This window comes from Paenibacillus sp. MSJ-34 (assembly GCF_018918005.1).
GTDB lineage: Bacteria > Bacillota > Bacilli > Paenibacillales > Paenibacillaceae > MSJ-34.
In genome coordinates this window covers 57672-114832 of the sequence record NZ_JAHLPR010000005.1, presented here as the reverse complement: position 1 = coordinate 114832, position 57161 = coordinate 57672, and the positions used below count along the sequence as shown (strand labels likewise).

Below are 57161 nucleotides of genomic sequence, written 5' to 3'. Positions count from 1 at the left end.
CCAACACGTTTCTATGGGTACTGGCAGCGATCATCATCGCCGCCGCATTTCTTCTCCCGCTCGTTTGGATGCTGTCCACTTCCTTCAAAAACGATTTCGAAGCGCTGGCGGGGAAAATGAACTTCATTCCGAACAAACCGACGCTGCAAAATTACATCCTCGGATTGAACGGCGAGCTAATGAACGTGCCGATATTGCGCTGGATCGGCAACTCGTTGTTCGTCGGAATGGCGGGAACCGGAATCGTGCTGTTGTTCGATTCGATGGCGGCTTTCGCCTTGGCGCGGCTTACCGACCTCCCGTTCCGCAAGACGCTGTTCTCCATATTCGTCGCCTCGCTCATGATTCCGGGCGTATTGACTTTCTTGCCGATGTATATGGAGTTTAACGCATTGGGATTGATCAATACGTACTCCGCTTTAATTTTGCCATATTCGGCCGGCGCATTCGGGGTGTTTCTGTTGTATCAATTTTTCATCTCGTTTCCGAAGGAGATCGAGGAAGCCGCCAGAATCGACGGGGCGAATAAATGGCAGATTTACGCGCGGATTTTGCTGCCGTCGTCCGTCTCGATTATGGTCACGCTATGCATCTTTACCTTTATGGGCGTGTATAACGATTTCGTCTGGCCGTTATATGCCACAACATCTCCGGAAATGCGCACGATTACGGCGGGCATCGCCATGATGGCCCAGGGCAGCTACACGCAATCTTACGGCAAGTTGATGGCCATGACGACGATCGCCACGCTTCCCGTCCTGATCGTCTTCATCTTCGGACAGCGCTCGTTCGTCAAAGCGATTACGCAATCGGGCATCAAGTAAGGGGGAACTATGAAAGCGAAAAGAACCGGCATCTTGCTTGTCGCGGCGGTATGCGCCGCCGCTCTGCTTCTATGGGGGGGATGGTCATTGGCAACAAACGGCATCGGAGACAAAACGGCAAACGCGCCGTACAACGGGCACGGCGGCACATTCAAAAATACGCTGGCGGAAATCGATACGCCGGATCCCAGCATTGTCTACGCGAACGGATACTATTATATGACGTTTACGCATAACGGAGCGGATATTATGGTCATGAAATCGCGGACCCTCGATTTTCGCCAAGCGGAGCGGAAAGTCGTCTGGTATCCGCCGCCGGATACGATGTACTCGTCCGGCATTTGGGCGCCTGAAATTCAACATTTGCAAGGCAGATGGTATATTTATTTCGCCGCGGACGACGGGGCGAACGAGAATCATCGCATGTACGCGCTGGAAGCCGATACAGAGGATCCCATGGGCGACTATACGTTCAAAGGCCAAGTAACCGACGAAACGAACCGCTGGGCGATCGACGGGCTGGCGGTGGAGCATGAGAATAAGCTGTACTTCGTCTGGTCCGGCTGGGAAGGCGATGTCAACATCCGGCAGAATACGTATATCGCCCCGATGAGCGATCCGCTCACCATTAGCGGGCCGAGAGTATTGTTGTCCGAGCCCGATCTGGAATGGGAACAAGCCGGGGGACCGCCGTTCATCAACGAAGGGCAAGCGATCCTGAAAAAAGACGGCAGGCTGTTTATCGTCTATTCCGGGGCCGGAAGCTGGACCCCGTTCTACAGCCTCGGCATGCTCGCGCTTGCGCCGGGCGGAGATCCGCTCGATCCGTCCGCCTGGACGAAATCGGCGCAGCCGTTGCTGCAAATGGACGAAGAGGCGGAAGTATACGGCCCGGGACATAATACGTTCGTCGCGTCCCCGGACGGCACGGAGCATTGGATCGTATACCATGCCACGAGCGGTTATACGGACGGTTGGAACAACCGCAAAGCGCGCGCGCAGAAGATCGAATGGAACGAAGACGGTACGCCGCATTTCGGCAAGCCGTTATCGCTCGATACGGCGATTCCGAATCCTGCGGGCTCGGGCGTGTTCCGGGCGGAACATGCGAACGCCGCTTCCGGCAAGCTTGAATTCGATCTCATTCCGTCAAGCGTCGAGACCGAAGCGCCTCTGCTCATCCATTACCGGAATCCAGCCGGGGCTTCGCGCTCGCTCGACATATGGGTAAACGGCGATCAAGCAGGCACGGCCGCGCTGCCGGCGACCGAAGCGGATGCGCCCGGTTATGCGTATGCTTTCGTGCCTTTGCAGTCCGGCCACAATAACATCGGATTCCCGCTTGCGGATGACGGCTTGCAGGTGGAAGCCGTTGAAATTCCCCGGTACGAGGCGGAGTCCGCGCAAGCCGAATCTATGGCGGCGACGGCAGACCATCCGCACGCCTCCGGCTCCGGCATCGCGCAAATCGAGGGCGGTAAAGGGACGGCGCTTCGTTTCGCCCAAGTCAACGTGCCTGTACCCGGAACATACCGGCTGGGGCTTGCCGTATCGAATCCGTCCGGAAGCGATGCCGCGCTCGATATCAAGGTGGACGGCGGGAAGAAGCGATCGCTCGCCATCCCAGCAACGGAACGCAATCAATACATCGTTGCGGCCGTCGAAATGAAGTTGAAGTCCGGGACGAATGTCATTACACTTGAAAATGCAACGGGTCGTCTGAACCTTGATTATATCGATATTACGCGATGATTCGTTCGGGCGATCGACGAAAGCGATAGGGAGGCATCGGCATGAAGATTGTTGCGATTTTCTCGGGAAAGGCGGGCTTGCGGCTCGCCATCGTTCTCATTGCCGTCATCTTGTCCGGATGCGCCGATGAAGCGCCGCGCCCGAACGACGCAAGCCCCGGCAAAGAACCGCCGATCCGGCTTGAATATTGGACGCCGTTCAGCGGCGGGGACAACCAGTTTATGACCGAAATGGTCGAACGGTTTAACAAGGAACACGGCAGCATTCAAGTCGTTCAAGTGAACTCGCGGCTCGACGAATACTATTCCCGGTTACGCACCGCGATCCTATCCGGCAACGCCCCGGATGTCGCCATCATTCATACGACAATCTTGCCCCAATTCGTACAGAACAACTATATCGAAAATTTAACGGTACCCGCGCAGGAAGTCGGCCTGCGCTGGGACGAATTCAATGCGAACATTCTCGAATCCACCGTATACGACGGCATTCCGTACGCCGTGCCGCTGGATACGCACGCTCTCGTTATGTATTACAACAAGACGTGGCTGCAGGCGGCCGGCGTATTGGGCACCGATGAGAAACCGGTCATCCAGGCGGGGCCGGAAGGGTTCGTCGCTTTCCTGCAAGCGATCAAAGCTGCCGTACCGCCGGACGTCGCCCCGATGGCGCAGCCAAGCACCCGCATCGACTCGGTATGGCTGTGGTGGAGCTTGTACAACCAGATGGAAGGCGGAGGCGCGTTCTACGACGAGAATAGCACCAAGGCGGTGTTCGATAACCCCCAATCGCTGCAAGCGCTCGAATTGATTCACGACCTGTACCGTTCCGAGCTCATTCCGCCGGACATTAACGATGCCTTCAAAATGTTCTACGACGGCAAAGCGGCGGTCCTCATTACCGGAATGTGGGGCACCGGCGCATTCGAACATAATAAAGCGCTTCATTTCGGCGTCGTTCCCATGCCGGTATTGTACGATCGTCCTGCGGTATGGGGGGATTCGCATACGCTGGCCATCCCTACCAAGCATGGAATGTCCGATGCCAAACGGAAGGCGGTTGCGACATTCGCCCAATGGATCGTCGAGCATGGCGAGATGTGGGCGGAGGCGGGGCATGTCCCAAGCGCGACGAAGGTGCTCGGGAGCGATGCGTTTCAAGGCTTGAAATACCGAAGCGATTATGCGGCAACCGCCAACTATGTCGCTTATTGGCCGCGCCATGTGAAGCAATGGACCGTTGTCGAATGGCTCATTAAGGAGTTCGAGAAGATGAACTACGGACGGCAAACGCCCGAGGAAACGCTGCGCGCGGCGGCCAAGCGGGTCAATAGCGAATTAGCCAAATAAGGAGACAAGCATGAGAATCGTTCGAACCGCCTTGCAACGGTTTAAAAATCAGGAACTGGCACGAAAGCTGATCTGGATCAACTTCATTCTCATCGTCATTCCGTTCGGCATTATCGCGATGTTCGCTTTCTCCAGCTTTACGAAAACGATGGAAAAGAACGTCGGGGATTACCAGCTTCAAACGTTAAAGCAGGCGACGTTAAATATCGATACCTATATGAATGAATTGAACCGCCTCTCCATCATGCCTTATCAATATCAAGAAATTCTCGACTATTTGGAAGCCCCCCGGGAACAAGGGCAGCCGCTCACCTTGGAAGAGATCGACCAATTGAACGGATTCGTCTCCAAAGTGTTCCTCAACGGAAGAGTCGATATTATGGGCGTTTCATTGTATGGCGAGAACGGCGCCTCCTATGTGGTGCTGCCGGAAAGCCAGTACGTGACGACCTATAAGCTCGACGACAACGCGGATTGGTTGAAGAAAGCCCAGGGCCAATTCGGGCAACCGGCGTTCATTACGACCCATGAGGTGAAATCGACCGGCGGCACGGCCTATCAGGTGTTCTCGATCGCCCGCGAGCTGCGCAGCTTCGATACCGGCAAGACGCTTGGCTACATCGTCATCGATATCGATCCGAAGCTGATTATGCAAATTTTATCCCAAGTCAGCCTGGGGAAGAGAGAGTCTCTCTACATTACGGACAAACTCGGTAATTTGGTCATCCGCAAAACCAATTCCGAGGTATGGTCGGGCCTGGGCGCGCTCAGCGGCGAAGGGGTATCTCATCTGAGCGATCAAGGCGAGCGTCTGCTCGCCGCCTATGTGACGTCGCCGGTCACGAACTGGACGACGGTAGGCGTCGTGCCGGTGGACGAGCTGATGAAGGACAGCGTCGTCGTCCGCAATTCGATTCTATTGATCGGAACGATTTGCATCGGGCTTGCGCTGCTGCTCTCGGTCTTTCTCGCTTACCGCATCACGATGCCGCTGCGCAAGCTGCGAAGATTAATGCGCAAGGTGGAGCGCGGCGATCTTCTCGTTTCGTTCCCGGTAACGCAATGGGATGAGGTCGGGCATCTGGGCAATGCCTTCAATATGATGGTTTCGAAGCTGAGCGAGCTCGGATATTTGTTGTATGAGACGGAAATCCGCGAGAAGGACGCGCAAATTGCGGCATTGCAAAGCAAGATTAACCCGCATTTTCTCTACAATACGCTCGGCTCCATCAGCATGTATGCGGAAGTGGAAGGCAACCGCGAGATCGTGACGATGGCGAATAATTTAAGCCGCTTGCTGCGGTACAGCCTGAGCGACCGGAAAGAGAAAGTAACGCTGCGGGAAGAATTCGAGCATGTAAAAGGATATATGACGATTCAAAAAATGCGGTATGAAGATCGAATCCATTTTGACATGCAGGCGGACGAAGCCGTTCTTCGCTGCAAAGTTATTCCGCTCATGATTCAACCGATCGTGGAAAATGCGATTAATCACGGCTTGGACAAAGGCGTCGGGAACGGCTGCATTCGGCTGTCGAGCCGGCAAGACGGCGGCACGCTGTACATCGTCGTCGAAGACGACGGCATCGGCATGACGAACGAACAGCTGGAAGAAGTGCGGCGGCGCTTGCGCGAAACGAAAGATGTGGGAGGCACGACGGGAAACGGATTGTTAAACGTGCATCGCCGAATCGTGCTTCATTTCGGCTGCGGTTACGGAGTCGCCTTGGAGAGCATGCCTTTTCAGGGTGTGAAGGTCACGTTATCGCTGCCGGTCAACCTGTGACCCCGGTTCGGCCGCAGACGTGGAGGAGGTTTCTGCATGCCTAAAATTTTGATTGTAGACGACGAGACGATTTTCCGCAAAGGGTTGCGTTCGATGATTTCCGCCATGGATCAAGATTGGGAAGTGGTCGGGGAAGCGCGGGACGGGTACGAAGCGCTCGACATGCTGCAGACGCTGCAGCCCGAAGTGCTCTTGACCGATATCCGCATGCCCCGAATGGACGGAATTCAGCTGCAGCAAGTTGCCCGGGAACGTTTTCCGGATCTGCTATGCGTCGTCATCAGCGGTTACGACGACTTCACCTATGTGCGGCAATCGCTCCGGCAAGGCGCCAAAGATTACGTCATGAAGCCGATCGAACGCGACGAGTTGGCACGCGTGCTCGGCGAGATGAAGCGGAAACTTGCGAACAAGGCGCAGCGGGATTCGAAAGCCATCGCGCCGAAAGAAGATTACTTGATCCGGCAGCATGTGAGCGAGCATCTGATCGCCGGCTTTTTGCGGGGGAGCATGCATGAGAGCGAATTGCAACTGTTGCAAAAAATCGGCGTCGATTTTACGCATCCCTACTATATGTGCATCGTGATTAAAATGGATAAAAGTTCTGTCGATCGAGACCGGTTCAAGCGGGCCGATCCTTCGTTATTTCATCTGTATATTCAGCAATTTGCCCAGGAAATTTTGAACAGGCGCGCGAAAGCGTTCTGCTTCGTCATGTCGGATACCGATGTGGTGGGGCTGCTGAATTTGCCCCATCCTTCCGCAATGGATCATATCGCTGAAGCGGCGGAAACGATTCGAAAACAGATCAAATCGTTGTCCAATCTGACCGTGACGATCGGGATGGGACAACCCGCGGAGGGGATTCGGCAAATCCCGCGAACGTACAATGAAGCGGAGATCGCCTTGTTATACCGATTGATCGTCGGAGGAGATAAAGTGCTCGACTATGCGCAAACGGCGGCCGGCCGGGCGGTTCAAACCGGCATGAAAAAATGGTCATGGGAGGCGCTGGAACAATCGATCAACGAAGGACGGCCGGAGGAAACGAGCAGGCGCGTCGAAACGGTCATCACCGACCTGTGCCGGCAGGCGAAAAATCCGGAAGCGGTGCATCAGCAAGTATGCAAATTATTGATTCATTATTATGAGCTCGCGCTGGAGCTTGGCATTTCCAAACGTTGGCTGGGCGAGAAAGACATCCGCTCCGTTCTGGTTGACGTATGTTCCTTATCGGCTCGGGACGAATTGATTGAAGCGTGCCGGACCCTGTTAACTCGATTGACGGAATGCATCGGGGGCGGAACCGCCCCGTTCGAGTCCGGTCCGATCGATAAGTCGCTGCGCTTTATCGAGCGGCATTTCGACCAGCCCGTCACGCTCAAGGAAGTCGCCGACGCCGTTTATTTGAACCCCGCCTACTTCAGCACGTTGTTCAAGCAACGTACCGGCAAATCGTTTATCGAAAAACTGACGGAAATTCGCGTGGAAGCGGCGAAAAAGCGGCTCGCCTTCACCGGCGACAAAATCGCCGTGATCGCCGAAAAAACCGGATTTGCGAATATCCGCCACTTCAACCGCGTATTCAAGAAGGAAACGGGCGTAACGCCCAAGGATTTCCGCGATCGGATCCGCAGCAGCCATGAACCGGAACGTTAAGGGCAATAAGAACCCCGCTTCACGCGCGCGAAGCGGGGTTCCTTTCGATTAGATCGTTACTGGTTGCCCTGGTTGGCCTGATTGCGCTGGTTACCCTGTTTGCGCTGGCTGCGCCGTTTGCGCCGGAACACAAAAACTCCGCCGCTTTGGAAAACAATCACAAAACCGTTTTCCAGCAGGCATCTGCGAGCCGGGGCGAAACGCCGCCCAACTACCAGGAATCCTTGGCATGGCGCGGAGCTGCCGATCACGCATACCCCGCTGATTCTCCGTACTCCTGCCTGATCCCGTCTCGTTCGAATCGTTACGATATCCGCCAATTCTTTCAACTCCTTTTTACTAAGATAGTATTAGAAAATGCTAGAGTTGAAAGAATGGCTTCATTCAAACGCACAAAACGACAAAAATATACGGAGGCGTGATCTACACCACATCGGCATGCTCGATCTTTCTGATCGACAGAAACGCGAGGAATACGCCGACCCCCGCCAACAGAACAGCTACCGAAATGAATGAGGTAAAGACGGAAAAGCCGTTCGTATCTTGGCAGACGACGATTGCAAGCAAGAAGGAAGATACGATCGTCGTCGCGGACGAATATTTTCTCATTCCGAAATAGAGAGGGATCAAAGCGATCATGCTGCTCAATGCGGCGTCGATCGGGATCCATACCGCCTTCTGCGCGATCAACGATGCCGTTAGCTTTGCCGGAACGACATCGGCAAAAGAATCGAAGATATAGAAGGCGGCGTACAGCAATACATTTGAGACGATCATGCATATAAAGGTAAACAGGACAACAATAATCAGCTTGGAGAGCATCAATTTGATCCGGTTGATCGGATACATGAACAATACCGTTATCAATTTGTTATTGAACTCGCCTATGACTATGCGAGCCATAAGTACCGATGCGAAAACGAGAAACGTCGCTCTGACGATCGTATCGATGAGCAAGAAAGCCGTCGCGTAATCCGTAAATATGGCCTCGCCCTCGAATTTCTCCACAAAGGAGATAAGACATAAAAAGCCGAAAATGATTAGATTGGCAATCAAGGCCGAGCGGATGTAAACGCCAAGCTTATACTTGCGCATTTCCAATCTCATTAGCTTAAGCACTCATTTCACCCCCATTCAACAATTGCAAGAAGTAATCCTCCAACGAGCTGTTTTGCTTCCGGATCGATTCAATAGCGATATCGTGCATAACGAGCGACTTCGTTAGCTCGCTTTGGTTCAATCCCCCGTCGTACACCCGGATGAAGCGGTTGTCGATCACGCGCAAGTTGGATATGTTCAGATGATGTTCCAGCACAAACGCCGCTTTGGCGCAATCGTCCGTCGTCAATTCGATATAATCGACGTTCCTTTCCTTAATCTGCTCCATGGACACTTCTTGTATCATTTTCCCGCCGTTAATGACACCGACAGTATCGGCAATCTGCTCGATTTCGCCTAGAATATGGCTGGAGATCAAAAGCGTAATTCCATATTCCCGCGACAATACCTTGAACAAATCGCGCAGTTCCTTAATGCCTACGGGATCGAGGCCGTTAATCGGTTCATCCAAAATCAACAATTCCGGTTTCGTTAAGACGGCTCTCGCTATGCCCAATCTTTGCTTCATGCCAAGCGAAAAGTCCTTGACCGCTTTTCCTTCGATTCCGTACAAATTGACCAGTTTCAGCGCTTCGCCAATCGCTTTCTTGTTGTGATAGCCCATATACTCGCAATGAATATCCAAATTTTCATAGGCTGTCAGTCTATCATAGAAAATCGGGTACTCGATGATTGAACCTATCCTCCCCAATACTCCGTACGAGGCGTCGGCCAATCGTTCGCCGAATATTTCTATCTCGCCGCCGGTCGGCTTCACCAAATTCGTGATCATGCGCATCATGGTCGTTTTTCCCGCCCCGTTCGGCCCTAAAAACCCGTAGATTTCTCCTTTTCTTACATTCATGCTGACATCCGACACGGCTTCCTTGCCTTGATATGTTTTCGTGACATGATGAGTCCGCAATATATAGGACATGTTTCTATCTCCTCTCTCTCTTCGCTGCTTCTTATGTTAAAAGATGAGATTATCTTTTTTCTTACCCGATTCTTACAAATTTCTTAAGCTCCCTAGCGTTAAAAAGCTTATAGAGACGAATCCCCTCGGTATTCACTCCATAAGCTTCTTCTATAACCCCCGGACCATAGGTCCGTCTTATTGATTCAGGAAGCGCAAGATACGCCCGTTGACGATTTCCGCTTGTTCCGCATTCAAGCAATGGCTGGCGCGAGGAACGATTTCCGTCTCCGCGGTTGGAATCAGTTTACGGACAAGTTTGGCCGCCTTGCGGGCATTGTAGATGACCTCTTCCTCTCCGACGAGGAACAGGGTCGGAACCGCCAATTGCTGCAACTGCTCTTGCGCAAACCGTTTCGGTATTACTTTAAGCAGCATGCGGCAATGAGTATACGCTTCCACGGCTTGGCCCATCGCAAGCTCGTCCAGCCGGTTGCCCTTCGCCAGAAACCAGTTCCATGCCCGTTCAATTCTCCGCGGGCTCGGCAGCAGCAAGGCCGGGTACACTTTGAACATAAACTGCAGCGGAATCGAATAGAACGCCCCGACCGGAGCGAGCAGAATGAGGCGATTCACTTTCCTGGGCGCATGCAGAGCAAAATTCAGCGCCAACCATCCCCCCATGGAATGTCCCAATACATTCGTCCTTCCCAATCTGAGCCCGTCGAGAACGTCGCTTAGCCAAAGGTTGCAATCCTCCGGGGATTGCAACGGTTTGGTCACAACGCTTTTCCCGAAGTCCCCCATCACATCGACGGCATAGGTGCGATATCGGCCGCTCAGATCGGCGATATTCTCTTTCCACATCGTAGAATTTGCGGTCATGCCATGCAACAGGAGCAAGGGGGGAGCTTCAGGCTTTCCGCATGCGATGACATGAGTCGTCCCGAAACGGGTCGAAATATCCAGCGTATCGTAGGGAACCGGCCAAACGGACAAAATTTTGCTGTAAGCGTCATGAAAACGCTGTTCTCCTTCAGGAGTTTTAAAAATTGTATACATGTAGTTGATCAACGGCTCCTTTTGGCTATAGGTTAATATGTCAATCTAGTGAAACGGATGGAGAACACCGTTTCCACATCGGGCTTGCTCTTCACATGAATCGTGCCTCCCAGTTTCTCCACCAACCGTTTCGTAATCGTCAGGCCGAGTCCGCTGCTCTCGTTGGACCGGTTTCTCGAATCCTCAAGCGTATACATACGCTCGAACACCCTGTCCTTATGCATCTCGCCGATGCCTCTTCCCTTGTCCCAAACGTCGATCGCGGCATAGGAATCGTCGAACCGCAACGTTAACCCGATCACGTTTCCGTCGCCGCCATACTTTACCGCATTGGAAATCAAATTGTCCAGTATGCGGTCCAGCGCTTCCTCGTTGCCTAATATATATACCGGTACATCCGGTATCCGAATCCGCACGTCCAAGCCTTTCCCCGATAAAATATCGTAAAACTGCAATATTTTCCTCCGGCATACCTCGCTCAGATCGATTCTGCCCAAGGGAAGATCCTTATCGCCGGATTCCAGCCTGGCCAAATCGAAAAACTTATGGATCAATCCCAATACTTCGATCGTTTTTTGATGCACTTTGGAAAGGAGTGCGTTTCTTTCCGCCGCATTCATAGTATGGTCAAGTTTTAACGTTTCCAAATAACCTTGTATGACGGTGAGCGGCGTCTTGAGATCATGTGAAATGTTCGATATCATCCGCTTCACCGACATTTCCGTTTTCAATCCATGAGCCGCATTGGCTCGGTTCGTTTCGAGCAAATCGTTGATGGCGACCAATAACGGGATCAGCTCTTTGTCGCCGGTAACGGCGAGCACCTTCTCGCTTGTACCGTCGGCAACAATCCGGCGAAGCTGTTCATGGACGCGCCGCAGGCTTGCGCTTCTGGTTCGGCCGGCGCGATACTGCGCCACAACGACGCACAGCAGAATAACGATTGCGATCGAAAGAAAGACGACCATATTAACCGCCTTCCCATTTATAGCCGATACCCCATAGCGTCTTAATGTATTTCGGGCTGGACGGCTCATCTTCGATTTTCTCGCGCAACCTTCTCATATGTACATTAATGACATTTTCATCGCCGTAATATTCATCGTTCCATACAAAACCGTAAATTTGCGCTTTCGTGAACACCCGGTTCGGGTTGGTGACGAATAATTTCAAGATATCGAATTCTTTCGAGGTTAATTTGAGTTCCTTATCGTTTTTGGCGACCGAGAAATTATCCAAATCGATCGTTAAACCGCCGACGGTCACGATCCGATCCGGTTTCGTCGGCAGCGCGTCGGCCGCGTATTTCGTCGCTCGCCTGATCGCGGCCTTAATCCTTGCGGAAATCTCGATCATGGAAAACGGCTTGGCGATGTAATCGTCGGCCCCGAAGCCCAGTCCGAGCGCCTTATCGATATCGCTGTCCTTGGCCGACATGATTAGAATCGGCACCGCGCTTGTCTCCCGGACGATCTTGACCAATTCGATCCCATCCAGTCTAGGCATCATAATATCGACCAGCAGCAAATCGAAACGTTCCTTCCGGAACGCTTCCATCCCTTCTTCGCCGTCGTATACCGCCGTGACGTCAAAGCCCTCTTTCGTTAAATATTGCCGCACCATGTCCACGATATCCCGGTCGTCTTCCACCAGTAAAATTTTATTATGCACCCTGTCTCAACCTTTCCACACTCCATCGCAGCAGCTTTGGCGTAACATAAATAAACCGCTCAATACTGACTTTATAAAAAACTTGTGCGGATAGCAACAAAATGTGCCTTAATTAGTAAAAAATGAACCCGTTCGCCTCCGCATCAGCAAACGGCCCCACGAGCAAAAGCCCGGTATCAGCCGTTGGAAAGGCTGTACCGGGCTTGGGGCACCGTTCTATGTCCATGTGATCAAGAATGAACCGCTTCTTGCAGCGGATTGGATTCAAGAAATCTCTCGCAATCGAGCGCGGCCATGCACCCGCTGCCGGCTGCCGTAATCGCCTGTCGGTATTGATGGTCTTGCACGTCTCCGCAAGCGAATACGCCGGGAATGTTCGTCTCGGTCGTGCCGGGACGTACGAGCAAGTAGCCGAGATCGTCGGTATCGAGCTGGCCGTTCAGGAAGCCGGTGTTCGGCGTATGCCCGATCGCGACGAAGATGCCGTCCGCTTCGATCACTTCCTCGGCGCCGGTCTCGTTGTTGCGCACTTTCAATCCTTGCACGCCGTTATCTCCGGAAACGACCTCGAGCGGCGTTCTGTTCAAGCTCCAAGCGATTTTCTCGTTCGCGCGCGCGCGATCCTGCATAATTTTCGAGGCGCGCAGTTCCTCGCGGCGATGCACCAGACGAACTTCCGTCGCGAAACGCGTCAAGAAATTCGCTTCCTCCATCGCGGAATCGCCGCCGCCGACAACGATAATTTTCTTCCCGCGGAAGAAGAAGCCGTCGCATGTCGCGCATGTGCTGACGCCGCGGCCCATGCTTTCCTTCTCGCCGGGAATCCCGAGCAGCTTGGCGGAAGCTCCGGTAGATATAATCAGCGTCTCCGCCGATAATTCACCGATGCCCTCCACTTGCAGTTTAAAAGGCCTTTGCGACGTATCGACTTCGTTGACCCAGCCCCTGCGGAATTCCGCGCCGAAGCGTTCCGCTTGCTTGCGCATATTGTCCATCAGTTCCGGTCCCATGACGCCTTCGGGGAAGCCGGGGAAGTTCTCCACCTCCGTCGTCGTCGTCAGTTGCCCTCCCGGCTCCGGCCCTTCGATCACGAGCGGGTTCAAGCCCGCCCGCGCCAAATAAATGGCCGCCGTCAATCCGCTCGGCCCGGTTCCGATTACGATCGATGTATACATTTCGTTTCCCTCCATCCGTTCATCTTTGCATTCCGAAGTTCCAGCCCCGTTGTTTCCGCTCCGTTAGTTGCTAGCGTGTTCTAATATTTTCGCTTGAATGGCGCGCGCCGGCGTTAATCCAACCATTTTGTCCACGGCTTGCCCGTCTTTAAACAGAATCATCGTAGGAATGCCCGTAATCCCGAAGCGGGACGCGATTTCAAACTCTTCGTCGACATTCACTTTCGCGAACGAGGCCGTTCCTTTCATTTCTTCCGACAGTTGCTCGACGATCGGCATTTGAACTTTGCAAGGACCGCACCAAGCCGCCCAGAAATCGACAAGCGTCACTCCGTTTTGAATTTGCTCTTGAAACGAATCTTTCGTTAATGCTGTAACAGACATGTTTCTTTCCTCCCTATTTTTGTTTATTGTACAATTACATAGTTGTTTGGTTAACTTGTTATTTATAATATTCCTTTTTGCCGGAATTGTCAACTCCATCTATCACGGTATTGCGGCATCTATGCAATATTTATGCTCCGTTTTGTCATCCTTCCTTCGTGCTCCTTGATTTTTCGCGGTTCATTGTTTAAGCTTAACATATCTGGATTACTAGTTAACTGAGAAGGTTGGGTGCCCTGCAATGGAACATTCAGACTTGCTATTTACAATCGATTCCCGCTCCCCCTTGCCGATCAATGTGCAAATGAAGGAGCAAATCAAATGGTTAATAGGGAAAGACTTGCTGAAACCGGGGGATACGCTGCCTTCCACCAATCAGCTCGCAGATCGGCTTTCCATTAATCGCAATACGATCCAATGGGTGTACTCTCAATTAAAAGAGGAAGGCCTCCTGACGATTCAGAAGGGACGGGGGACTCAGGTTGCCGATCAAGCCAAGATCGAGCAATTTAAACGAAACAATCCATATTTCGGGTTCGTGGAGAAAATGATTAAAGAGGCTTACGAGGCAGGGTATCCTACCGAGAATGTGCTGTTGTCCGGTTTCGCCTACATGCAGCTCTTCGGCCAACCGCTGAAGAAGAAGAAACGCTATCTATTCTTCGAATGCAAATCGAGTTCCTGCTTCTTCTACCTGGACGAAATTAAACGGACGACCGACGCGGACATTCAAACGATTGACATCTCGTCGCCCGAGGAAATGCTGCACGATGCGGTGCGCAACACGGACGTCATCGTCACAACTCTGGACCAAGCGGACTCGGTGAAACGCTTCGCCGAACCGGCGCACAAAACGGTCATTACCGTAGGCTCAGCCAATGATGTATCCCTGCTGTTCAATATGCTGCGCCCGCAATAACGCGTCAGATATAGTATAATAAGCGAAATATTCCATAGTTAATGGGGGCGTATAAGATGAACTCATATCAAAGCATGAATTTGGATCAGCTCAAGGACGAATTGATCCGAACGGCCAAAAAAGCGTATCCGCTTTTCATCATAGGCGCGTTATATTGGTTTGTGATGGGCTTGCTTGGACTCTTTCTGGAGCAGAAGCTGACGGCGCTTATCTCCGTGATCGGCATGGGAAGCATTTTCCCGCTGGGCACTTTGCTTGGAAAACTGTTGAAGGCCAATATCATGTCGTCGAATCCTCTCGGTGTCATCGGCGGTTTGATCGGCGGCATTCAACTCTTTTTCATTCCGATTTGGGTTGTCATTTATATCGAACATCCGGAATGGATTCCGATGTCGATCGGCATGATGAGCGGAGCCCATTTTCTGCCGTATGTATGGCTTTACAAAAGTAAAACCTATCTATTTCAAACAATCGCTACCGTCCTCGTCGCCTTCATCGGCGGGTACATCTTCATGGACCAAGCGTTTCTGGTTGTTCCGTTCGGCTTAACGCTCGTTTATCTCATCACCGTAATCGGTCTTGTTGCCGAAACCGGCTCTTATATCCGTTCCAATCCGGTGAATAAATCTGTTTAATCAATCTTTTTCCAAAGAGCTTCCGCGAAAATCGATATCCGCGGGATGCTCTTTTTTGTTTTTCGGCGAAAACATCGGTCGATTCCGATTTTATACTTTGTTTAGATTTCGTTTATAGGGGGTTTAGAGCCGCCGGGTATCATCAAATATGAAGCCGGAATCATCCGGCGAACAACCGATTGGAGGGAATCAATATGCAAAAAAAATGGTTAGTGATGGCGGCGGGCGTCGGAATAGGAGCGTTGCTGCTGGTTCAAAGCGGCTTGTCCGTGAAGGCGAGCGGTTCAGGTTACGAGGCTTATAAATCGGCGGTTAAGAACATGCACTCGATCGCCAGCGTTACCGCCGACGTTAGCGTATCGGTAGCGGACAACGGTACGAACGTATTGAATATCGAGTCGTCCGTCAAAGCAAGCCGCCAGCAAGAGGCCGCGAGCGCGGACGTGCGCGTGAATGCGGGAACAGAGGATATTGCAATCAGTACTTATCGCGAAAAGGACAAAACGATCGTAAAAACCGGCGATAGCGATCTATACCGCGTCATCGAAGACGACGGCAAAGAGCGGAAACATCGCGACCGCGGCGATAAGCCGTTTGCAGAAAGCGATATGGAACATGTGCTCGACGCCTTGATGGGGCAATTGCGGAATCAAGTCACGATGGAAGCCAGCAGGGACGGCGGCAAGCTGGTCTCGCTGCATCTGGACGGAAGCCAGATTCCCGCCGCGGTCAATGCGATCGGTGCGTTGATGTTGAAGCATGCAGGAGGCTCTCATCCCGGAGATTTCGGCCCTTGGCATAACCAACCGGAATCCGCGGAGGCATCGCCCGATTTCCGCGTCGATCTTCCCAAGCTGACAGACGCGATTCAAGTACAGTCCATACATTTGGATGCCGTAATCGATAAGGATAATTATATTGAGCGTCAAACCGCAACCGTCGTCGTTACAGGCAAGGACGCGGGAGGAGCGGAGCATGAGATCGCCGTCACGCTGAACGCCGGTTTATCGGCACTGAACCGGACCGTTCCGGACACGGTCGATTTGAACGGCAAGAACGTGGAAACGATCAAGCCCGAATTGGCGAAGCATTCCTGGCGCCGTTCGTAACATGGCATAAAGCCGGAAAGGGAGTGGCATAATGGAGCCGATTATAGAAGTGGAACAAGCAGCCAAACTGCATCGAAACGGGCGCGGCATACGGGATATTAGCATAACCGTGTACAGAGGGGATATATTCGGGCTGTTCGGTCCGAACGGAGCGGGGAAAACGACGCTTTTGAAATTGATCACCGGATTATGCGCGCCCGATCGCGGGAACGTCCGGTTATTCGGTCACCCGGTTGCGGAACGGTTCGAACAAGCGATGAAACGTGTCGGTTGTCTCATTGAAACGGCGGACGCCTATGAATATATGAGCGCTTACGATCAGATGAGAATGGCCGCCCGATTTTATCCCGATTTGCCGGCGGGGCGCATCGCGGAAACGCTGGAATGCGTCGGCTTGACCCCTTATGCGCATGAGAAAGTTCGCAATTACTCGCTCGGGATGAAACAAAAGCTCGCGATCGCGCTTGCGCTTCTCTCCGAACCGGAGCTCGTGATCCTGGACGAACCTACGAACGGACTGGATATCGAAGGACGGGTCGAGTTTCGCAACTTGGTATGGCGTCTTGCCCGGGAGAAAGGCATCGCCTTTCTCATCTCGAGCCACTTAATCCAAGAGATGGAGCGGCAATGCAACCGGATCGGCATTCTATACGGCGGCTCCCTGATCCGGCAAGGCACGATGGAGGAACTGACGGGGGAAGGCCAAACTTCCCTCGAGCAGCTCTATCTCTCGGAAATCCAACAAGCTAAGGGGAGTGCTGCCCATGCATAGTTTATACGCAAACATGCTCAATGAAGCGGAGAAACTGCTGCGCCAAAGAAAAACGAAATGGATTCTCGCCCTGACCGTCCTTGTTCCCGCAGCGGCGGCGATATTCCTTGGCAATATGCGGAGCAATACCGGCGTCTTGCTTGGCGGCGGCACGGATTTCACGCTCCTTATGCTCGGCGTATTCACTTCCGCGCTGCTGCCGCTGTTTCTGTTTATGACTGCGGCCGACATCTTTGCCGGGGAAATCGACGCCCGCACGATGAAGCAATTGTTGACGCGCCCAATCGCCCGGTCGAAGGCTTTCGCATCCAAAGCGCTTGCCATCGGGATGTATTTGGCCGTTCTGCTCGCTGTCATATGGATCGCATCCACCTTGTCCGGCTTTCTGATGAACGGGGGCTTCCAAGCGGACCGGCTTGGAAACAGCATCATCGCATACGCCGCCGCTTTCGTCGCGATGGCCGCCATTGCGATGTTCGCCATTTTCATCGCTCAATGGTTCCGAAGCAGTTCCAGCGCGCTCGTCCTATGCATCATTCTCTATATTGCCGCCAAGCTGCTTCCTTTCTTTTATCCGCAAATCGCAGACTGGTCAATCTTCTCTTTCACGGATTGGCACCGGTTATGGTTGGGAAGCGGAACGCCTTTCGGCACATTGTTCCATATATTCGCATTTTTACTGTCGGCTAGTATAATAACCTATATGGCAGGTTGGTATCTGTTCGAGAAAAGACAATATTGACCTTAACTGCCTCGAAGGAGAATCGAGATGTCCATTCGCACGAAGCTGCTGTTGTCTTATATTGCCATGATCATCATTCCCATTGTCGTGTTTATGTCGACTTCCATTTTGCTGTTCGCTTTGTTCTTCAGAGATCTTATGGGCAATGATCGCCTATCTTCCATCCGCGAAGGAAGAAGGCTGCAAGAGTTTGCGAACGGCATGATGCAATTGAACCAATGGTCGGAGGGGCTCGGCTTGGTAAGCCGGTACAACCCGGATTTGTTAACGGACGACGACTTTTTGCGCAAGGCGGATGAAGAAATGCGCCAAGTGAAGTCGGGGTTTGCCGTGGAAAAGGACCATCGGCTGATCTACGCATCCTCTATGATCGACACCCCCGACCTGTATGAGCGAATCAGTGATTTCATGCTGGAATCCGGGGGGTACGGCAAGCGATACGGACATCATAAATTTGAAATGAACGGCAACTCCTATTCGGTGAGTGCATATCAAGCAACCTATTCGGACCAAAGCAAAGGAGCCGTCTATTTTTTCGAAAATACGGGCAAGTATGCCGCATTCTCCCAATCGTTCTTTCCGCTGTTGTTTCTTTTCTTGCTGGTCGTCCTCGGGCTGACGAACGGACTGTTAACGTATCTGGTGTCGCGCAGCATCATTCGGCCGTTGAACGAACTGAAAAAAGCGGCGGAACATATTAAGGAAGGCGATCTCGATCATGAACTGAAGATGGGGAGGAAGGACGAACTCGGCGAATTAAGCCAGACCTTCGAGGAAATGAGGCTGCGCCTGCGGGAATCGATCCGCATCCAGCTTCAATACGAAGAGAACCGGAAAGAACTCGTTTCGAACATATCGCATGATCTTAAGACGCCGATTACCGCCATTACCGGATGCGTGGAAGGACTGCGGGACGGAATTGCCGACACGCCGGAGAAGCGGATGAAATATATCGATATGATTCACAAGAAGACGTCGGATATGGATCGGTTAATCGACGAATTAATGATGTATTCCAAGCTGGATTTGAAACGATTGCCGTTTCTATTCGAAAAGGTCGACATCAATGCGATGCTGGACGATTATGCGGACGAACTGCGCCTTAATCCGAAAAATGCGGGCGTAATATTCAAGTATGATCGCCTTGCCCGCCCCGTATATGCGATTGCCGACCGCGAGAAACTGGGAAGGGTCGTCGCCAATATCGTGGATAATAGCCTGAAGCATATGGATAAACAAGACGGCGCGGTAACCTTCGAGCTGCAGGACGGGCGGGAGGAAGTGACGGTCGCGATTGCGGATAACGGGCGCGGCATCGGCGTCCAATCGTTGCCTTATATATTCGAGCGCTTCTACCGGGCGGACCCGTCGCGCAATACGAGTACAGGGGGCAGCGGCCTGGGATTGGCCATCGTGAAGCAGATCGTAGAGGAGCATGGCGGCAAAGTGTGGGCGGACAGTACGGAGGGCCAGGGAACGCGGATCGCGTTTACTTTGAAAAAATCGGAAGGGCGCTCAGGCGAAGGTGAAGGTGAAGCGTATGAAAACGATATTGATCATTGAAGACGAGCAAGTCATTGCCGAGGTGCAGAAAGACTATCTGGAAGCGAGCGGATTCGCGGTCGAGATCGCCGGAAGCGGCGATGTCGGGCTGGATAAGGCGCTCCGCGAACATTACGACTTGATTCTGCTCGACCTGATGCTGCCGAACGTCGACGGTTACGAAATTTGCAGGCGGATTCGGGAAACGAAGAACATCCCGATTTTGATGGTATCCGCCAAGAAAGAAGAAGTCGACAAAATTATGGGCTTGGGTCTGGGAGCGGACGATTACATTATTAAACCGTTCAGCGTTGGCGAATTGGTCGCACGGGTCAAAGCCCATCTCGCCCGATTCGAGCGATTGACCGGCGGCCATGGCGGCGATGCCGGGCATTCGAAAGATCAAATCCGCATGCAAGGACTGCTCATCGACAAGTTGTCGCGCAAAGTGTTCGTAAGGGATGAGGAAATCGTTCTGACTACGAAGGAATACGATTTGCTGTTATATTTGGCGACGCATCCGAACCGGGTCTTCCGCAAAGACGAGCTGTTCGAGCGCATATGGGGACTGGATTCGATGGGCGACAATGCGACCGTCACGGTTCACATTAGCCGGCTGCGGGAGAAGATCGAGCGCAACCCATCGAAGCCGCAGCATATTGAAACGATTTGGGGCGTCGGCTACAGATTCAACCTGTAGAACCGGCGCCGCTCCGTTGCGGAACGTCAGCCCTCTTCATCTTGGGGCAACGCATCCTTCTCCGCCTGCAAAGCCGCGTCCCGTTCCTTGTTCGCTTGGTCCAGTTCGAGCTGGCCTTTTTCGATAATCTCTTTGTACCGGTTCCGCAATGATTACTTAAAAACATTTTCAAGATTCACAATATTAAAATCATTTGTAATTTTATAAGAATTTAGTCTATTTTTGCTTTTATCATTATCAAAAATGGTGACTCTTTTTTTACTATCTTCTATAACGATGCCAAATCTATGTTTCATGTCGTCCTGCACCGGCGTTATACTCTTATCGGATACGATCATTTCTTTTCTGTCTTCAGATGATATCCTAGTAATATTGAGCGAAGTAATTTCCTTGCCTTGTAACGGATCTAATACGACTTGCTGAAACGATGTGTATAAACTTGAAATTTAAACGGGTACGAGAATAGCGGCGATTATTAGTACCATGAATAGTGAAACGAGTAAGCGCTTATTTTTTTGCATATCATCTGTCTCCCATCATTGGCGTGAAAAATCACAAGATAATTATAGAAGAAAAGAGGTCGTTTCATGAATCATCCGGAAGACATTATTCATTCCGCAGAGAAGTTTGCCAAACAACAACTGGAATTTGACCCGAGCGGGCATGATTGGTGGCATATTCAACGTGTTAGAAAGCTCGCTGTTGAATTAGCCAAAGCCGAACATGCAAATATCTTCGTGTGCGAATTAGCCGCTCTTTTGCATGATGTGGCAGATGAAAAATTGAATGTATCCAAAGAAGCTGGTTTATCGAAAGTCCTCCTATGGCTGACAAACCATAATGTAGAGCATCGAATCACGGAAGAAGTAATGACCATCATCTCGACCATGTCATATAACGGCGGGAAAAATCCGCCCATGGAAACATTGGAAGGCAAGATCGTACAAGATGCAGACCGGCTCGATGCGATTGGAGCAGTGGGCATTGCCAGAGCTTTCGCTTACTCCGGATGGAAGGGTCTGCAAATTCATCATCCGGGAAAGAGTTTCGAGAACCTCGACTACAGATCCAATGAAAAAACTGCAATATACCATTTCCATGAAAAATTACTAAGAATAAAAGACTTGCTCAATACGGATTCTGCAAAGAAAATTGCAGAGCAAAGACATCGGTTCATGGAAAGTTTTTTGGAGCAATTCCATCAAGAGTGGGAATTCAATGATTACAATTTATGACGGTTGATTGCCTAGCCGGATTTCTATTTTCTCGCAAAGGACAGCCCTCTCTCTTTAAGAGCCTCATTCAATATTCTTACCGCTTTAGGCCCGACTCCATGCAGCTTCAAAATGTCCGCTTCCGCCACTTCGGTTAATTGTTCAAGCCTATAATACCCGACATTTGCGAGAGCGCGTGTCGCAGGCTTGCCCATCTTGGGAAAATCGCTTTCTTGGGAATTTTTATCAATATTATCCATAATGATCCTCCTATACCCGCTAGCCTGTTGCTAGCGATTTTGTTTCTGTTTGCGCCATTGACCCGGAAGGGCGATGGTCGTCTGCTCGAGATCCGTTTCCCAAGTTCGACGTCTCGCGTATATGAGCCTCAAAGGCTTGAGAATTTTGGCCGGCAGGATGAGGTTGGAGCTTACATGGGGAAGAAATAAATGGAGGCCGTCTGTAGGGAATTTCCAGCAGACAGCCTATCGTGCATGGATATGCTTAGTACCTCTAAGATTTATATACATCCCTACGCGAACTAATTTTGATAACAATAATAATTAATTCATCGTCATGAATGGAATAGATAATACGAAAAGAGCCTACTCGAAGTCGATAACGATTTTCTACGCCCTGCATCTTCTTAATGTCAAGTTCAGGATGTTTTGGATTTTGCGATAATAGCATTATAAGATCTAGAATTCGATTACGGGTCACCGTATCTTGTTTCCGGAGACTTTTATACGCATCCTTATAGAACTTAACTTCGTAACTCATGCTCTACATCCTTAAAGTTTATTAATTCACCCTTTAAGTATGCTTCAGTAGCGCTGTTAATTGCATCCAGATCCTCCTGAGTAGTAGGTTCGTCGTCCAGAGGGATTTCTCTGCTAGTAGTTGTCTGAGAAAGCCGCTCCATTAAATCGGTAACTAACTCAAGATCTTTGTCAGATAAACGATCAATAAGTTCATGAATACGATTCTTACTTATTGTCATAAAATACAACCCCTTTTAAGGATTAATTATGACCATTATAACATTTTTAGACTTAGATATACTTAACCAAATGTAATGGTAATTCGTAGAATGCTCAGAACAACGTATTAAAATTATGATTAACCCTCAACGGAACGTTGCCGTACCGACTCACGCTTGCCTTGCCGAATCATGAAACGGTAGCAGCCCATGGCGCCGAGAGCGCAGCAAGCGATGACGATGCCCATCGGCACGGCGGTTTGGCTGCCTGCGATGCCAACCAACGGAGCCGCGGCGGAACCTGCGATAAACGGCAGCAGCCCAAGCAAAGCCGACGCGCTGCCTGCCGATTTGCCTTGGCTCTGCATCGCCAGCGAGAAGCCGGCCGTGTTCACCATACCGGTGCTGGAGACGGACACGAACAAGAACAGCAGTACCGTAAATAACGGCGCCTTGACCAGAATCATGGCGAGCAAGCCAAGGCCTCCGCATAAGGATAGCAAGAGTCCGGCCAAGAACAGCCGCGATTCATGAAAACGTGCGGCCAGGCGGCCCGTAAGCTGCGTCGCCAAGATTAGGCCGAGCCCGTTGACGGCGAAGAAAATGCTGAACGCTTGCGGCGAAGCGCCGTAAATGTTCTGGAGCACGAACGGCGAGCCCGAAATGTAGCTGAACATCGCCGCGGACACGAAGCCTTGCGCGCAAGCGTACCCCATGAACGCGCGGTCGCGCAGGAGCCGGCCGAACGTGGATACGGTCGTCTTGACGCCGCCGATGGAACGCCGCTCGGGCGGGAGCGTTTCGCGCAAGCCGAAGGCGGCGGTCGCAACAAGGACGACACCAAGCAGGCCCAGCACGACGAATACCCCGTGCCATGACGTCACTTGCAGCAGTTGGCCGCCCGCGATTGGAGCCACGATCGGCGCAAGACCGTTAATAAGCATCAACAGCGAGAAAAATTTGGTCAGTTCCGAACCGGAATACATATCGCGCACCATAGCGCGCGCAATGACGATGCCCCCGGCCCCTGACATCCCTTGAATGAAACGGAGCGCGATCAACCCCCAAATCGAAGGCACTGCCGCGCATAGCACAGACGCAACTGCGTAGACGGTTAAGGAAATGATAAGCGGCTTGCGGCGGCCGCGGGAGTCGCTGAGCGGCCCGAGCAACAGCTGGCCAAGCGCCAGGCCGAGCAAGCAAGCCGTAAGGCTAAGCTGGGCGAGCGATGTGCTCGTATGCAAGTCGTTTGCCAAGATCGGCAATGACGGCAAATACATATCGATGGAAAAAGGACCGATAGCAGTCATGGACCCTAGCATCACGGCCATCGACAACCGTTGTCCCCATGTGAGCCCGACTGCCGGTCGATCTTGATGTTTCATAGCTGCATTCAACCTTTCGTCGTGTAGATCGTCGGCCCGAAATTGCGTTAGCCGAAGCGATATCCTCTCCGATTACAATATGTCACAATTATAGTTACACCTTGCCGGAGATTCAAGCGAATATTTTGGCAGCACATTTTTATTCAAATTCTTCTTCCTCTCTCCGATAAAATAAAAAAACCGCAAGCGGCAGCCTGCGGCATTGTTGGATTGTATTTCGATATCGTTTCAAGTGAAATGAACGCACTTATCCCTAGTCCACCATCGCCTTTGCATGCCGAAAACGGCAAGCTGTCCCCGAAGATCATCCACACCTAAAAAAGGCGCAAAAAAACCACCGGCAAACGGAAAAGACGAGAGCGGTCATAACAAAAGAAACGCCGGTTGGCGTCTCTTTCACGATGAATCATTTATTTGGCAAACCCGTTCCAAAACGTGATGTCCTCGATCGGCAGCCGCGTGGTCGGATGTCCGGGCGATGCCGCCTTGCCTACCGCGATGAGCATGACCGGAACATAGCGTTCGGGAATCTCGAACTCTTGCATGAGCCGGTCTGCATGAAACCCGCCCATCGGCACCGTATCGTAGCCTCTGGCTTTCGCTGCAAGCATCAGCTGCATGCTAACCAAACCGCCGTCGATGAGAGCGATATGCTCCAGCTTTTCCCGCCCTATTTGGGGATAGCCCGTTAAGGTCCGTTCGATCATATTTTGCGCGATCTCTTTCGTCATATAGCCTGCTTCGACAGCCGCTTTGTAAACTTTAGGGGCATTTTCGTATCCTTGCACATCCCCCAGCACCGCGATGACCGCAGCCGCATCTACGACTTGCTTCTGGTTGTTTGCGATCGGCAGCAGCCGTTCTTTCACTGCCGGATCGTCAAATACAAGAAACCGCCACGGTTGCAGATTGCTGCTCGACGGAGCAAGCGCCGCTTCTTTCAACATATCGGACAATTCTTCTCTCGAAATCTTCGCGGCGGGGTCGTAATGGCGCACAGAACGGCGCTCCCGTACAACCGTCATAAAATCTTTCTCTTTCACACTTGTCGTTGCCATGCTCTCCAACCTCCTAATAATGTAACGTTTTCCCAAGCTTCTTAGCCGCCTTGTTATCTGTGTGAAATTTAACACAGTTAAGATCGCAAGAAACTGTTCGTTTATTAGCACAGTATAATGCGGCATCTATCGATTGTCAATATGATTTATCTGGATCAGATGGCGGCCGAATCGGCGATATCTTTGATCGTGTAACGGCTTAACACTCCGGCAATGCTGCTGTCAAGCTCTGACGATATATCGGTAAATATGGAATTCATGCAAAGTCCGAAGGCATGGTCGCCCGTCGAGTCGAGCATACTGTCTTTCAATGGGTTCGTTCCTTCAAGGGCGGTTAATACGTCCGCCAGCGTAATCGCTTCAGGCGCTTTCTTAAGCCGATATCCGCCATCACGGCCTTCCCGGGTCTCGACGATATTGTTCTGCACCAGCCTGGCCATAATGCGTCTCAGTAAAGTGGGCTCCGATTGAAGATAGTCTGCGATCTCGCCGCTGGGACAACGGTTCTCGCATTTGGACATCATCACTAACGCCTGAATTGCCAATCCGAAAGATTTATAATTGGGAGGGCAGGAGCTTTTTTCTGTTTTCAACGCAAACGCCCCCTTCTTTGGTCATGGATATCATCAAAATTATAACAAACCGCCATATATGGTTCAATACGTACGGCCTCATTGCCAAGCGTTCGGCCGGCACAAGCGGAAGCCGGATGCTTTGCCGCGGAATTGGTTATAGTAACAAATGACAGTTACTATACGAGGAGGAATATGGATGGACAGTACGCATGATTATGTAGAGAAGCTGCACGATACCCAGAAGAAAGCCGAGAAAAACAAAAAACGCCAGGGCGAAGGAATGCCTTCCGGCGAACTTCCGACAAAACAGAAAAGTACAAATAAGTAGAAGAGAAGAGACCGTAGAGAGCAACGTTGAATGAAAAAGCCGCGATCGACGATCGCGGCCATGTGGTTGGGCAACTAGCGGTAAATTCTACCTTTATTTTCTTTAAATTCGCATGAAAGCGAAGTTAGCGGTATTTTGCGGAGCTAATTTCAGGTATCCTTCGCAAATGTGCCAATCTCCTAAAGATTAACGCCAGTTTTTACCACTAATGAAGCAATAGGCTGATATATCTTTGATTTAGCGGCAGATTTTGGAGTTAGTTACGTATGGGCCATAGCCCCTTGCTCCGGGGAATCCGGCTTCACGAGCGCATGCTTCTCCCACGCCCTGCTCTTCCAGCGGAAAAACATGATGACAGCGCGCAGCCATTCGTCTGCGGCAATCGCCAGCCATATGCCCGCCAATCCCAGTTTCAAAGGAAACACTAGCAAATAACCTAACGGCAAGCTCATTGCTACCATCGAGAACATGCCGATCCACAAAGGGAATTTCGCATCCCCCGCGGCGCGCAAAGAATTAATTAGCACGATATTGACCGTTCGCCCCGTTTCCAGCACGATGCTCAGTAACAAGACGTTGGCGCCAAGACGAATAATTTCCGGATCATCCGTAAAGACGCCCATCAACCGTTCGCGCAGCGCAATAACCAGCGCGACCATAATAAGCGTCGCCGCCCCGGCCCAACGCACGCTCTTCCATACGCGGCGATACGCCTCGTCCTTGTAGTTTCCGCCTACGAGCCTTCCTACGATAATCGCCGTCCCCATGCCCGCGGCCAAGGCGAACAAATACGTAAACATCGAAATGTTCGAAGCGTACTGCCGAGCCGCGAGCGATGCAGCGCCCAGGAATGTGGCGTAATATAAAAACATGATTTGGCAGAACTGATACATCACCTGCTCGAACGCGGAAGGCACGCCGATTTTAAGAATTTTGGCGATATATTCTTTGGACAGCGAGAAATAATATTGAATCTGGACTCTTACCGCCATGATGCGGTACAACAGCCAGAAGAACACGATCAACGCGAGGGCCCGGCTTACGACCGTCGATATGGCCGCCCCTTGAACGCCCATTTCCGGAAAACCGAATTTACCGAAGATCAAAGCATAGTTACCGAGAATGTGTATCACGTTCATGCCCAGGGAAACGAACATCGCTTCCTTCGTGAACCCGTGAACCCGAATGATAGCCGACAAGGAATTGATAATCGCCTGCAGGAAAATCGCTCCTCCGACGATAGACAAATAGCTTCGGGCATGCGTCAATATTTCGCCTTGCAAATTGAGCGCCTGCAGCATGCTGCCGCAGAACACGAGGAAGATGGCGCTGATTGCGAGACCTACGATTAAATTGAGCGTAACGGCCAATGCCGATATTTTCGCCGCCTCCACCAGCTTCCGCGAACCGATGTACTGCGCGACGACAATCGACGCGCCGTTGCCGATCACTTCCAGGACGAGAATCGCAATATGAAGATACTGGTTCGCCGCCCCGACTCCCGATACGGCATTGTCGGATATGGCGCTTAACATAAACGTATCCGCAATTCCCATCAGCATAAACAGAAAAATTTCTAAAAATATTGGCCATGCAAGAAAAAATAAGCGGAGCTCCTTCGTCCGCTTATCTCCTTGATTTGGTTCGGATTGGAAAGATGCCATGATGTCACCTGCTTCTTCGTCAAACTCATAAACAAGAGGTATCGTAGCACAGTTCCGTTCCAAATGCACGCATTTATTTTTCCCTATTCTCACCGCCAGGATGGCGGTTCATATCCTCGTAAATCCAAACCATACGATCCAAAAACCACAGTTTTCCCATATATACAAGAGCACATCCGAACAGCGTCATCCAAAGATCGAACCGGAACACGCCAATCATCACGAACAACGCTCCGATTCCGGCAATTGCGCTTAACAAATTCGGCAACCGCTTATGCGATGCGGGTATAGGGACTCGATCGCGATTCAGCCATAGCCGTTCGCCGAAGACGCATTTGGAAGCCCAATGATCCGTCGAACGCGGTGCGGGGAAAATATGCGGATTGACCATCGCCCATGCAACGGCAAGCGCCACCGGCACCGCGGCCCACCATCCTATCCAGGTCCTGCTCCAAAACGCGAGAATAAGGAGCGGCATGACCGAGTTGCGCGTCCAGACGCTCCACGGATTGGCATGACGCAGCCATGCCCGATCGTCCAACTTATACATGTTGCTGATTTTCCGTTCCAGCGTCATGAGCTTGCACCGCCTTTCCCAGGATTTGCGCCGTTCTCGTAAATACCCGTTTGCAGCATTTCGAGATATAAGCGCAATTCGTTCGTATAGCGTTCTAATTGGTCCAGCCCCCGATTCGCAGAAGCGCAATGCTCCGCCATGAACCTGTGACTCAACGCGTTCACGGCGGTAACGACCAGGTCAAACGCTCTGGACGGATCGATGCCTTCCCGGAATGCGGACGTATCGACGTCATCGAAGGTTACCGAAGTCAGCGATGCGATCGCCATTCTCCGCTTGCTTATTTCTTCGGACAATTCATCCGGCGCTTGGGACGAGAAGGCCTCGACGATCAATTTGTACATGAGGGGGTATTGCAAGAAAAACCGCATCTTCACCTCGCTGATGCGCATAATTCGCTTGAACAAATCGGCGGGCAGCTTCGCCTGTTCTTCTTTCATAAATGAACCGAGACGGTTCAAGCAATGGTCAAGGACAGTTACATATAGATTTTTTTTGCTTGAAAAATAATGAAACAAAATCCCTTTGGAAATGCCCGCCTGCTGGATCATTTGGTTCGTCGACGCTTTCTCGTATCCCCGCTGGGCAAAATGTTCGAGGGCAATATCCGTGATGGCTTGTTTCTTGTCCTCGGGGATCGAGCCGTTTTGTTGTTCCGCCAATAGATTCACCTTCCCGTTCAATTTGTTGACCACGTGGTCAATTTTGTGTTCATTATACCGCGGGTTGACCACGCGGTCAATATCGGGCAGCCTTTTCTTTTCCTTGCACCGGACCCCTTTCGCGGGAATAACATGGATGTAGGCATTAACCTAGATTAAGGAGGAACCTATGAACCCATATCCCGTGTATCCTTATTACGGCAAGGAAACCAAATGCGAAGAACGGCCTATCGCCTTCCCTCCGCAGCATCAAGACCGTCAGCCCGGGCTGGAGTATGTCATGAGGCCGAGACCTATATTTGAAAACCCGTCCTATATCGGCAGCCGCAAACTGCAAAACAAAGTAGCGATCATTACCGGCGGAGACAGCGGCATAGGCCGCGCCGCCGCCATCGCGTTCGCCAAGGAAGGCGCGGACGTCGCGTTTGCCTATCTGTACGAGAGGCGGGATGCGGACGAAACAAAAGCGCGAATCGAACAGCTTGGCAGGCGTTGCCTGGCGCTGCAGGCCGATCTGCGGTCGAAGAAAGCATGCGCCAACGTCGTCGAGCAAACGATCGGGACGTTCGACAAATTGGATATATTGGTCAATAACGTCGGTGTGCAATATCCGCAGCAGCGGCTGACCGATATTACCGAGGAGCAGTTGGAACAAACGTTTCGAACGAATATCTATTCCTTTTTCTTCATGACGCAAGCGGCTCTGACATATTTAAAATCGGGCGCATCGATCATTAATACCGCCTCCATCACCGCCTATCAGGGCGAGAAAACGCTGATCGACTATTCCGCCACCAAAGGGGCGATCGTATCCTTCACCCGCTCTCTAGCTCTCTCCCTCGTCGATCAGTGCATTCGCGTCAACGCCGTCGCTCCCGGTCCGATCTGGACGCCGCTGATTCCGTCGAGCTTCTCGGCCGAACGCGTCGCCACTTTCGGTACGGATACCCCGATGAAACGCGCGGGCCAACCGTTCGAGCTCGCGCCTGCATACGTCTATTTGGCTAGCGACGATTCCCGCTATGTCACCGGGGAGACGATGCATGTCAACGGCGGCGACTTTATTACGTCTTAGGAAGAGGGGGCGCCGGGACCGTGTCTTGCATTAGCTCCAAAACCCGGCGTTAATATTGCCGTTTTCCTATCTAAATGCCGATTAGATGGAAATACTACCGCTAATTTCTATCCATTTCCATATTTATCGTATGCTACGGAAATTAGCGGCAGAAATCTCCGCTAATTTCTCAAAACCCTTCCGTGGAGTATATTAACTCCGGTTTTTACTGCTAGTTGCTTGCGCTCTTGCCGCTCTCCTCTCGTGTACAGAGACCTGTAAATGACGCCCATAAGCAAGCATGGAGCCCCCCATCAGGAGGCTCCATTCGTTAACCGGATCACACTCAATACATCCATTCGCTCATTCGTTTCTTCATGATACAGCCACTGTCCCTGCACGTGATCGACGAACAGCACGCCGTTCAAATGATCGATCTCATGCTGCATGCAGCGGGCGAGAAACCCTTGGCCTTCCAATATCCGTTCCCGGCCGGACCGATCCAGCGTCTTGACCTTCACCCGGTCGGCCCGTTTGACATGGCCGTAATATCCGGGAAACGACAGGCAAGCTTCCGGACCAAACTGTTCGCCATCCGCCTCGACGATCTCGGGATTGATCAATTCGATCAACCCGTCGCCGCAATCCATGACGATCAATCTTCGCAAAATGCCGACCTGAGGGGCGGCCAATCCCGCACGCCCGTCGGTCGCGTACAATGTTTCCGCCATGTCGTCAAGCAGCTTGATCATTTTCGGAGACAGCTCGTCGACCGGCTTCGCTTTTTTTCGCAAAATCGGATCCCCGAAGGGAACAATATCCTTTACGCTCATCTTTACGCTCCTTTCACCTGTTTGGACGGCTTATGCACCCATAAATCGCTAGGTGTACATTCCAGTGCGGTGCATAGCGCATCAAGCGTATCGGCCTTCATTTGCTTCGGCTGGCTTGTAAGCAGAGCGCTGATCGACGGAGCCGATAAGCTGTAACCCGCCTTTTCCTTGAGCAGCCGCGCCAGTTCCGCCCCGGTCCAAATGCCCCGCTCGGCCATGATCTTGCGCAACATCCAAATGAGCATGGTAAATGTCCTTCCCTTCGAAAAATTAGGTGTTACCTAATATATTTAGCTAATACCTAAATTAGCACATTCAACGAAGATTTTCAACGCTTTCTGAAATCAAAACGGAGAAATGGAGCTGCCGACGAAACAAAATATGCTTCGGGTAAGCAAAGAAGCCGGCCCCGTCTCGATGTCGGAGACAGGAACCGGCTTGCTTCTTTGCCGCGGGAACGAAAACTTGCATTAACTCTTCCTTTCGGGCATCGGCATGAAGAGCAGAGCAAAGGGCAAATTGCTGCCCGCGGCCGGGGTGATCCATATTTCCACCTTCTCCGCCCGGTCCTTCGTCCGGTAGAGCACGCTGGTGGAATCCTGGGTCGAGCCGATATGTTTAATATGCACCACGTCGCCGTTCACCTTCGCTGCCCCGGAATACAATCCGCCGCGCGGATTGAAGGTAATCAGCGTATTGGGGGCGACATCGTGCAGTACGATCTTATACAGCACTCCGTAATTGCCCGAATTCACAGCTGGCGTATGCTTGATGCCATCGATCCCTTGCTGGAACGGGTCCGTCGTATTATCGGTCAGCGGTAGCCGCTGCGGACGGTTTCCTACCTTGCCTCTATATTCGAACACGCGAGTCGAGTCCGGGAACGTTCCTCTAACGATCGATTCGCCCGGATCAAGGTCAGGCAATACGGGTACAAGTTCAAGCGGATCTCCGCCTTCCTTGATCATAAGAACCGTATATTGTATCGGCGCGTCCCCGTACACATCCGCATTCAATGTAATAATGTCGCCCGATGCGACGGTGAGCGAGCTTAACCCGGTAAAGATGACTTTGCTTTCCCCGGCTTCCAGCCGAATATTGGCGCGCTCGCTGCCCGACACGAAAGATTCGAAGTACCTGGCGGCCGCCTGTCTCCCGGCAACCTCCGGATGATTCGTCGGACCGGCGATGCCGAGGCTCTCGACCGCAATGTTCGCGGGCTCGGAATTCGCATTGCCGGCGATCACATAAAATTTCGCCTTCTCCCCCATATTATTCATATGATGGATCATAAAGCGGGTGCGCCCCGCAATGGTATCCTGGTACAGTATGCCTTCCGAATTGACCGTTTCCGGTCCGCTGGCGCGGAACAGCGTATAAGGTTCGGTGGTGTAGTTATACGGAAGAGGTTCGAAGCCCAGAATGGATCCGCCGTTAATGTCGAAATTGCCGCCCGGCGGCGTGAACAAACGGTCGAATTCCTCCTTGGTATAGAGCGTCTCCGAGGTAATTTCAATCCGCTTGCTGTACGTCGAAGACGCTCCGTGCTTGTCGGTAACGGTGAGCCGGATCTCGACCGTGCCCGGTTCGAAGAACGCGGGCTGATCGTTCTCCCACTTGCGTTCCACGATCGCATCTTCGTCGTCCGTGCTTTGGTCTTCTTTTTTGATCGGCTCGCCCATGCGGTACTTCTCTTTATCCGTCACGAAAAAGGCCACAGGCGGCTCGTTCGGCTTGGGCGGTTCGTCCGGTTCCACAACCCAACTGAGAGTGATTCGATCGTCCTGGAGCGCAAGCGAAATCTCGGCGGCGGCCGCCAGCGACCTTAACGGCACCATATAAACGCCCCGATCCGCATAAGGGGCGCCTGCCATCGTACGGGATACCCCGTCCACCGTATAGGCATTGCTGTCCAATGTATACCGTATTTCATGGTCTTCCTTCGTCAACAGCGTCTCCTTCGTCTCCACATCATGCCCGATGGCATACCCAAGGCGTTCTGCAACGGAACGCAAGCCCACATAAGTCACCCCGTTCTTGGCGACCGTCTCATGAGTTGCGGCGTATTCCGCTCCGTTATGCATGATCTTGCTGCTGTCCAGATATAAAATAAGTTCATGGGGGCCGTAGCCGCCCGGCTCTTCCGGCCCCGCCGCAGGTTCTGCATGAACCTGCGCCATCGCCGCGATTTGCGAAAGAATAAGCAAAGTAACGATCATAGCTCTTTTGATGTTCATTTCATAGCTCCTTTATTTCATTCCTACGATCATAACGCCCAAGACGATTACGCCGGCGCCAAGCCAGCGGTTCGGCGGGACCGCTTCCCCGAACAATTGCCAGGCGGCGACGAGTCCGATGACATACGCCAAGCTTTGCAGCGGATAGGCCGCGCTTAACGGCAGCCGCGACAACACAAACAACCATAGCACGGTAGCCAATCCGTACAAGACGATGCCTAGCAGAATGAGCGGCGAGAACAACACTGCTGCGATATTGTTCAGATGCAAGCCGCCTTGCGAGTCCAGGCCCATCTTCCACACGACTTGTCCGGCGACCAAGCATAAAATATTAAGCGCCAGCAATAAATAGATCATCCCGGATTCGTCTCCCCCGTTGTGAATTGGACGCTCTCGCATGTATGCGGCGCGCCCTTCTGTTTAGCAAGCCGATGAAGCATTTGCTCCTGCAGCGCCACGGTCTGGGTCAGCACGATTACGCGATGAGTCAGGGAAGAGACGGCCATCGTCAAATGCAGCAAAATAAACAAAATGGCAACAACGCTTAAAAGATAGAGCAGCGATGGCGCATAGGCGATGTTGATCCAGCCGGCCGCATCGTCGAGAAGTGACGGGAATAACGATAGAATCATCATCAACACGCTTAACAATATCCACAGCAGCGCATACTGCTCCCGCAGCTTGCGCTTCCGAATCAGAAGAATAATCGTGCCGGCAAAAGCGAGGCTAATTAGAAAGCTGATGAAATAGATATCAAATTCCATAGCCTATATTCATCTCCTCTTTCTTCTTCGTCTTCATAATAAGAACCGCCAATATCACTTTGCACATATAATAAGCGGACTTGAAGGCCGAGATGCTGGACACGCCGCTATGGCGCGCATTCATGACGACAGGCACTTCCTTGAAGGTGCCGCGGTATCGATCCAGCAGCATCAACGCCTCGACCTCGGGATAGTCCGTCGGATATTCCCGGGCGAACAGCGCGATCGCTCTCCGGTTGCACAGGCGATAGCCGGAGGTCGGATCGGTAATCCTCTTCCCGGTTAAGCGGGTGACCAGCCGCGCCAACAATTCGATCCCTATCTTTCTGGCAAACGTCGATTGATAGCCCGCCTTCTCGATGAAGCGCGATCCTACCACCATATCGGCCCCGCTCTCCTGCATGGCTTCAAGCAGCAGGCGCAGGTCGGACGGGTTATGCTGCCCGTCCCCGTCGATCTGCACGGCATAATCGTACCCGCCTGCTTCGGCATAGCGGTAACCGGTCTGCACTGCTCCCCCAATTCCCAAATTGCAGCTCAGATTGGCGACGAGCGCGCCCGCCTTCTCCGCGCGGCTGCCCGTGTCGTCCTTGGAACCGTCGTTGACGACGAGCACGTCGGCGTAAGGAATTTCGGCGCGGATTTGCGCGATGACGCATTCGATGCCTTCCGCTTCGTTGTATGCGGGTACGATAACGAGAACTTTGGATGGAATCGGCGTTATGTTTACGTTTGTCTTCATCCCTCTTGCCCCCTTGCCTTGGTTAACGAAGATTGCCCTCGCAGCCGGACATAGATCCAGCGAAGCATGGCCATGCCGACAACGCTATCCAGGATGACGATGAGCGGCATGACGGTATAGTTGTACCGATACTCCGGCACGAACGCCAGCCTGACCAGCGACATGACGATAATAATAACGGCAAGCAAAGTTGCCGGCTGCCTCCATTTCCGCAGGACGGCGACGAGCGCAATAAGCCCGAAACCGACCAGCGCGCGGTGAAACAAATTCCACGGCAGTACGGGGATGACCGGATACAACGGTTTATGGCCGCTGCCGAAATACATCCGCGAATACGTAGATTTCATTTTTCCGATCGTATACCATTTGGCGAAAGTCCACGTATGCTCGGTAAAACCGACCTTCAACCGCTCCTTGGCGATCTCCATTTGCGTTTTCCCCCGGTTGTCCACCAAGCCGTCTTCATAGTTTTTGTCCGGATAGGTTCCCGCCAGGAAAGGATTGACCTGCGTCGAAGCGACCACCACCTCATGCAGCGTCACGGCATTTCGGATAACCCAAGGGGACAGCACGATCGCCATTCCGATCAAGGCGAACGCCAGCTTGCGGAATGCTTCAAGCTTCTCATTCTTCCAGAAAAAATAGAAGGCGTGCAATGCGAATACAATCACCAGAAATTCCGGACGGATCAGTACCACAAGGCCCAATACCGCGCCGCTCAACATGGCGAAGCTCCAAGTCTTTCTCTCAAACGCGATCCATTGCACGTAAATATAAATGACGAGAAACAGCGTCGCCAGCGTCTCAGTCAGTACGGCCGCGTTGCTCCATACAAACGGCGGGTAGATCGCCCCGGCAAACGCCGCGATCAAGCCGGCCGGCTGGCCGCCAAGCTTCCGCGCAATCACGTAGATCATCCATAGCGTAATCAAGCTGATCGCCACTTGAACGCCGCGAATATAAGGGAAAGGGTCGTTATGCTGATAATCCGCAAGCTTATAGATCGCAGCCATGAACAACGGATACCCCGGCGTCACCTGAGCGTTGGGCTCGGTACTTTTATAGGCGTATACCCCTTTCTCCAACAATTGCCTCACCATGATGTCGTAATGAACGGTGTCATGGGACACCTCATGATGTACCGATACCAGAAAATCGATACGCAGGAAGGAAGCAAGAGCGAATATGAGAATGATGAGAGAAATGACGGCCGGCTTCTTCCATTTCCCGGCGCTCGTTAAAATTCCAAGCATATTTTTGTCTCCTTATAGCGCAATAACGCATGTTCCTTGTTTGACTATAAGAGTAATACACAGTTCTTAACGAACGGCTAATGAAACCCTTAACAAATGCTTAACATAATACAAACATCTGATGATGTTCTTGGCGGTGAGCCGAATTCGGACGCTTGTAGGACGCCCAATCTATTGGAACGTATATGGCATATCAGAAGAGAAACGAGCTCGATTAGATGGATTTTTGCAGTTGCTATGCTCCAAACGCGGGTATTGTCGCGAAATAACTGGATTTTTGCAGTTGCTATAGAATAAAACGCTTCTTCCTTACGCAATAAAAAAGACTTGCCCGAACGAAACGCGCTCTGACAGCGCATATCGTCCGAAGCAAATCTCTTCGGCGTTTATTGATCGTCAGACATGTCATAAGGATAACGGTTAACAAGACGGAGCAAGCGGCGGTTCGTTTCTTCGTCGCCTTGTCCCGACTTCAAGGCCGCCTCGGCTTGATCGAACGAAGCTTTATATTCGCTCATCTCTTTCGGCGCCTTATATACCTCCAACGAAGAGAAGGAGTACCCGTAAGCGGTCGCCCGTTTGACCCCTTGAAACCGGACATATCTTGCTTTGATTTTGTCGAACCGGATCGTCTCCAGTCCGCCTCTGCCTTCGATGATCCCGTCGCCGCTCTTTACATTGGTCCAATGCCGATTGTCCTCGGAAACAAGCAGCTTGTAGGCTGTGGCATAGGCGGCTTTCCATTGAATCGCGATCCGATCGATCGGATATTGATCGCCAAGGTCCACCTGGAACCAGGCGTCGTCAACGGCGGCGGCCGACCATCTCGTATCGGGGTTGCCGTCCACCGCCTTGCCCGGGGCGAAAGCCGGCGTTTCAAGCGCCGACGATTCGGCTTTCTTGCCGCGCGCGAGTTCGTGATTGCTCTGCAACAGATCAATCGGCCTGTTGAAGATCATCACATTGTCGATCGCGCCGCGAAACGAGTTCGTCGCGCTTCCGATCTTCTCGATCGGCAAGACGAAGGTTTGGACGTGCGGAAAGGACAGGTCCGTTCTCTCCGCGTATTCGTCGCCGTTCACATAAAGAACGGTGCCTTTGTTATCCCCGGTAAGCAGCAGATGAGTCCATTTCCCCGCCGGAACCTCGTAATCGAAGACGCTATGGTAGTTTTCCTTGGAAAAGCCCAGTTTCCCGGTCTTCCCCTGCTTCAACTTCAATTGGCCGGCAGGCGATTCCATAAGGACCGCATCGTCGGGATTGCCGGCATCCGGCTTCACCCACATGGAAACGGTCCAGCCGAACCCAAGCGAAGTCAGCGGCGTCTTCACATAGCTGCTGCCGCCGTTCAGCCTAAGCCCCTGTCCGAACCGTCCCTGTGTCAACGTTGCATTGACGGCGGAACCGTCGTAGCCGTTGCCGGACGAATCGGCAAAACCGCCTTCGAACAGGTATTCGACGACATTCCCGTCTTTGCGATTCGTGCTCACCTTATGGGACAAATCCGCCCCGGGCGCATCCCCGATACCGGCCGCCAATTGTACGAATCGGTCGTAGTCGCGGGCCTTTTCGGCGCCGGACCACATTTTCTCCGACAATACTTGAACGGCGGGAAGGATGCGGTCGTGGGAATCGTCCATGGAAATTCCGTTCGCGACGGACGCGTCGTTCCATAGGGCGAATTTGCCGCCTTTCAACCTGGGATGCCCGGAAGGCAGCATCGTATCGCCCCAGCGATTCGGCTCCCATTCGTTGTACAGCTTACGGCCGTTCAAGTAATCGGTGCGCGTCGGAACGATATAGAGCGAGCGATGGTCGACATTGACGATATCGTATCCGAGCTCGGCAGCTTGCCGCGCTTCCCCGTACCGTTCATGCCAAATATCCATCGCCGCCCCTGCGCCGATCGGCGTTTTGCCGTCGTACAAAGTCAATCCGCCCCATAACGACGGATGCTTGCCTTTGCCGCGGACATACCGGATCATCGTGTCGATATAGGAGCGAAACGCCTCGATATCCTCCTGACGCTCCGCATTGTACTCGTCCGTACCGATATGTACGTCCGGCCCGATAAAGGTCGGGTTGCGTTCGTCCAAATATTCGTCAAACAAGCTTTGCACAAATTGCACGGATTTCGTATTGTTAATATTTAAATAATGCCCTTCCCCTAGAGTCGGATCGTATTCGGTAAAAGCGCGGGAATGCCCCGGCGTATCGATTTCCGGAACGACGTTGACCCCGTACTCCATCCCGAGACGAACCAATTGCCTGAACTCTTCCTTCGTATAGTATCCGTCTTTGGCCGCCAGCCCGGGGTAAGTTTCGCTCTCCAGGCGGAAACCGCCCGTGCTTTCGTTTAAATGAATTTGAAATGTGTTCATCTTGTACCAGGACAGCAGCTTAATATAATCGCGCAAAAAATCGATCGTATAAAATTTCCGGGCCACATCGAGCATGAAGCCGCGAACTTCATACTTGGGATAATCCCTTGCGATCCCCCGAGGAATGCGGGAATGCCCTTCGTCCGATTTTAATATTTGCAAGAGCGTCCTCGTTCCGTACAACACGCCTTGCGCATCGGCCGACTCGATCGTCACGTTGCGAGCCGCATCGAGGACATATCCTTCTCGTCCGAGATCGCTCAGCGTCCCGTCCAGTGACAGATAGATGTCGCCGGATGCAGGAGCGCCGGGAACGATATCCAGATCCAGGCCGCTAATATCCTTCACATCGTTCTTGACGATTTCCGCCACATGCCGCAAAACGTCCGAATGCGCCGGAGCTACCGCAATTCTCGAAGACTTCGTCAATTGGAAGTCTCCCTCTCTTCCGTACCATTCCCGCAGCGACGGAACGACTTGCGGCTCTTGATTCGAGCCTTTCGCTTGCTTATGCCGGCCCGGCACGATGACCGGAATGGGGTCGGATACCCATGTCCGGCCCGGATTCTTCTCGTCTTCCAACCGGAAGATTAGATTTGTTGTTACGTCGATTAACGGAGTATGAATATTGCCCTCCAGATCGATCGCCGGCAGCCGGTCGCTGCCGTATATCGATATTGTATATCCCTTCGGAGCCGCGGGAAGAATCAGTTTGCTTTGTCCCGGCTTGATCTCCGGGATGCGGCCGATGCCCTTGATCGGATCGGCGGCAAGCGCAAAGGCAGATTCGACGGCACAATAGAAAGTCGTGAAACAAAGCATCATGGCCAAAACTAACGATATCGTTCTAAACTTCATGTTCCCTCCTTAACGATACGGGAAACGTCGTTTGGAAGCAGGTCTCCCGCCGATCGCTCGTTACGGATATGTTGCCGCCATGCACTTCGATAATGCTTTTCGTAATAGCAAGACCCAGGCCTGTTCCTCCGGTTTCCTTCGATCTTGATTGTTCCACCCGATAGAAACGGTCGAATATAAGCGGCAAATCCCGTTCGGGAATGGGCTCCCCGTAATTGCAAACCTTCACGACGGCCTGCCCGTCGCTTTCTTGAATATGAATATCGACGAATTTGCCTTTCCGGCCGTATTTGATCGCATTGGAAATCAGATTTTCATAGGCACGGACGAGCCGGTCTCCATCGGCCCGAATGCGCACCGGACGCTCCGGCGCATGAACCCGGCACGTCATGCCGGCGTTTTCCAGGCTTGGCACGAATTCTTCCGCCAACTGGCGGAAGAAACCGTTTAGATCCAATTGTTCCAGCTTCAGCGGCAATCCGTTGTTAATGCTCGTATATTCGAATAAATCGTCGATCAGATTTTTCAGCCCCAACGATTTCTCATAGGCAATATTGACGTAATAGCGAAGCTCCACCTCGTCGACGTACCGGTCGTTTTCAATCAGCTGCAGAAATCCGAGAATCGAGGTCAGCGGGGTCCGAAGATCGTGGGACACGCCCGTAATCAGATCGTTCTTGGTCTTCTCGGCGTTGCGCTCTTCCTGAATGGATCGATGCAATTGAGCGCTCATCCGGTTAATGCTCTCGGCCACCGTGCCGAGGTCGTTGCCCGGTTTGACGGGAATATCGTGTTCGAATCGGCCCTTGGCGATCTCCCGCAGCCCATAATTGATTTCCTGCAAGTAATTATTCAATTCCTCCGCCACATCGTTGGCATGGGAGGCGATTCTGCCCAATTCGCCCGGCGATTTGACAGGAATCGGCACATCGAACCTTCCTTTGGCCATTTCCTGCATCGTACCGGCGATTTCCGTCGTGTAGCGGATGACCGGACGGCTTGTAAGGAAGTAGAAAAAGATAAACAATGCCGTTCCGGAAACGATCATAACCGGCCGCGAACCGATGTTATTGATCGTCCAGATCAACGGAGCGTTGAACGTAGGGTAATTGACGATAAACGACGCGAGCAAGCGCCCCAGCAGCAGAACGAGGGCCGTCAAAGCGATGCTTGAGACAAAAACGACGAAGAACTTCCAGCGCATCGAATGGAACAGGTTCCGGCCGATCATCTTCATACCTCCTTGGGAGACTTCATTTTATACCCGATTCCCCAGACGGTTTTGATAAACTCGGGGTTTTGTTTGTCTTTTTCGATTTTTTCGCGTATTTTGCGGATATGAACCATGATCGTGTTTTTGGACTCCATAAACGGCTCATTCCAAACTTCTTCATAAATTTTGTCCATACTGAGCACGATGCCCCGATTGACCGCCAGCAGCTTGAGAATGGCGAACTCGCGCGGCGTCAGCCGGACTTCCTGGCCGTCGACGGTTACCGTATGCGTCGCTACGTTAATCACCAGTCCGTCGATCACAATCTCGTTTTCATTCTTATAGCCGCCCTGATGATTGAGCTGCTTGTACCTTCGCAGTTGGGACTTGACCCGCGCAAGCAGAACAAGCGGATTGAACGGCTTGGTCACGTAATCGTCGGCGCCGATGCTGAGGCCCGAGATTTTATCGATATCCTGGCTTTTGGCGGAAAGCATAATAATCGGCGTATTATTCCGTTCGCGAATTTTCATGCAAGCTTGCAAGCCGTCCATCTTCGGCATCATGACATCCAGAATGATCAAATCGACGACATGATTCTGCAGCACTTCCAGCGCCTCCACCCCGTTGGACGCCTTATGCAGGATGTATCCTTCATTATTAAAATAGATTTCCATCAGTTCGATAATCTCTTTCTCGTCATCGACCAATAGAATGCTTTCTCTCGACATGATCTCCACCTCTTTAGGTTCTTAAAAAGTTCAAAAAATGTGTTATAGTGCGTGTTCAAAAAGTCGACTTTTCAGCACCGAGAAGGTTGCGAGAACCCGAAGAAGGAGGAGCGGAGTGTAGGCAAAACCTACATGAGCACCGGACTTCGAGGGTGAACGCAAGATTCGATGTCGAGTTCGCTCCCAGTTCATCTTCGTGATCAAAAGGGGACTTTTTGAACAACCTCTTATACTTAATGTAACAAAAAAAGCTTAACAATATCGGGCTAATTCCTTAACATTCGCTTAACTTGCATATCGAAGCGTGCCGCTCTCTTGGATCGGAGCGGCTATCAATATAGTATCAAATTAAGGGAGGCAATAGGAAAGATAAAAAAAGGAAGCCCTTCGAAGGGACTTCCTTGTCTAATCGTTCAAAAAACGAAGGACAACTGCTCCAGAGGCAGTTGGCCGGCAATACGTTCCAGTTCCCGGGAGCTTCCCCCGGCCCGCTCTTTCGCCCAAGCCGTGCCGGCAGCCGCAGCCGCGCCCGCCGGTGCCGGGGAAAGTTCGTGTTTGCGGCGCAATTCCTCCGTTATGCTGCGTATCCGCTGACGGTACTCGTCTTCGGCATAGCGGCCGGTATATAAATTGCGGTAGGCGGCCAGCTTCTCCGGGAAATGCTCGCGAAGCGTCTTGTAATACCACTTCTTCACATCGGGCGACAGCCTGAGCAGCGACGTAATGACATAGGATGCCCCCCGCTCCCGCGCAGCGGCGAAAATCGCCTCCATCTGGTCGGCGGAATCGGTTAAATAAGGAAGGATCGGCGCCATGAATACGGCGGTTTGCACGCCATGGCCGCTCAGCCGTTCAAGGGTATCCAACCGTTTGGAAGGCAAGGGAGAGCCCGGTTCCAGCTTGCGCGCCAATTGGCCGTCAAGCGTGTTCAAACTGATGTTGACCGCTACGGACGGCATGATCCCGAGCAGATCGAGATCGCGGAGGATGAGCGGCGAGCGGGTCGTGATCGACGTGTCGATCCGGTATTTGGCCAGAACTTTCAGGCATTCCCGGGTCAGCATCGCCTTGCCTTCCGCCGGCTGGTACGGATCGGTGACCGTACCGATCGCCACGCTGCCGACATGGCGGCTTACCGCTTCGATATCATGATTGAATCGGACCGCCAGCTTCGAGAGCTGAGCTTCCAACGCCTCGGCCGCGTTCATTTTCAGCATAATATGATTTTGAAATTCGTCGTCGGCCCCTTTATCGATAAAAGCCTGAAACCCGCGGGCATAGCAAAAGCTGCAGCCATGCGCGCATCCCCGGTACGGGTTGACCGACCAGTTGAAGGGCATGCGCTCTTCCTTCACTTTCGTCAGCGTTTGCTTTACGGTGATCGGCTCGTATTCTTTCGGCATTTCTGTTCCTCCTTCGAACAATGAGAACGTTAGTTCTTATCATACACCAAAAAGTAAAGGAATGGAACATAAAAAGGACTTAGCCGCAATCGCTGCGTCCTTTTCTCCGCCGCAGACGGTTATTTGCCGGCCTTCAGCACGTCTTCCTGCTTCTGTGCGAAGCCTTCCGGCGTCACTTCCTTGCCAAGCAACGCCTGAATCAGTTTTTGATGTTCCTCCGATGCGACCGGCTTCATTTGAACGTCAAGATAGAGCGTGACTTTGTTCGCCTCGTTTAACTCATCCAGCAAATCGATGAACATTGGAGGAGGCTGTACGGATCCGGTATCCACTTTCGTTGCGGGGATAATTCCGGCTTCGGTGACCGACTTTTCGCCCCACATCTTGACAAAGTAGGATGCAAACTTTTTCGCTTCTTCCTTCACTTTCGAATTCTCCGACACAAACATGCCGACACCGACCCCGCCGACCCAATTGTTTAATTCGCCCTTGCCGCCATCGATCGTCGGAAATTTGAAGAAACCGATTTTGTCTTTAAACGATTGCGGGACGTCGGGGCTTGTCGTATAGTTGGGCACTTCCCAGGTCCCCATCGCGTACATGGCGGCTCTTTCATTCATGAACTCGGATTTGGCTTCCTCATTGGACAAGCCGTTGAAACCTTTCATAAACGCGTTCATATCCACCAATTCTTGAGCCATTCTTGCCGCCTCGATCAGGCTCGGATCGGTGAAATGCCAATTCGCAACGGATTGATCCATCAGTTCGGCTCCTCCGAGCCGGTCGGCAAGGTACATATACCAGAACGAACCCGTCCATGCATCCTTGGCTCCGAGCGCGATCGGCGTGACGCCGTTCTCGTTCAACGTTTTGATAATATGCTTGAATTCATCGTAGGTTTGCGGAGGCTCCAATCCGTATTGGCCGAACATTTCCTTGTTGTAGAATACGGGCACGATATTCAACTCGACGGGAAGCGCATACGTTTGGCCGTTCATAGCAAAAGCTTCCGTCGTACCTGTCACGAACCGGCCATTCATCTCATTCTGAATCAGATCGTCCAGCGGCGCGAATAATTCCCCCTTCACATACGGTTCAAGAAACCCCGCCGCCCAAGTAAATCCCACGTCCGGAAGACTGTTCGATGCGGACAGCACCTTGAGTTTATTCTTGTATGGTTCATTCTCCAGCACTTCGGCTTTGATTTTCACATGAGGATGTTCCGTTTCGTAGGCGTTTATAATCTCCTTAACCAATTTGTTCTGCGCGGAGTTCTCGACATCCGGCCACAAATGCATCATTTGGATCGTGATTTCTTTGCCCGAGCTTGTTATTGTCGTACCGCTGCCGCTTGAATCGGAGCCTTGAACGCAAGCCGCCATCAATAGAATGAAAGCGAACAGGAATGCAACCACAACGGATGATTTGCGCCTCATCACTTCTTCCCCCTTGTAATGTGTGTTGTATGCGCTTTCTTATATATCTATTTTTTCAGTGTAGCATTTCGGTCCTATACGGTGTAAGGGTACGGCCATTAGGTAAAATTCCACTATTTTTGGAATAGGGTTAAATAGGTTCATTCCCGTCGATTTGTCTGCGATACTGGCTGGGGGTCATTCCTTCGTATTCCTTAAACAAGGTTATGAAATATTTTACCGTCTGATAGCCGACTTCCTCCGCGACGGCCGCAACCGGCATGTCCGTGAAAACGAGCAAATGTTTGGCGTATTGCATTCGGCTTCTCGTTACGTATTCGCTAAAAGTGAGATCGGTCTTCTCCTTGAACAGCGCGCTGAAATAGCTCTGGTTCAGATGCACATGCTCCGCAACCTCGCGCAAACCGATCTGACGGCGCAAATTGTCTTCGATATACCGTATAGCCGCTTGAATCGGCGGCGGGGCATGACGGTCTTTGGCTTGCAAATCGACGAGCCGAAGGTCGACCACCTTCTCGATCATTTCGGCTCGCTGTCGCCGCTCTTCAATCTCCAATGCCTGTTCCAACGCCTCGATCAGTTTCTGTTTGGCGACAGGCTTCAGCAAATAGTTGACGACTCCGAGCTGCAACGCTTCCCGCGCATAATCGAATTCCGAGTATCCCGACAGAACGATGACAACCGGTTGATACCGCTCTCCTCGCATCGTCTTCACGAGCTGCAAACCGCTCATTTCGGGCATGCGAATATCGGTAATCAACACGTGAACTTGCTTTTGTCCCAACATATCCAGCGCTTCGTCCCCATCTTCCGCGACGAGAATGTCGTATCGGCCCGCCCCCCAAACTTCCAACGTTTTTTGCAATCCTTTCCTTGTCATCGGCTCGTCGTCTACGATCAGTATCGTTTTCATGCGCATTACGCATCTCCTCCCGGTATTTCAAAGGTTATGACCGTTCCTTGCCCCGCCTGGCTGCGAATCGAGATGTCGCGAATCTTCGCGCGGTCGTAATACAGCCGCAACCTTTTATTGACGTTCGCAATCGCCATGCCGCTCCCCTTCATCGCCACAACGGCTTCTTGTTCCAACGATCGCAGAATCGACCGCACGGCGCTTTCCTCGATCCCGGGACCGTCGTCCTCCACTTCAATGATCCATTTCGGGGACGGATCCGCGCGCCTTACGCGAATATGCACCGACCCCGGCCCTTTCTTGTTCCCTACGCCGTGCAGCACGGCATTCTCCACAAGCGGCTGAATCATCAGCTTCGGGATCGGAACCCTCTCGCATCCGGGCGCGGCCGAGATGCTCCAGGTCAATCGGTCGCCGAACCGCAGTTTCATAAGCTGCATATAGCGTTCGGCATGCTCCAGCTCGTCCCGGATCGTTACCCATTCGCCCTGATGCGCGTTTCCGATCGTATAACGGAATAAATCCGACATAGCAATGACCAATTCGGCCAATTCATCCTCTTCCTTATCTTGGAGAGACCAATAGAGCGCTTCCAGCGTATTGTACAGGAAATGCGGATCAATTTGCGCCTGAAGCGCTTTCAACTCAGTGTGGCTGCGAACGAGCTCTTTCTCGTAAATCGCTTCGATCAATTCGTTCATATTGTCTACCATTTGGTTATAAGTTTTCGTCAATTCATTGATCTCCACCGTGGAATTCATTTCCGGGCTCGGCTTCAACGTGCCTGTCCGGGCGCTGCGCATCGTCTTGATCAGCTTCAGAACCGGTCTGGTGATGAGTGTGGAGAGGAACACGGAGAATACAAGGAAAATGAAAAATCCGATTCCCCCGGATGCGGCGATGGCCGTCCGAAGGACGGAAAGCCCTTCCGTTAGGCTGCCGACGGGAGTCAGAATGTACAATGTCCAACCGGTCAAATCGGAAGATTGCCTGACGACGATGTATTCTTTGTCTTGAATCGTCAGCCTTAGCCGTTCCCGAACGGCTTGTCCGATATCTCCGTCGTAATTCGACGAGATGGTTGCCATATTGCGGTCGACGAGAACCATATATTCGCCGCTGCTGAGACTCGAATTCGGAACTTCAAGTTGAAAATAATTGCGATTCATACGAATTAACAGATACCCCCCATTGGAAAACCAACGGTCGATCAGGCTGATGCGCCGAATCGCGAGAAAGTAAGCCGGGTCCCGAGGATCGGTCCCGATCCAGACCATACTCCCCTTCGCGCGGTCGGCCTCTTCTACCCATTTCTTGTCGAGACGGGTCAGCAAATTCGTTTCGTCAAGCGGATATAATCTTTGGTAATCTTTCGTATACAGATCGAGCGAGTTGATCCCGTCCGAATAAACTTGAAATGAGCCGATCGTTCGCGTCAATGCCTGGCGTTGTTCGAATTTGGCGGGATGCCCTTCCGCCACCTGAAGCAGCAATTGCTGGACTTCCGTGTTGGTCACCATCTGGCTTGTCAGCACGTCGATTTGTTTATAAAGCGTTTCCAATCTGCCGTTCGCTTCTGCCGCCGTCTGCCGGATTTGCTTCTCCGCATTTTTCGTTATAAGCGCCGACACCAGATGAAAGGTCATAATTCCGACAATCAACAATACGATGATCATGACCGACAGAAATACGACCAGGATCTGATTGCGCAATGTATTGTACTCCTTCAGACTCAGCTTCATTCTGAATCCGCACCTTTCCCGAGAGGATACTTTCCCGCAAAGAAACAGTACCAGATTAAATAAAGTTTGGAAAGCAGGAATATCTCCGATACAACGAAACATGCGGTTCATTCCTCATGAATAAAAGAAGATCGCCGACCCTTGGCAAGTCTTGCCGGTCGTACGATCTTTCATCGTTTGGAAAAAGCGTAAACGCGTATTTAAACCGGTATATCGATTTGCGTCGTCCGGTACTCGACATGAACATCGCCGATCTCTTGCGCCGCTACAATATCGGATAAAGCTGGCGACGGGAGATGCAACGTTAGCGGATCCGTCCGGCCATTTCTACTCGTCCGCCGCGGTTTCTTCCACATAATGCTTGAGCATTGCCAACTTGTTCTCCCAAAACCGATCGTAATACTCGAGCCACCTTTTTAATTCGAGCAGCGGCTCCGGCTGGAGGCGGTACCTCGTTTCCCGGCCGACCTTCCGGTTCGCGACCAGCCCCGCATCCGCCAAGATGCGCAAATGCTTGGAGACGGCCGTGCGGCTCATGGCGAAATGTCCGCTCATTGCGGTGACCGGCATTTCTCCATTGCTTAGCATTTGCAACAGTTGACGGCGCGTCGGATCGGCGATAGCTTGAAAAACGTCCGGTTTCGCCGATTCGGCGGCCATATTATGCTTCGGCATAGGCGCGCAATTTTTCCACCAGTCCGGCCCAGCCTTGATCCATTCTGTCGCGAACGATGGAATGAGCCTCATTGAATTCGGTCAACGTATCCGCATCCCAGCCGGCATGAATCAACGTAAATTCCGTCCGGCCGTTCATGTCGGCCAATTCAAACGTTACCGTCCAATCCTTGCCCCAAGTGAACGAAAGCCGGTTCGGCGGATCGATTTCCGTCACCTTGCAAGGCGACATCCCATACGGGCCTGCGTTCAATTGGAACTCATACCCGTCGATCGGTTGAAAATCGTTAGGCATAAACCATGCGGCGATTCCTTCCGATGTCGCGACGGCTTCCCACACCTTTTCGATCGGAGCGTTCATTTCGAGCGTATGACGAATTTCAGGCAACGTTTGTTGCGATTTGTTTTCCATGATGGTACCTCCAAATTTATGATCCAATATCAAAATGCGAAACCTTTAGGTTTCGTTTAAGATTATATGACACCTTTAGGTTTCATGTCAATTGCAAATCATTAGCAATAAAAAGAGGCTGCCGCGACAGCCCCAATCACTTATCATTTACGCAGTTGAACATGCTTATGCCGCTATTTCTTCTGTTGCTTGACCAGTTGCTCCTGGGCGATACGAATCATTTCGCGAACCATCGGGCCGCCGATTTTCCCTCCGACACGGCCGGCCTCTTCCGTCTGCAAATCGCCGTTATCGCCCTGTTGCAACGGCACGCCGACGTCTTTCGCCACTTCGTACTTGACGTCGTCCGGATGATTCGGATCGACGGCATAGCCTTCGCGGCGCATAACATCCGCCTTCAAATCCTTGACGCCTTGTTCCGCCCCCGTTACGAGCAGCCTTCGGCTTCTTCGGGCCATCGTTATCCCTTCCTTCTTGGCAAAGATCATCATTTTGCTTCTCTGCCAATTAAGCTTCCCCGCGCGACGGGAAATTACTCTTCCCGGAAAAGTTCACCGATATCGTTTATCCAGCGGCGCTGACATCCGATTCCCGCTTTTCCACTGCTAGCGTTGCATCGGAAATTGCTATCCGGACCGTACGGCCGTTATATCGCGTCAAAATCGCTGATTCGCTGTTTTGGAGGACTTCGGTTCCGTTATTCGTCCGTCGGAGGGCTTGTTTGTGCGCTTTTGCCGCGAATAAAGAATCGTCTGTCCGCAAACGATCCGAGATCGGGCCGTTCGTCACAATTAACGTACCCTGTGTCCGCGAACTTGGGAGCAGGGGCGATTGCATTAAAAAAGAAGCCTTCTAACTCCTCTTGACCGGAGGTTTAGAAGGCTTCTTCGCTTTACTAAATCGAGACTTCATGCAGTCAGCGGACCGTTGGTTATTGCAAAACTACAAAGCGATTTACGTGGCAGCTTCTCCTACATTCGTATGGAACCGCTCCACTTCTTCGCGGGTCGGCATGCCGTCCTGCGCGCCGAATTTCGTTACCGCCAGCGCCGAAACGCGCACGGCATAGCCGACACTGTCGGCAAGACTGTAGCCCATGGCCAGACAGGACGCCAAGCCTCCGTTAAAGGCATCCCCCGCTCCCGTCGTATCGACAACGGAAACCGGGTATGATTGCTGCATCGTAAGCCGGCCGCCCCGTTGTTTCCATGCCGCCCCTTCCGCTCCGAGCGTAGCGACGACGCAGCCGGGACCCATGTCGAGCAGCGCGTCGACCGCTTCCTCCAAGGGCCGGCTGGATAAATCGACGCCGGTCAACGTCTGAAGCTCGGAGCGGTTTGGCGTAATATAGGCGACTTTGCCAAGCAATTCCTTCGGCAAACTCCGGGCCGGCGCGGGATTCAGAATGACCGGAATCCCATGTTTCCACGCGGCTTCCACGGCGGCTTCCACCGCCTCCATCGGAATTTCCAATTGGACCAAGACGATATCGGCATCCGCAATAACACGCGCCAATGCTTGCACATCCGCAGCGGTCATGGTGCCGTTCGCTCCCGGCACGACGACAATGGAGTTGTCGTCAGGCGCCAACATAATCGATGCGATGCCTGTAGCCATGCCCCCAACTTGCTTCACATGCCCGACCTCAACGCCGCTGCCGTGCAAGGATTGCAGCAACGTTTGGCCGAACGCATCCTCGCCGACCGCGCCGAGCATCGTCGTGCGAACGCCGAGCCGTGCGGCGGCTACCGCTTGATTGGCCCCTTTCCCGCCCGGGACAAAATGAACCTCCTCGCCCAGAATCGTCTCTCCTTCGACCGGAAAACGGGACGTTTTGACGACAACATCCATATTCAGGCTGCCTACGACCACAACGTTGCCCGCCATCATTCGGAATCCCCTCCGAGCAATCGTTCCATCAGCAGCTTGACCATCCGATCCGGATCGACATCCAGGCAAATATCTACGTTGGCGTCTTCCGCCTGCATCGCAATCGTTTGCCCGGTTTTCAAGCGATGATCGTACTCGACGTTGACTTTCATCTTCTTCGTCTTCACCAGGCTCCGGTCAATGACAAGCGCAACCGTCAACGGGTCATGCATAAATGTGAAATCTTCATTGTTATATTGAAACCAACGTTCCATCATGCCGGCAAGCGCAACGTTGAGGGAATCGCCGGATTCCTGCAATTGCCGCCGTTCGCGCTCCGAGATAACTACCTTCAGCGTCACGTCCAATCCTACCATCACGATCGGAGCTCCGCTGCGGAATACGAGCGACGCCGATTCCGGGTCGGAGACGATATTATGCTCCACATGGCGAATGTCGGCCCCGTTGTCGCCAAGGCGCGCGACGCCGCCCATAAGAATAATCTCCTTCACGTTCCGGGCGATACGCGGCTCGCGCACGATACTGGCGGCGATATTCGTTAGCGGCCCGATCGGAATGAGCGTAATTTGACCGGGATTCGCCATGACCGTTTCAACGATAAAGTCGACCGCATGTTTGTCTTCATATATAAGTTCCTCGGATTCTTCGATCAATCCGACGCCTTCGTGACCTGCCATCCATACTTCACGATTGTGAAGCAGCGGCTGGTCGATGCCGGCAAAGACGGGAACGTCTTGCCGACCGCCGTATTGCAGCATTTTCGCGACCATTCTGGCTCGCAAATGCGCATCGCCATAGACCGTCGTAATCCCTTCAATCGTAATTTCAGGCGATCTCATGGCAAGCGCAATGGCCATTGCATCGTCAATGTCGCTTCCGATGTCCGTATCAATGATTACACGATTCATAGCTATAACCTACCTCGAAGTAATGTAATGTATTGTAAAAGAAATGATGTCATATCTCGTTCTATGGCATTACGCCGATCCGAAACGGTCGAATTCCGCTTTGAATTCGGCACGCAGCTTCTCCTTTACATCCGCCTCCGCAAAGGAAGCTTCCAAAGCGTTCAAGACGATCCGTTTCAAATCCGAAAATGAAAAGCGGCAATACCGCATCAACCGCTCGTATTCTTGGGTCAGCGTCGTATTGGACACGGTTGTGTTGTCCGTATTGGCGGTAACGATAACGCCTAGTTCGTCATACTGCCGAATCGGATGATCCTCCCAGGAGGGCGCCGCTTTCGTTTGGACATTGCTGGTCAGGCACATTTCCAGCGGAATCTTCTTCTCCTTCACAAGTTCGAGCAATTCCGGATCCTCGGCCAGGCGGACGCCGTGCCCGATTCGCCGCGCGAACAATCCCGTAACGGCTTGGCGGATGCTGTCCGCGCCTGCCGCTTCTCCGGCGTGAATCGTAATCGGAACCCCGCTTTGCTTCGCCGCGACGAAGACCGATCGGTGAAGCTGCGGCGGAAAGCCCGCTTCGTCGCCCGCCAAATCGATACCGACGACGCCTTTGCCGATCCATTTCTTCGTCAGTTCGAGCACTTGCCAATTGCGCGCAACGTCATGATTGCGCAAACAGATCAGAATGATACGGGCGATCGTCCCAAAGTCCCGTTCGCCCGCCTTCGCTCCTTCCACGACGGAAGAAACGACCTCTTCCAAAGACAAGCCCCGCTCCGTATGCAATTGGGGCGCGAAACGAATCTCGATATATTTGATATTGTCTTGCGCTGCGTCTTCTACCGCCTCGTAGGCGGCCCGCTTCAAATGCTCCGCGGTTTGCAGACAAAGGGCCGGCAATTGGAATTTGCTCAAATATTCGATTAAACTCGGGCAATCGTCCGTAACATGAAGAGCGGACTGCCACGCCTCTCCATCAAACGGCAACGGCACTCCCAAATCCGATGCGATCTCCTTGATCGTATCGGGGCGCAATCCTCCGTCTAAATGATAATGCAGCTCGACTTTCGGCAATTTCTTGATCGTTTCCAACATCGCTTATTGCACCTTCTTTAAAGAGTGCTTCGCTTTCTTGCGTTTCTTCCATCTCGATTCCGCGACGGCATATACGATTAATCCGATGACGGTAGTGACGTAAGGCGTCGTGGCAATCAATTCGGTCGGAATTTTCAAAATTTGCAGCGCATTGGCGAGCGCATCGGCCGCCCCGAAGAGCATCGAGGCGATAAACGTGCCCACGGTTGTGCTGCGCCCTACCGCTTCGGCTGCGATCCCGATCCACCCGCGTCCGGCCGTCATGTCCCGCGTGAAGATCGAGAGATAACCCATTGACATGTACGCTCCGCCCAGCGCCGCGAAAAATCCGCTGTACAATAGCGCGATAAACTGAATCCGATTCACGCGAACGCCCACCGATTGGGCGGCATGGTAATTTTCCCCGACCGACCGGATACGCAAGCCTAGCGGCGTTTTCTTCAACATATAGTACACGCCGACAGTCGCGACCAAAGCGACGTAAGTCAATACGTTATGGCCGGATAGTATCGGGCCAAGTACCGGGATATCTTTAATGAACGGGATCGCAATGCTTGGCAGCACCTCGCTTTTGAGCGAAGTGGAAGCCCCTTTGTCCCCGCTCACTAAATAGAGAATGAATACCGTTCCTCCCGACGCGAACATATTGACCGCAATCCCGCCCAATATAATATTGGTTTTGAAATGCAAGGTGAAATAAGCCAGTATCGACGTAATGATCAGTCCCGCGATGACGGCTGCAAGGAGCCCGATCCAGGCGCTCCCGGTATAGGCGCTGAAAATGACGCCCGTCAGCGCGGCCACAAGCATAATCCCTTCCAGACCGATGTTGACGATGCCGGCCCGATTGGATATTAGCGCACCCAGCGCTGCGAACAGAATGGGCGTTGTTACGCGGAGAACGGAAAAGGCAAAGTCTGTCGAGAAGATGACATCCAGCAAGTTATTCATGTTTGCCCGCCTCCTTTACCAACATCCGGTTTTTCCAAAATTTCAAAAATTGCTCCGCCGAAATTAACAGGATGATGACGGCTTGTACGATCGAAATCATCTCCGCCGGCACATCCGACATGCGGGCCATTTGGTCGGCCCCGATCCGGATATAGGCAAGGAACAACGCCCCGCCGATGACCGATAAAGGATTGTTCTTCGCCAGCATGGCAACGAGCGCTCCGTCCAATCCGTAACCGGGAAGCGCGGTCCACTGAAACCGGGAATACATGCCGAGCACTTGGATTGATCCGCCCATGCCGGCCAGGAAGCCGGCGATCAAATGCACGATGATAATGACCTTGGCCGTATTAATGCCGGAATACTCGGCGAATTCGCGATTGTCTCCGGTCATCCGAAGCTCGTAGCCCCATCTGGTCTTGTACATATAATAATGCGCCGCAATTATACACAGGAGCACGACGATCAGTCCGGCATGAATCCGCGTTCCCGGTACGAGATTGCCCAGCAAAGCGGTCGGTTCGAATTTGTAAGATACGTTGGCGAACGCCTTGACGTCCCGCAGCTTGTAGTTCAGGAAGAATAAGCCGATGCCGAACAGGATGCTGTTGAACATGAGCGACGTGACCAACACGTTAACGTCCCATTTCGCCTTCAATATGCCCGGAATCGCCGATAGTATCGCCCCCGCCAAGCCACCCGCCAGGATGGCTACGACAGGATGGAGAAATGCGCTTAAGCTGAAATGAATGGCAATCGCCGCAGCGACGACGCCTCCCATGTAGAATAGCCCTTCCGCGCCGAGATTGAACAGGTTCACCCGGAACAGCAATACGACGGAAAGGCCCGTAAACATAAGGGGGATCGCCATTTCCACCACGTTGCCGATATGAGAAAGCGACGAGATCGGTTCGTACAAAAAGATAAAAATACTTGTAAACGGCTGCTTGCTGACCAATGCGATAATAAAAAAGGCGATAATGAGCGAGATGGCAATGACGGCCATCGTTCGAACGATTTCAAAATGTTTGGACTTCATGCCTCGAAAGCCCTCCCAACTTCATCTTTGCTTTGCTTTTTGAGACCGAGCATATACAGTCCCAGCTCCTCTTCCGTCACTTCGGACGGGTTGGGGAAGTAAGAAACGAATTCGCCGTTATACATGACAAGTAAACTGTCGCTGAGTTCCAATACTTCGTTTAAATCGGCCGATAACAACAAGATCGCACAGTTCTTCTGCCTTAACTCCAGCAATTTCCGATGAATAAGCTGCGCGGCGCCTACGTCCACTCCCCTTGTCGGCTGCTCCGCGATTAGTAAAATCGGATCCTCCGAGCATTCCCTGGCAACGATCACCTTCTGCATATTGCCGCCGGACAACATGCCGATCGGCTGGTTCGGCCCTTTGCAGCGAACTTGAAACTGCTCGATCAAATCTTTGGCCAATTGGGCAATTTTGTTGCCGTTCAGGAACAGTCCTTTATTCCATTCTTTCTTACGGTACCGGGTAGAAATCAAATTGTCGGTAATGCTCGCTTCTTTGGCGGCGCCTTGCCGCATCCGGTCTTCGGGGATATAGGAGACGCCCAAGTTGCGGATCGTCTTAATATTCGCGCCGAGCATATCGTTTCCGTTAACGGCAATCGAGCCTCTCGCTCCGTCCAACGTTCCGGTAAGCGCTCGAATCAGTTCCCCTTGGCCGTTGCCCTCGACCCCTGCGATGCCGACGATTTGGCCTGCTCGAATGGAGAAGTCCAACCCGGCAAGGATCGGCTTCCCGTTCGTGTCGGAATAGGACAAGTCCCGCACCTGAAGAATCGGCGGACCTGCGTCAACCCGCTCTTTTTCATATTTCAGCACGACATCCCGGCCAACCATCAATTTGGATATTTCCCGTTCCGTAACATCCGCGGTATGGAATACGCCTTCGGTTCGGCCGCTGCGAATAATGGTGATGCGATCGCAAATTTCTTTCACTTCTTTTAATTTATGGGAAATGAAGACGATCGTGTGGCCTTCCCGCTTCAGCACCTTCAGCTCCCGGAACAGCTCTTGCGTTTCCTGCGGCGTCAACACCGCGGTCGGTTCGTCCAAAATCAATATTTTCGCGCCGCGGATAAGCGCCTTCAAAATTTCAACCTTCTGCTTCATGCCTACCGACAAATCTTCCACTTTGGCGGTCGGATCGACGGTCAAGTTATATTTCTTCGACAGTTCCTGCGTCATGCGGATCGCTTCGCTATAATGAATGCTGAGGCCTCTGGTCGGCTCCATGCCAAGCATAATATTCTCGACAACGGTAAAAGACGGCACGAGCATGAAATGTTGGTGCACCATGCCGATTCCCCGATCGATAGCCTCTTGGGGCGATTGAAAGTTCATCTTCTCCCCGCGAAGCAAAATCTCGCCTTCGCTCGGCTGTTCCATGCCGAACATCATCTTCATCAATGTGGATTTGCCCGCGCCGTTCTCGCCGACAATCGCATGAATTTCTCCTTCCACCAAAGAGAAGTTTACATTTGAATTCGCAACAACACCGTTCGGATACACCTTCATAATGTTGCGCATTTCCAGCAAATTCTTATGCATCTGTCCATTCTCCTTTCGGATCTGCGCCTAATAACGGCAAAAGGGAATTCAATTCGAATCGAATTCCCTTCCCCTTGAATTCTATGGCTTCCTGTTTAAGGTTTTACAGAATTGCGAAGCGCATCGATTTGAGCCGTATCCATGTGCAGCGCATTGCTGATTTCGATTTGGCCTGTCGCTATTTGTTCCTTAATTTTCGCTACTTCAGCCCGAACGGACTCCGATACGACGCTGTTATAGACGTTATTCTCAGCCAATGCTACGCCCGACTCGTTGAAGCCGACCACTTTGAATTTGCCCATTTCCAACGTACCTTTTTGCAGTTCCGCAACCGCATTGAAGATCGCTTCGTCGATTTTTTTGATGGCGGAAGTGACGATCAAATTCGCTTTCTCGCTATCCGTATCCATGATCATTGCCGATTGGTCGGAGTCGACGCCGATCGCATATTTTTGCTTTTCTTTCGCCGCATCGAATACGCCCAGTCCCGTTCCGCCGGCGACGCTGAAGATGACATCCGCGCCCGCGTTATATTGCAGCAGGGAAAGCTCCTTCCCTTTCGCAGGATTGACGAAATTGCCCGCATACGAAATGGCTACCTTGATATCGGGATCGACGTATTTGGCCCCCTCGATATAGCCGACGAGGAACGTATTGATTCCCGGAATGTCCATCCCTCCTACGAAACCGATCGTTTGATCCGGATTCGCGTTCGGCATGTCGGAAGTCGAGATTAGAGCGGCTGCGGCTCCCGCAAGGAATGAAACTTCATTCGTCGCATAGGAAATGGCATGCACGTTCTCCGCCGTATCCTCAATATCCGTATCGTAGTTAATGAACTTCTTGTCCGGATTTCTCGAGGCGACATCGTTCAACAATTCGGTAATTTGCGATCCGCCGGAAATAATGACATCCCAGTCCTGGCTCGCGATATCGTTGAACGTCGGCTCCCATTTCGTTTCGTCCGCGCCCATCTCGATCACCTTCGTCTCAGCGCCCAACATATCATGTACTTTGGTCAGTCCGGCGTTCGCGGCGTCGAAGAACGATTTATCCCCTAACGTTCCCGGAACGAGCAAGACAACCTTCAAATTGCCCGAGTTCGCGTCCGGCTGGCTGCCGTCATTCGTATTCGAGTCTCCCGCCTGATTTGCGTTCGAACAAGCGGAGACGATCAACATCATGAGTAGAATCATACCCGTAATCATTTTTTTCATTGGTTTTCCCCCTCTTTCTCTCAGTCAATACGTCAATTGCTAGTAACGAGCTTTGCCAGGTTGCGCTTCCTTAGTATCCTCTGTAAACCGTTTCAATATACTTAATTTTGGAAGCCCTCCTTTTTTTACGATTTGGCTTTTCATGCTATAATAGTAGCAGAAAGTGAATTGTAAAATTAGACTAAAACGGTCATGTTTTTTATACGAAACGGCTAATTAACGAAAATGGGAGCGATTCCAATGAACCAGTTGGATTTCTTGTTTTTCTCCAAACGGTTGACCAATAAGTATATTCCGAAACATAGCCATGAATGTTACGAGTTAATCTATTACTTTCAAGGGCAAGGAAATACGCGCATCGGCAACGACGAGTACCATTTTCAAAAAAACATGTTTGCTCTAATTTCACCCCAGGTCGTACATGACGAGAAACATACGTCCGGAGGAGACGTGTTGTTTATCGGGTTCCACAGCAATCAACCGGCGCTGAAACATTTGAACGCCGTCTTTCACGATGACGACGATCATTCCATTCAACGGCTCGTGATGCAGATGAAGGATGAATTCTTCAACCAGGAGTACGGTTACTTGGATATGCTGAATTTGCTGCTCGATACGCTTGTCATTAAAATCCAACGCTTGCTCGGAGTGAAAAAACAGCCGTTTCAAGCGGATAGCCAATTGCAGTTGCAATATGTGATCAATTATATGGATGAGCATTACCGGCAAAAAATATCGGTCGAATCGCTCGCGCAGCTGTCGGGTTACAGCTACGACCGATTCCGCCATGTATTTAAGGAAAAGTACGGCAGATCTCCTTTGCAGTATTTGATCAACAGGCGTATCGATTACGCCAAGTCGCTGTTGCTGGAAACCAACCTGCTCGTGTCGGATATCGCCCATTACGCAGGGTTTGCGAACGACGTGCAATTTTGCAATATGTTCAAGCGCGAGACCGGCAAGACTCCACGCGCTTATCGCAAGCAAGCTGCTCAGAAAGATGCAAGCGTTATCGGATGATAGAGCGGCGTCGCTCTCATAGACAAGGCGCAACGGCAACAAGGCACCTGGTTCGAGATGAACCGGTGCCTTGTTTACCAACACGCGCGGGCGTTGATCGCGATTCGATTATTGGGAGTTGCGATCCGCGTACACGGCCATGGCGTCGCGCATGAATACGGCCAAGCCTTCCTTGAACTTGTCGATGTTTTGCGTAAAACGTACGTCGTCGACGTACATTTGGCCTAATCCTTTGAACGCTTCAAGCGAATATTGGCCCATGCCCATATTGTTCAGGAAGTCGTACCATTCTTGAATGGCCGCTTGC

Annotated in this window: 59 protein-coding genes (2 of these 59 cut by a window edge); 17 read left to right on the top strand and 42 right to left on the bottom strand. The window is 52.0% G+C overall.

Features of this window, described 5'->3' with window-relative positions; translation table 11 throughout:
• The 5 genes in view from KQI79_RS03895 to KQI79_RS03875 are tightly spaced (at most 41 nt apart) and all read left to right on the top strand, a layout consistent with a single transcriptional unit that may run on beyond the window.
• A protein-coding gene (locus KQI79_RS03895; protein ID WP_216536911.1) for a carbohydrate ABC transporter permease crosses the window boundary here: on the top strand, positions 1-824 show its 3' portion. Its footprint begins 10 nt before the window's first position; the window shows 824 of its 834 coding nt (coding positions 11-834); its start codon lies off the left edge, out of view; it ends in the stop codon at positions 822-824.
• A 9-nt stretch (positions 825-833) separates the two neighbouring features.
• On the top strand, positions 834-2576 hold the full coding sequence (locus KQI79_RS03890) for a family 43 glycosylhydrolase (RefSeq protein WP_216536910.1): 1743 nt from the start codon (positions 834-836) through the stop codon (positions 2574-2576).
• 41 nt (positions 2577-2617) lie between these two features.
• A complete protein-coding gene (locus tag KQI79_RS03885) occupies positions 2618-3925 on the top strand; it encodes an ABC transporter substrate-binding protein (protein ID WP_216536909.1) in 1308 nt (435 codons plus the stop codon).
• 10 nt (positions 3926-3935) lie between these two features.
• Positions 3936-5711 (top strand): cache domain-containing sensor histidine kinase, encoded by a 1776-nt coding sequence (locus KQI79_RS03880; protein ID WP_216536908.1) that lies wholly within the window; start codon positions 3936-3938, stop codon positions 5709-5711.
• A gap of 36 nt (positions 5712-5747) precedes the next feature.
• Positions 5748-7370, top strand: coding sequence for a response regulator (locus tag KQI79_RS03875; protein ID WP_216536907.1), 1623 nt, complete (start codon positions 5748-5750; stop codon positions 7368-7370).
• A 56-nt stretch (positions 7371-7426) separates the two neighbouring features.
• On the opposite strand, the gene KQI79_RS03870 is transcribed toward KQI79_RS03875, so the two are convergent.
• The 8 genes from KQI79_RS03870 to trxA form a co-directional block, all read right to left on the bottom strand.
• Complete coding sequence (locus KQI79_RS03870) at positions 7427-7690, bottom strand: hypothetical protein (RefSeq protein WP_216536906.1); 264 nt, start codon at positions 7688-7690, stop codon at positions 7427-7429.
• Between the two features lie 103 nt (positions 7691-7793).
• Complete coding sequence (locus KQI79_RS03865) at positions 7794-8489, bottom strand: ABC transporter permease (RefSeq protein ID WP_230192152.1); 696 nt, start codon at positions 8487-8489, stop codon at positions 7794-7796.
• Entirely contained in the window at positions 8482-9405 is a 924-nt protein-coding gene (locus KQI79_RS03860; RefSeq protein ID WP_216536905.1) for an ABC transporter ATP-binding protein, read from the bottom strand. The genes KQI79_RS03865 and KQI79_RS03860 overlap by 8 nt, the downstream gene beginning before the upstream one ends.
• Positions 9406-9582: 177 nt before the next feature.
• The gene (locus KQI79_RS03855) at positions 9583-10446 is read right to left on the bottom strand and encodes an alpha/beta fold hydrolase (RefSeq protein ID WP_216536904.1); all 864 of its coding nucleotides are present in this window, start codon (positions 10444-10446) and stop codon (positions 9583-9585) included.
• A 32-nt stretch (positions 10447-10478) separates the two neighbouring features.
• The gene (locus KQI79_RS03850; RefSeq protein ID WP_216536903.1) at positions 10479-11414 is read right to left on the bottom strand and encodes a sensor histidine kinase; all 936 of its coding nucleotides are present in this window, start codon (positions 11412-11414) and stop codon (positions 10479-10481) included.
• A 1-nt stretch (position 11415) separates the two neighbouring features.
• Entirely contained in the window at positions 11416-12117 is a 702-nt protein-coding gene (locus tag KQI79_RS03845; RefSeq protein WP_216536902.1) for a response regulator transcription factor, read from the bottom strand.
• Positions 12118-12347: 230 nt separating this feature from the next.
• On the bottom strand, positions 12348-13292 hold the full coding sequence (trxB, locus tag KQI79_RS03840; protein ID WP_216536901.1) for a thioredoxin-disulfide reductase: 945 nt from the start codon (positions 13290-13292) through the stop codon (positions 12348-12350).
• Between the two features lie 63 nt (positions 13293-13355).
• The gene (trxA, locus tag KQI79_RS03835) at positions 13356-13676 is read right to left on the bottom strand and encodes a thioredoxin (protein ID WP_216536900.1); all 321 of its coding nucleotides are present in this window, start codon (positions 13674-13676) and stop codon (positions 13356-13358) included.
• 241 nt (positions 13677-13917) lie between these two features.
• Between trxA and KQI79_RS03830 the strand changes: the two genes are divergently transcribed.
• From KQI79_RS03830 to KQI79_RS03795, 8 genes are all read left to right on the top strand, one after another.
• Positions 13918-14595: a GntR family transcriptional regulator gene (locus tag KQI79_RS03830; protein ID WP_216536899.1), complete on the top strand. Its 678-nt coding sequence runs from the start codon at positions 13918-13920 to the stop codon at positions 14593-14595.
• A gap of 56 nt (positions 14596-14651) precedes the next feature.
• Complete coding sequence (locus KQI79_RS03825) at positions 14652-15230, top strand: DUF7010 family protein (protein ID WP_216536898.1); 579 nt, start codon at positions 14652-14654, stop codon at positions 15228-15230.
• 194 nt (positions 15231-15424) lie between these two features.
• The gene (locus KQI79_RS03820) at positions 15425-16339 is read left to right on the top strand and encodes a hypothetical protein (protein WP_216536897.1); all 915 of its coding nucleotides are present in this window, start codon (positions 15425-15427) and stop codon (positions 16337-16339) included.
• Between the two features lie 31 nt (positions 16340-16370).
• Positions 16371-17111, top strand: coding sequence for an ABC transporter ATP-binding protein (locus KQI79_RS03815; protein WP_216536896.1), 741 nt, complete (start codon positions 16371-16373; stop codon positions 17109-17111).
• Positions 17104-17853 (top strand): ABC transporter permease, encoded by a 750-nt coding sequence (locus KQI79_RS03810; RefSeq protein ID WP_216536895.1) that lies wholly within the window; start codon positions 17104-17106, stop codon positions 17851-17853. Before KQI79_RS03815 ends, KQI79_RS03810 begins: the two co-directional genes overlap by 8 nt.
• A gap of 27 nt (positions 17854-17880) precedes the next feature.
• Entirely contained in the window at positions 17881-19416 is a 1536-nt protein-coding gene (locus KQI79_RS03805; protein WP_216536894.1) for a sensor histidine kinase, read from the top strand.
• Positions 19394-20095: a response regulator transcription factor gene (locus KQI79_RS03800; RefSeq protein ID WP_216536967.1), complete on the top strand. Its 702-nt coding sequence runs from the start codon at positions 19394-19396 to the stop codon at positions 20093-20095. Before KQI79_RS03805 ends, KQI79_RS03800 begins: the two co-directional genes overlap by 23 nt.
• Before the next feature lie 587 nt (positions 20096-20682).
• On the top strand, positions 20683-21330 hold the full coding sequence (locus tag KQI79_RS03795; RefSeq protein WP_216536893.1) for an HD domain-containing protein: 648 nt from the start codon (positions 20683-20685) through the stop codon (positions 21328-21330).
• 23 nt (positions 21331-21353) lie between these two features.
• Here the strand turns inward: KQI79_RS03795 and KQI79_RS03790 are convergent, their stop codons facing one another.
• The 6 genes from KQI79_RS03790 to KQI79_RS03765 all read right to left on the bottom strand — a co-directional run bounded on the left by KQI79_RS03790 (position 21354) and on the right by KQI79_RS03765 (position 25324).
• Positions 21354-21569 (bottom strand): helix-hairpin-helix domain-containing protein, encoded by a 216-nt coding sequence (locus KQI79_RS03790; RefSeq protein ID WP_216536892.1) that lies wholly within the window; start codon positions 21567-21569, stop codon positions 21354-21356.
• A gap of 253 nt (positions 21570-21822) precedes the next feature.
• On the bottom strand, positions 21823-22089 hold the full coding sequence (locus tag KQI79_RS28150; RefSeq protein WP_216536891.1) for a type II toxin-antitoxin system RelE family toxin: 267 nt from the start codon (positions 22087-22089) through the stop codon (positions 21823-21825).
• A complete protein-coding gene (locus KQI79_RS03780) occupies positions 22073-22309 on the bottom strand; it encodes a hypothetical protein (RefSeq protein ID WP_216536890.1) in 237 nt (78 codons plus the stop codon). Before KQI79_RS03780 ends, KQI79_RS28150 begins: the two co-directional genes overlap by 17 nt.
• Before the next feature lie 119 nt (positions 22310-22428).
• Entirely contained in the window at positions 22429-23673 is a 1245-nt protein-coding gene (locus KQI79_RS03775; protein ID WP_216536889.1) for a multidrug effflux MFS transporter, read from the bottom strand.
• Between the two features lie 410 nt (positions 23674-24083).
• Entirely contained in the window at positions 24084-24731 is a 648-nt protein-coding gene (locus tag KQI79_RS03770) for a nitroreductase family protein (RefSeq protein ID WP_216536888.1), read from the bottom strand.
• 155 nt (positions 24732-24886) lie between these two features.
• Positions 24887-25324 (bottom strand): RrF2 family transcriptional regulator, encoded by a 438-nt coding sequence (locus tag KQI79_RS03765; protein ID WP_216536887.1) that lies wholly within the window; start codon positions 25322-25324, stop codon positions 24887-24889.
• A gap of 178 nt (positions 25325-25502) precedes the next feature.
• Here KQI79_RS03765 and KQI79_RS03760 point away from each other — a divergent pair, with 178 nt between their 5' ends.
• Positions 25503-25634, top strand: coding sequence for a DUF4023 domain-containing protein (locus tag KQI79_RS03760; protein WP_216536886.1), 132 nt, complete (start codon positions 25503-25505; stop codon positions 25632-25634).
• 260 nt (positions 25635-25894) lie between these two features.
• Here KQI79_RS03760 and KQI79_RS03755 read toward each other — a convergent pair whose 3' ends face one another.
• The 3 genes from KQI79_RS03755 to KQI79_RS03745 form a co-directional block, all read right to left on the bottom strand.
• Positions 25895-27298 (bottom strand): MATE family efflux transporter, encoded by a 1404-nt coding sequence (locus KQI79_RS03755; protein ID WP_216536885.1) that lies wholly within the window; start codon positions 27296-27298, stop codon positions 25895-25897.
• Positions 27299-27371: 73 nt separating this feature from the next.
• On the bottom strand, positions 27372-27875 hold the full coding sequence (locus KQI79_RS03750) for a DUF6653 family protein (protein ID WP_216536884.1): 504 nt from the start codon (positions 27873-27875) through the stop codon (positions 27372-27374).
• The gene (locus KQI79_RS03745; RefSeq protein WP_216536883.1) at positions 27872-28537 is read right to left on the bottom strand and encodes a TetR/AcrR family transcriptional regulator; all 666 of its coding nucleotides are present in this window, start codon (positions 28535-28537) and stop codon (positions 27872-27874) included. Before KQI79_RS03745 ends, KQI79_RS03750 begins: the two co-directional genes overlap by 4 nt.
• 169 nt (positions 28538-28706) lie before the next feature.
• Here KQI79_RS03745 and KQI79_RS03740 point away from each other — a divergent pair, with 169 nt between their 5' ends.
• Positions 28707-29612, top strand: coding sequence for an SDR family oxidoreductase (locus KQI79_RS03740; RefSeq protein ID WP_216536882.1), 906 nt, complete (start codon positions 28707-28709; stop codon positions 29610-29612).
• A gap of 293 nt (positions 29613-29905) precedes the next feature.
• On the opposite strand, the gene def is transcribed toward KQI79_RS03740, so the two are convergent.
• The 14 genes from def to KQI79_RS03670 form a co-directional block, all read right to left on the bottom strand.
• Complete coding sequence (gene def / locus KQI79_RS03735; RefSeq protein ID WP_216536881.1) at positions 29906-30424, bottom strand: peptide deformylase; 519 nt, start codon at positions 30422-30424, stop codon at positions 29906-29908.
• 2 nt (positions 30425-30426) lie between these two features.
• On the bottom strand, positions 30427-30669 hold the full coding sequence (locus tag KQI79_RS03730) for a helix-turn-helix domain-containing protein (protein WP_216536880.1): 243 nt from the start codon (positions 30667-30669) through the stop codon (positions 30427-30429).
• Between the two features lie 225 nt (positions 30670-30894).
• A complete protein-coding gene (locus KQI79_RS03725; RefSeq protein WP_216536879.1) occupies positions 30895-32661 on the bottom strand; it encodes a copper amine oxidase N-terminal domain-containing protein in 1767 nt (588 codons plus the stop codon).
• Between the two features lie 12 nt (positions 32662-32673).
• A complete protein-coding gene (locus tag KQI79_RS03720; protein WP_216536878.1) occupies positions 32674-33018 on the bottom strand; it encodes an EamA family transporter in 345 nt (114 codons plus the stop codon).
• Positions 33015-33425: a DUF2304 domain-containing protein gene (locus tag KQI79_RS03715; RefSeq protein WP_216536877.1), complete on the bottom strand. Its 411-nt coding sequence runs from the start codon at positions 33423-33425 to the stop codon at positions 33015-33017. The genes KQI79_RS03720 and KQI79_RS03715 overlap by 4 nt, the downstream gene beginning before the upstream one ends.
• The gene (locus tag KQI79_RS03710; RefSeq protein ID WP_216536876.1) at positions 33415-34167 is read right to left on the bottom strand and encodes a glycosyltransferase family 2 protein; all 753 of its coding nucleotides are present in this window, start codon (positions 34165-34167) and stop codon (positions 33415-33417) included. The genes KQI79_RS03715 and KQI79_RS03710 overlap by 11 nt, the downstream gene beginning before the upstream one ends.
• Positions 34164-35420 carry an ArnT family glycosyltransferase gene (locus tag KQI79_RS03705; protein ID WP_216536875.1) on the bottom strand — a complete coding sequence of 419 codons (1257 nt, stop codon included), beginning with the start codon at positions 35418-35420 and terminating at the stop codon, positions 34164-34166. The genes KQI79_RS03710 and KQI79_RS03705 overlap by 4 nt, the downstream gene beginning before the upstream one ends.
• Before the next feature lie 386 nt (positions 35421-35806).
• On the bottom strand, positions 35807-38659 hold the full coding sequence (locus tag KQI79_RS03700; protein ID WP_216536874.1) for a family 20 glycosylhydrolase: 2853 nt from the start codon (positions 38657-38659) through the stop codon (positions 35807-35809).
• On the bottom strand, positions 38649-39890 hold the full coding sequence (locus tag KQI79_RS03695) for a sensor histidine kinase (RefSeq protein WP_216536873.1): 1242 nt from the start codon (positions 39888-39890) through the stop codon (positions 38649-38651). The genes KQI79_RS03700 and KQI79_RS03695 overlap by 11 nt, the downstream gene beginning before the upstream one ends.
• Positions 39891-39892: 2 nt before the next feature.
• Complete coding sequence (locus KQI79_RS03690) at positions 39893-40603, bottom strand: response regulator transcription factor (protein ID WP_216536872.1); 711 nt, start codon at positions 40601-40603, stop codon at positions 39893-39895.
• Between the two features lie 413 nt (positions 40604-41016).
• Positions 41017-42006, bottom strand: a complete 990-nt coding sequence (locus tag KQI79_RS03685) for an SPL family radical SAM protein (protein ID WP_216536871.1) — start codon at positions 42004-42006, stop codon at positions 41017-41019.
• Positions 42007-42125: 119 nt separating this feature from the next.
• Complete coding sequence (locus KQI79_RS03680; RefSeq protein ID WP_216536870.1) at positions 42126-43442, bottom strand: extracellular solute-binding protein; 1317 nt, start codon at positions 43440-43442, stop codon at positions 42126-42128.
• A gap of 130 nt (positions 43443-43572) precedes the next feature.
• Complete coding sequence (locus KQI79_RS03675; protein WP_216536869.1) at positions 43573-44361, bottom strand: response regulator transcription factor; 789 nt, start codon at positions 44359-44361, stop codon at positions 43573-43575.
• Positions 44361-46097, bottom strand: coding sequence for a sensor histidine kinase (locus KQI79_RS03670; protein ID WP_216536868.1), 1737 nt, complete (start codon positions 46095-46097; stop codon positions 44361-44363). Before KQI79_RS03670 ends, KQI79_RS03675 begins: the two co-directional genes overlap by 1 nt.
• A gap of 116 nt (positions 46098-46213) precedes the next feature.
• Between KQI79_RS03670 and KQI79_RS03665 the strand changes: the two genes are divergently transcribed.
• A complete protein-coding gene (locus KQI79_RS03665) occupies positions 46214-46378 on the top strand; it encodes a hypothetical protein (protein WP_216536867.1) in 165 nt (54 codons plus the stop codon).
• A gap of 46 nt (positions 46379-46424) precedes the next feature.
• Here KQI79_RS03665 and KQI79_RS03660 read toward each other — a convergent pair whose 3' ends face one another.
• The 10 genes from KQI79_RS03660 to KQI79_RS03615 all read right to left on the bottom strand — a co-directional run bounded on the left by KQI79_RS03660 (position 46425) and on the right by KQI79_RS03615 (position 55834).
• The gene (locus KQI79_RS03660) at positions 46425-46757 is read right to left on the bottom strand and encodes an ArsR/SmtB family transcription factor (protein WP_216536966.1); all 333 of its coding nucleotides are present in this window, start codon (positions 46755-46757) and stop codon (positions 46425-46427) included.
• A gap of 1 nt (position 46758) precedes the next feature.
• Entirely contained in the window at positions 46759-47184 is a 426-nt protein-coding gene (locus KQI79_RS03655; protein WP_216536866.1) for an SRPBCC family protein, read from the bottom strand.
• 173 nt (positions 47185-47357) lie between these two features.
• A complete protein-coding gene (locus KQI79_RS03650) occupies positions 47358-47642 on the bottom strand; it encodes an alpha/beta-type small acid-soluble spore protein (protein ID WP_216536865.1) in 285 nt (94 codons plus the stop codon).
• A 496-nt stretch (positions 47643-48138) separates the two neighbouring features.
• Positions 48139-49074 carry a ribokinase gene (gene rbsK / locus KQI79_RS03645; protein ID WP_216536864.1) on the bottom strand — a complete coding sequence of 312 codons (936 nt, stop codon included), beginning with the start codon at positions 49072-49074 and terminating at the stop codon, positions 48139-48141.
• Positions 49071-49982 (bottom strand): nucleoside hydrolase, encoded by a 912-nt coding sequence (locus KQI79_RS03640; protein WP_216536863.1) that lies wholly within the window; start codon positions 49980-49982, stop codon positions 49071-49073. Before KQI79_RS03640 ends, rbsK begins: the two co-directional genes overlap by 4 nt.
• A gap of 69 nt (positions 49983-50051) precedes the next feature.
• Positions 50052-51077, bottom strand: coding sequence for an adenosine deaminase (add, locus tag KQI79_RS03635; protein WP_216536862.1), 1026 nt, complete (start codon positions 51075-51077; stop codon positions 50052-50054).
• Positions 51078-51080: 3 nt separating this feature from the next.
• Positions 51081-52028 carry an ABC transporter permease gene (locus tag KQI79_RS03630; RefSeq protein ID WP_216536861.1) on the bottom strand — a complete coding sequence of 316 codons (948 nt, stop codon included), beginning with the start codon at positions 52026-52028 and terminating at the stop codon, positions 51081-51083.
• Positions 52021-53067 carry an ABC transporter permease gene (locus tag KQI79_RS03625; protein WP_216536860.1) on the bottom strand — a complete coding sequence of 349 codons (1047 nt, stop codon included), beginning with the start codon at positions 53065-53067 and terminating at the stop codon, positions 52021-52023. The genes KQI79_RS03630 and KQI79_RS03625 overlap by 8 nt, the downstream gene beginning before the upstream one ends.
• The gene (locus KQI79_RS03620) at positions 53064-54617 is read right to left on the bottom strand and encodes an ABC transporter ATP-binding protein (RefSeq protein WP_216536859.1); all 1554 of its coding nucleotides are present in this window, start codon (positions 54615-54617) and stop codon (positions 53064-53066) included. Before KQI79_RS03620 ends, KQI79_RS03625 begins: the two co-directional genes overlap by 4 nt.
• A gap of 95 nt (positions 54618-54712) precedes the next feature.
• Positions 54713-55834, bottom strand: coding sequence for a BMP family ABC transporter substrate-binding protein (locus KQI79_RS03615; protein WP_216536858.1), 1122 nt, complete (start codon positions 55832-55834; stop codon positions 54713-54715).
• 240 nt (positions 55835-56074) lie between these two features.
• Between KQI79_RS03615 and KQI79_RS03610 the strand changes: the two genes are divergently transcribed.
• On the top strand, positions 56075-56854 hold the full coding sequence (locus KQI79_RS03610; protein ID WP_216536857.1) for a helix-turn-helix domain-containing protein: 780 nt from the start codon (positions 56075-56077) through the stop codon (positions 56852-56854).
• 108 nt (positions 56855-56962) lie between these two features.
• On the opposite strand, the gene KQI79_RS03605 is transcribed toward KQI79_RS03610, so the two are convergent.
• On the bottom strand, positions 56963-57161 hold the final stretch of the coding sequence (locus KQI79_RS03605) for a MerR family transcriptional regulator (RefSeq protein WP_216536965.1). It continues 554 nt past the right edge of the window; only the last 199 of its 753 coding nucleotides appear in the window; the start codon falls outside the window, past its right edge — the gene reads right to left on this strand; its stop codon occupies positions 56963-56965.

What these genes read in the sequence shown, in the direction of transcription:
- KQI79_RS03890 (WP_216536910.1), top strand. Translation starts at nt 834, where the DNA reads ATGAAAGCGAAAAGAACCGGCATCTTGCTTGTCGCGGCGGTATGCGCC.
- KQI79_RS03885 (WP_216536909.1), top strand. Translation starts at nt 2,618, where the DNA reads ATGAAGATTGTTGCGATTTTCTCGGGAAAGGCGGGCTTGCGGCTCGCC.
- KQI79_RS03880 (WP_216536908.1), top strand. Translation starts at nt 3,936, where the DNA reads ATGAGAATCGTTCGAACCGCCTTGCAACGGTTTAAAAATCAGGAACTG.
- KQI79_RS03875 (WP_216536907.1), top strand. Translation starts at nt 5,748, where the DNA reads ATGCCTAAAATTTTGATTGTAGACGACGAGACGATTTTCCGCAAAGGG.
- KQI79_RS03860 (WP_216536905.1), bottom strand. Translation starts at nt 9,405, where the DNA reads ATGTCCTATATATTGCGGACTCATCATGTCACGAAAACATATCAAGGC.
- KQI79_RS03855 (WP_216536904.1), bottom strand. Translation starts at nt 10,446, where the DNA reads ATGTATACAATTTTTAAAACTCCTGAAGGAGAACAGCGTTTTCATGAC.
- KQI79_RS03850 (WP_216536903.1), bottom strand. Translation starts at nt 11,414, where the DNA reads ATGGTCGTCTTTCTTTCGATCGCAATCGTTATTCTGCTGTGCGTCGTT.
- trxB (WP_216536901.1), bottom strand. Translation starts at nt 13,292, where the DNA reads ATGTATACATCGATCGTAATCGGAACCGGGCCGAGCGGATTGACGGCG.
- trxA (WP_216536900.1), bottom strand. Translation starts at nt 13,676, where the DNA reads ATGTCTGTTACAGCATTAACGAAAGATTCGTTTCAAGAGCAAATTCAA.
- KQI79_RS03830 (WP_216536899.1), top strand. Translation starts at nt 13,918, where the DNA reads ATGGAACATTCAGACTTGCTATTTACAATCGATTCCCGCTCCCCCTTG.
- KQI79_RS03825 (WP_216536898.1), top strand. Translation starts at nt 14,652, where the DNA reads ATGAACTCATATCAAAGCATGAATTTGGATCAGCTCAAGGACGAATTG.
- KQI79_RS03820 (WP_216536897.1), top strand. Translation starts at nt 15,425, where the DNA reads ATGCAAAAAAAATGGTTAGTGATGGCGGCGGGCGTCGGAATAGGAGCG.
- KQI79_RS03815 (WP_216536896.1), top strand. Translation starts at nt 16,371, where the DNA reads ATGGAGCCGATTATAGAAGTGGAACAAGCAGCCAAACTGCATCGAAAC.
- KQI79_RS03810 (WP_216536895.1), top strand. Translation starts at nt 17,104, where the DNA reads ATGCATAGTTTATACGCAAACATGCTCAATGAAGCGGAGAAACTGCTG.
- KQI79_RS03805 (WP_216536894.1), top strand. Translation starts at nt 17,881, where the DNA reads ATGTCCATTCGCACGAAGCTGCTGTTGTCTTATATTGCCATGATCATC.
- KQI79_RS03800 (WP_216536967.1), top strand. Translation starts at nt 19,394, where the DNA reads ATGAAAACGATATTGATCATTGAAGACGAGCAAGTCATTGCCGAGGTG.
- KQI79_RS03795 (WP_216536893.1), top strand. Translation starts at nt 20,683, where the DNA reads ATGAATCATCCGGAAGACATTATTCATTCCGCAGAGAAGTTTGCCAAA.
- KQI79_RS03790 (WP_216536892.1), bottom strand. Translation starts at nt 21,569, where the DNA reads ATGGATAATATTGATAAAAATTCCCAAGAAAGCGATTTTCCCAAGATG.
- KQI79_RS28150 (WP_216536891.1), bottom strand. Translation starts at nt 22,089, where the DNA reads ATGAGTTACGAAGTTAAGTTCTATAAGGATGCGTATAAAAGTCTCCGG.
- KQI79_RS03780 (WP_216536890.1), bottom strand. Translation starts at nt 22,309, where the DNA reads ATGACAATAAGTAAGAATCGTATTCATGAACTTATTGATCGTTTATCT.
- KQI79_RS03775 (WP_216536889.1), bottom strand. Translation starts at nt 23,673, where the DNA reads ATGAAACATCAAGATCGACCGGCAGTCGGGCTCACATGGGGACAACGG.
- KQI79_RS03770 (WP_216536888.1), bottom strand. Translation starts at nt 24,731, where the DNA reads ATGGCAACGACAAGTGTGAAAGAGAAAGATTTTATGACGGTTGTACGG.
- KQI79_RS03760 (WP_216536886.1), top strand. Translation starts at nt 25,503, where the DNA reads ATGGACAGTACGCATGATTATGTAGAGAAGCTGCACGATACCCAGAAG.
- KQI79_RS03755 (WP_216536885.1), bottom strand. Translation starts at nt 27,298, where the DNA reads ATGGCATCTTTCCAATCCGAACCAAATCAAGGAGATAAGCGGACGAAG.
- KQI79_RS03750 (WP_216536884.1), bottom strand. Translation starts at nt 27,875, where the DNA reads ATGACGCTGGAACGGAAAATCAGCAACATGTATAAGTTGGACGATCGG.
- KQI79_RS03740 (WP_216536882.1), top strand. Translation starts at nt 28,707, where the DNA reads ATGAACCCATATCCCGTGTATCCTTATTACGGCAAGGAAACCAAATGC.
- def (WP_216536881.1), bottom strand. Translation starts at nt 30,424, where the DNA reads ATGAGCGTAAAGGATATTGTTCCCTTCGGGGATCCGATTTTGCGAAAA.
- KQI79_RS03730 (WP_216536880.1), bottom strand. Translation starts at nt 30,669, where the DNA reads ATGCTCATTTGGATGTTGCGCAAGATCATGGCCGAGCGGGGCATTTGG.
- KQI79_RS03725 (WP_216536879.1), bottom strand. Translation starts at nt 32,661, where the DNA reads ATGAACATCAAAAGAGCTATGATCGTTACTTTGCTTATTCTTTCGCAA.
- KQI79_RS03720 (WP_216536878.1), bottom strand. Translation starts at nt 33,018, where the DNA reads ATGATCTATTTATTGCTGGCGCTTAATATTTTATGCTTGGTCGCCGGA.
- KQI79_RS03715 (WP_216536877.1), bottom strand. Translation starts at nt 33,425, where the DNA reads ATGGAATTTGATATCTATTTCATCAGCTTTCTAATTAGCCTCGCTTTT.
- KQI79_RS03710 (WP_216536876.1), bottom strand. Translation starts at nt 34,167, where the DNA reads ATGAAGACAAACGTAAACATAACGCCGATTCCATCCAAAGTTCTCGTT.
- KQI79_RS03705 (WP_216536875.1), bottom strand. Translation starts at nt 35,420, where the DNA reads ATGCTTGGAATTTTAACGAGCGCCGGGAAATGGAAGAAGCCGGCCGTC.
- KQI79_RS03700 (WP_216536874.1), bottom strand. Translation starts at nt 38,659, where the DNA reads ATGAAGTTTAGAACGATATCGTTAGTTTTGGCCATGATGCTTTGTTTC.
- KQI79_RS03695 (WP_216536873.1), bottom strand. Translation starts at nt 39,890, where the DNA reads ATGATCGGCCGGAACCTGTTCCATTCGATGCGCTGGAAGTTCTTCGTC.
- KQI79_RS03690 (WP_216536872.1), bottom strand. Translation starts at nt 40,603, where the DNA reads ATGTCGAGAGAAAGCATTCTATTGGTCGATGACGAGAAAGAGATTATC.
- KQI79_RS03685 (WP_216536871.1), bottom strand. Translation starts at nt 42,006, where the DNA reads ATGCCGAAAGAATACGAGCCGATCACCGTAAAGCAAACGCTGACGAAA.
- KQI79_RS03680 (WP_216536870.1), bottom strand. Translation starts at nt 43,442, where the DNA reads ATGAGGCGCAAATCATCCGTTGTGGTTGCATTCCTGTTCGCTTTCATT.
- KQI79_RS03675 (WP_216536869.1), bottom strand. Translation starts at nt 44,361, where the DNA reads ATGCGCATGAAAACGATACTGATCGTAGACGACGAGCCGATGACAAGG.
- KQI79_RS03670 (WP_216536868.1), bottom strand. Translation starts at nt 46,097, where the DNA reads ATGAAGCTGAGTCTGAAGGAGTACAATACATTGCGCAATCAGATCCTG.
- KQI79_RS03665 (WP_216536867.1), top strand. Translation starts at nt 46,214, where the DNA reads ATGAATAAAAGAAGATCGCCGACCCTTGGCAAGTCTTGCCGGTCGTAC.
- KQI79_RS03660 (WP_216536966.1), bottom strand. Translation starts at nt 46,757, where the DNA reads ATGGCCGCCGAATCGGCGAAACCGGACGTTTTTCAAGCTATCGCCGAT.
- KQI79_RS03655 (WP_216536866.1), bottom strand. Translation starts at nt 47,184, where the DNA reads ATGGAAAACAAATCGCAACAAACGTTGCCTGAAATTCGTCATACGCTC.
- KQI79_RS03650 (WP_216536865.1), bottom strand. Translation starts at nt 47,642, where the DNA reads ATGGCCCGAAGAAGCCGAAGGCTGCTCGTAACGGGGGCGGAACAAGGC.
- rbsK (WP_216536864.1), bottom strand. Translation starts at nt 49,074, where the DNA reads ATGATGGCGGGCAACGTTGTGGTCGTAGGCAGCCTGAATATGGATGTT.
- KQI79_RS03640 (WP_216536863.1), bottom strand. Translation starts at nt 49,982, where the DNA reads ATGAATCGTGTAATCATTGATACGGACATCGGAAGCGACATTGACGAT.
- add (WP_216536862.1), bottom strand. Translation starts at nt 51,077, where the DNA reads ATGTTGGAAACGATCAAGAAATTGCCGAAAGTCGAGCTGCATTATCAT.
- KQI79_RS03630 (WP_216536861.1), bottom strand. Translation starts at nt 52,028, where the DNA reads ATGAATAACTTGCTGGATGTCATCTTCTCGACAGACTTTGCCTTTTCC.
- KQI79_RS03625 (WP_216536860.1), bottom strand. Translation starts at nt 53,067, where the DNA reads ATGAAGTCCAAACATTTTGAAATCGTTCGAACGATGGCCGTCATTGCC.
- KQI79_RS03620 (WP_216536859.1), bottom strand. Translation starts at nt 54,617, where the DNA reads ATGCATAAGAATTTGCTGGAAATGCGCAACATTATGAAGGTGTATCCG.
- KQI79_RS03615 (WP_216536858.1), bottom strand. Translation starts at nt 55,834, where the DNA reads ATGAAAAAAATGATTACGGGTATGATTCTACTCATGATGTTGATCGTC.
- KQI79_RS03610 (WP_216536857.1), top strand. Translation starts at nt 56,075, where the DNA reads ATGAACCAGTTGGATTTCTTGTTTTTCTCCAAACGGTTGACCAATAAG.